Source organism: Corallococcus sp. AB018 (assembly GCF_003986945.1).
Taxonomy (GTDB): Bacteria; Myxococcota; Myxococcia; order Myxococcales; family Myxococcaceae; genus Corallococcus; species Corallococcus exiguus.
Genome location: NZ_RAWR01000076.1, coordinates 1 through 41,705, shown reverse-complemented (window position 1 = coordinate 41,705; position 41,705 = coordinate 1). Strand labels below are relative to the sequence as shown.

The 41,705-nt window shown below is 69.3% G+C and carries 36 protein-coding genes; 31 read left to right on the top strand and 5 right to left on the bottom strand.

The genetic code is table 11. From position 1 onward, the window contains the following. The 20 genes from D7Y11_RS17720 to D7Y11_RS17625 all read left to right on the top strand — a co-directional run. Positions 1 to 1,881 (top strand): tetratricopeptide repeat protein (locus D7Y11_RS17720; protein WP_126934263.1); only part of this gene is annotated, 1,881 nt, incomplete at its 5' end. Positions 1,882 to 1,884: 3 nt separating this feature from the next. Then, a complete protein-coding gene (locus D7Y11_RS17715) occupies positions 1,885 to 3,003 on the top strand; it encodes a DUF4388 domain-containing protein (RefSeq protein WP_121753371.1) in 1,119 nt (372 codons plus the stop codon). Between the two features lie 96 nt (positions 3,004 to 3,099). Next, positions 3,100 to 4,179 (top strand): PhoH family protein, encoded by a 1,080-nt coding sequence (locus D7Y11_RS17710; RefSeq protein WP_120576353.1) that lies wholly within the window; start codon positions 3,100 to 3,102, stop codon positions 4,177 to 4,179. A 214-nt stretch (positions 4,180 to 4,393) separates the two neighbouring features. Then, positions 4,394 to 6,907, top strand: coding sequence for an HDIG domain-containing metalloprotein (locus D7Y11_RS17705; RefSeq protein WP_120576354.1), 2,514 nt, complete (start codon positions 4,394 to 4,396; stop codon positions 6,905 to 6,907). Then, on the top strand, positions 6,904 to 7,785 hold the full coding sequence (gene ybeY / locus D7Y11_RS17700) for an rRNA maturation RNase YbeY (RefSeq protein WP_167548707.1): 882 nt from the start codon (positions 6,904 to 6,906) through the stop codon (positions 7,783 to 7,785). Before D7Y11_RS17705 ends, ybeY begins: the two co-directional genes overlap by 4 nt. Before the next feature lie 51 nt (positions 7,786 to 7,836). After that, a complete protein-coding gene (locus D7Y11_RS17695; protein WP_126934262.1) occupies positions 7,837 to 9,159 on the top strand; it encodes a DUF4105 domain-containing protein in 1,323 nt (440 codons plus the stop codon). Positions 9,160 to 9,209: 50 nt separating this feature from the next. Further along, a protein-coding gene (prfB, locus tag D7Y11_RS17690) for a peptide chain release factor 2 (RefSeq protein ID WP_233596844.1) occupies positions 9,210 to 10,332 on the top strand; the annotation gives its coding sequence in 2 pieces (ribosomal slippage) (positions 9,210 to 9,278 and positions 9,280 to 10,332; 1,122 coding nt in all). A gap of 156 nt (positions 10,333 to 10,488) precedes the next feature. Further along, a complete protein-coding gene (locus tag D7Y11_RS17685) occupies positions 10,489 to 11,121 on the top strand; it encodes an RNA polymerase sigma factor (protein WP_120576356.1) in 633 nt (210 codons plus the stop codon). After that, complete coding sequence (locus D7Y11_RS17680) at positions 11,118 to 11,498, top strand: anti-sigma factor (protein ID WP_120576357.1); 381 nt, start codon at positions 11,118 to 11,120, stop codon at positions 11,496 to 11,498. The genes D7Y11_RS17685 and D7Y11_RS17680 overlap by 4 nt, the downstream gene beginning before the upstream one ends. Before the next feature lie 89 nt (positions 11,499 to 11,587). Then, complete coding sequence (gene lysS / locus D7Y11_RS17675) at positions 11,588 to 13,147, top strand: lysine--tRNA ligase (RefSeq protein ID WP_126934261.1); 1,560 nt, start codon at positions 11,588 to 11,590, stop codon at positions 13,145 to 13,147. Between the two features lie 12 nt (positions 13,148 to 13,159). Beyond that, positions 13,160 to 15,529, top strand: a complete 2,370-nt coding sequence (locus tag D7Y11_RS17670; protein ID WP_126934260.1) for an ABC transporter permease — start codon at positions 13,160 to 13,162, stop codon at positions 15,527 to 15,529. A gap of 2 nt (positions 15,530 to 15,531) precedes the next feature. Then, positions 15,532 to 16,206 (top strand): ABC transporter ATP-binding protein, encoded by a 675-nt coding sequence (locus tag D7Y11_RS17665; RefSeq protein WP_120576360.1) that lies wholly within the window; start codon positions 15,532 to 15,534, stop codon positions 16,204 to 16,206. A gap of 76 nt (positions 16,207 to 16,282) precedes the next feature. After that, complete coding sequence (gene bamA, locus D7Y11_RS17660) at positions 16,283 to 18,754, top strand: outer membrane protein assembly factor BamA (RefSeq protein ID WP_233596847.1); 2,472 nt, start codon at positions 16,283 to 16,285, stop codon at positions 18,752 to 18,754. Between the two features lie 119 nt (positions 18,755 to 18,873). After that, positions 18,874 to 19,440, top strand: coding sequence for an OmpH family outer membrane protein (locus tag D7Y11_RS17655; protein ID WP_014395493.1), 567 nt, complete (start codon positions 18,874 to 18,876; stop codon positions 19,438 to 19,440). 15 nt (positions 19,441 to 19,455) lie between these two features. Further along, positions 19,456 to 20,520 (top strand): UDP-3-O-(3-hydroxymyristoyl)glucosamine N-acyltransferase, encoded by a 1,065-nt coding sequence (gene lpxD / locus D7Y11_RS17650; RefSeq protein ID WP_120595198.1) that lies wholly within the window; start codon positions 19,456 to 19,458, stop codon positions 20,518 to 20,520. Further along, a complete protein-coding gene (fabZ, locus tag D7Y11_RS17645; protein WP_206797923.1) occupies positions 20,517 to 20,987 on the top strand; it encodes a 3-hydroxyacyl-ACP dehydratase FabZ in 471 nt (156 codons plus the stop codon). The genes lpxD and fabZ overlap by 4 nt, the downstream gene beginning before the upstream one ends. A 34-nt stretch (positions 20,988 to 21,021) precedes the next feature. Further along, positions 21,022 to 21,798 (top strand): acyl-ACP--UDP-N-acetylglucosamine O-acyltransferase, encoded by a 777-nt coding sequence (gene lpxA, locus D7Y11_RS17640; RefSeq protein WP_120576362.1) that lies wholly within the window; start codon positions 21,022 to 21,024, stop codon positions 21,796 to 21,798. Positions 21,799 to 21,828: 30 nt separating this feature from the next. Next, positions 21,829 to 22,632: an LpxI family protein gene (locus D7Y11_RS17635; RefSeq protein WP_126934259.1), complete on the top strand. Its 804-nt coding sequence runs from the start codon at positions 21,829 to 21,831 to the stop codon at positions 22,630 to 22,632. A 74-nt stretch (positions 22,633 to 22,706) separates the two neighbouring features. Continuing rightward, on the top strand, positions 22,707 to 23,732 hold the full coding sequence (locus D7Y11_RS17630; protein ID WP_120576364.1) for an OmpA family protein: 1,026 nt from the start codon (positions 22,707 to 22,709) through the stop codon (positions 23,730 to 23,732). Positions 23,733 to 23,740: 8 nt separating this feature from the next. Next, entirely contained in the window at positions 23,741 to 24,211 is a 471-nt protein-coding gene (locus tag D7Y11_RS17625) for a hypothetical protein (protein WP_120576365.1), read from the top strand. Here the strand turns inward: D7Y11_RS17625 and D7Y11_RS17620 are convergent. The 3 genes from D7Y11_RS17620 to lpxB form a co-directional block, all read right to left on the bottom strand. After that, positions 24,204 to 24,833, bottom strand: a complete 630-nt coding sequence (locus D7Y11_RS17620; protein ID WP_121753388.1) for a MarC family protein — start codon at positions 24,831 to 24,833, stop codon at positions 24,204 to 24,206. The two genes, D7Y11_RS17625 and D7Y11_RS17620, sit on opposite strands and share 8 nt — an antisense overlap. A gap of 12 nt (positions 24,834 to 24,845) precedes the next feature. After that, positions 24,846 to 25,550: a polyprenol monophosphomannose synthase gene (locus tag D7Y11_RS17615; protein ID WP_120576367.1), complete on the bottom strand. Its 705-nt coding sequence runs from the start codon at positions 25,548 to 25,550 to the stop codon at positions 24,846 to 24,848. Positions 25,551 to 25,621: 71 nt separating this feature from the next. Next, the gene (gene lpxB / locus D7Y11_RS17610; protein ID WP_120576368.1) at positions 25,622 to 26,782 is read right to left on the bottom strand and encodes a lipid-A-disaccharide synthase; all 1,161 of its coding nucleotides are present in this window, start codon (positions 26,780 to 26,782) and stop codon (positions 25,622 to 25,624) included. Positions 26,783 to 26,845: 63 nt separating this feature from the next. On the opposite strand from lpxB, the gene D7Y11_RS17605 reads away from it, so the two are divergent. The 9 genes from D7Y11_RS17605 (at position 26,846) to D7Y11_RS17565 (ending at position 37,839) form a co-directional block, all read left to right on the top strand. Further along, the gene (locus tag D7Y11_RS17605; protein ID WP_120576369.1) at positions 26,846 to 28,732 is read left to right on the top strand and encodes a DUF4388 domain-containing protein; all 1,887 of its coding nucleotides are present in this window, start codon (positions 26,846 to 26,848) and stop codon (positions 28,730 to 28,732) included. Between the two features lie 2 nt (positions 28,733 to 28,734). Further along, positions 28,735 to 30,519 carry an ABC transporter ATP-binding protein gene (locus tag D7Y11_RS17600; protein WP_126934258.1) on the top strand — a complete coding sequence of 595 codons (1,785 nt, stop codon included), beginning with the start codon at positions 28,735 to 28,737 and terminating at the stop codon, positions 30,517 to 30,519. 220 nt (positions 30,520 to 30,739) lie between these two features. Next, complete coding sequence (locus D7Y11_RS17595) at positions 30,740 to 31,915, top strand: PHP domain-containing protein (protein ID WP_126934257.1); 1,176 nt, start codon at positions 30,740 to 30,742, stop codon at positions 31,913 to 31,915. A 20-nt stretch (positions 31,916 to 31,935) separates the two neighbouring features. Further along, entirely contained in the window at positions 31,936 to 33,204 is a 1,269-nt protein-coding gene (locus tag D7Y11_RS17590; RefSeq protein WP_126934256.1) for a 3-deoxy-D-manno-octulosonic acid transferase, read from the top strand. Further along, entirely contained in the window at positions 33,201 to 34,202 is a 1,002-nt protein-coding gene (locus D7Y11_RS17585; protein WP_126934255.1) for a glycosyltransferase family 4 protein, read from the top strand. Before D7Y11_RS17590 ends, D7Y11_RS17585 begins: the two co-directional genes overlap by 4 nt. After that, on the top strand, positions 34,202 to 35,233 hold the full coding sequence (locus D7Y11_RS17580; RefSeq protein WP_126934254.1) for a glycosyltransferase: 1,032 nt from the start codon (positions 34,202 to 34,204) through the stop codon (positions 35,231 to 35,233). The genes D7Y11_RS17585 and D7Y11_RS17580 overlap by 1 nt, the downstream gene beginning before the upstream one ends. Then, a complete protein-coding gene (lpxK, locus tag D7Y11_RS17575) occupies positions 35,230 to 36,309 on the top strand; it encodes a tetraacyldisaccharide 4'-kinase (protein WP_120576375.1) in 1,080 nt (359 codons plus the stop codon). Before D7Y11_RS17580 ends, lpxK begins: the two co-directional genes overlap by 4 nt. Positions 36,310 to 36,340: 31 nt before the next feature. Then, positions 36,341 to 37,354: a bifunctional heptose 7-phosphate kinase/heptose 1-phosphate adenyltransferase gene (locus D7Y11_RS17570; RefSeq protein ID WP_120576376.1), complete on the top strand. Its 1,014-nt coding sequence runs from the start codon at positions 36,341 to 36,343 to the stop codon at positions 37,352 to 37,354. Continuing rightward, entirely contained in the window at positions 37,351 to 37,839 is a 489-nt protein-coding gene (locus D7Y11_RS17565; protein WP_126934253.1) for an adenylyltransferase/cytidyltransferase family protein, read from the top strand. The genes D7Y11_RS17570 and D7Y11_RS17565 overlap by 4 nt, the downstream gene beginning before the upstream one ends. A gap of 169 nt (positions 37,840 to 38,008) precedes the next feature. Here D7Y11_RS17565 and D7Y11_RS17560 read toward each other — a convergent pair whose 3' ends face one another. Next, complete coding sequence (locus D7Y11_RS17560; RefSeq protein WP_121753383.1) at positions 38,009 to 39,118, bottom strand: glycosyltransferase family 9 protein; 1,110 nt, start codon at positions 39,116 to 39,118, stop codon at positions 38,009 to 38,011. An 82-nt stretch (positions 39,119 to 39,200) separates the two neighbouring features. On the opposite strand from D7Y11_RS17560, the gene D7Y11_RS17555 reads away from it, so the two are divergent. Beyond that, on the top strand, positions 39,201 to 40,079 hold the full coding sequence (locus D7Y11_RS17555; RefSeq protein WP_121753384.1) for a YicC/YloC family endoribonuclease: 879 nt from the start codon (positions 39,201 to 39,203) through the stop codon (positions 40,077 to 40,079). After that, entirely contained in the window at positions 40,076 to 40,699 is a 624-nt protein-coding gene (gene gmk / locus D7Y11_RS17550) for a guanylate kinase (RefSeq protein WP_121753385.1), read from the top strand. Before D7Y11_RS17555 ends, gmk begins: the two co-directional genes overlap by 4 nt. Before the next feature lie 635 nt (positions 40,700 to 41,334). Here gmk and D7Y11_RS44330 read toward each other — a convergent pair. After that, on the bottom strand, positions 41,335 to 41,705 hold a 371-nt coding region (locus tag D7Y11_RS44330; RefSeq protein WP_233607319.1), incomplete at its 5' end, for a hypothetical protein.

Genomic DNA, 41,705 nt, shown 5'->3' with positions numbered 1-41,705 from the left:
CCCCCGCCCGTCATCGTCCCGTCCCGTCCCGCGCTCACCCCGGTGATGGCGCCGAAGGTGACGGACGCGGAGCTTCTGGCCACCTGGGAGAAGTGGAAGTCGGCCCGTTCCCGCAATGATCTCGCCGCGGCGGAGGCCGCCCAGAAGGAACTGCTCACGCTGCGCGAGGAGGTGCTCGCCTCCGACCTGGAACCCCTGAGCATGGGCTTCGTGCGCGAGGCCGGGGTCCGTCGCCGTGCCGGGGACCTGAAGGGCGCGCTCGCGCTCCTGGACGTGGCCGTGGCCCTGTCGCCCGGGCTGCCCGCCGCGCGCTTCGCCCGGGCGGAGGCGTACGTGGTGGAGGAGCCGCTGAACGTGCCGCGCGGGCTGGGCGAGTGGAAGACCGCCCTCGTGACGCTGCTCGGAGACGCCCGCTACCGCCGGCCCGCGCTCACGGACCTGGGCGCGCTGGTGCTCGCGGCGTGGGCGGCCACGGCGGTGGCGGTGGTCGCGGTGCTGTTCCTGCGGCGGATCCGCTACGCGCTGCATGACTTCCACCACCTGCTCCCCCGGGCGGTGACGCGCTGGCAGTCCGGACTCCTGGGCTTGATGCTCCTGTCGCTGCCCGCGGTGCTGGGCGCGGGGCTGGTGCCGGTGCTGCTCCTGCTCTTCGCCTCGGTCGCGCTGTACGTGGGCCGCGCCGAGCGCTGGGTGGCCGCGGTGCTGCTCATGGGCCTGGGCGTGATGCCGCTGGCCGCGGGGACGCTGACGCGCTTCACCGTCTTCGCCGGCACGCCCGCGGAGGACGTCTATCTGCTGGAGCGCGGGGGCCTGTCCGCGGGGGGCGCGGCGGCCCGCGTGCGTGCCCGCGCGGAGGCTCGCACCGCCCGCTTCCAGGAGCTGGGCGCGCTCGCCTGGTACGAAACGCGCCGGGGACTGCTGGAGGAGGCGCGGGCGGACTTCAAGGCCGCCTCCGCCCTCAAGTCAGGCGACGCGCGGATGCTCACGCGCTTCGGCAACGCGCTCATGGGCCTGGGCGACGTGGACGGCGCGGTGCTCCTCTACACGCAGGCGTCCAAGGCGGATCCGTCCATGGCGGATCCGCACTACAACCTGGGGCAGGTGTACCGGCGCCGGGCCCGGCTCCTGCCGGATGATCAGCTGGGCAAGGAGCTGGACCGCTCCACCTCCGCCATCGCCCAGGCGCAGACCCTGGACAACTCGCTCCTGCGCCGGGATCCGCCCCCGGAGGACCGCCCCCTGCTCAACCTCCTGCTGCTGGCCCCGACGGTGCCGGAGCGCGACTGGATGGAGCTGGCGGACGGCACCCAGGAGGGCGCCCGCGTGGAGGGCCAGGTGGGCCGGTGGCTGTCGCCCATCCTGCCCGCGGGCCCGGTGGGCTGGGGGCTGACCGCGGCGCTCGCGGCCCTGGTCGCCGTCTTCGGAGAGGCCTCCTGGCGCATGAAGGCGTCGCGCGGCTGCGAGCGGTGCGGAAACGCCGTCTGCCTCCGCTGCGACAAGGACCTGTCCGTGGGCAGCGCGATGTGCGGCCAGTGCGTCCACGTCTACGCGCGCAAGAGCCAGGTGCCCAAGGAGTTCCGCTCGCGCAAGCAGGGCGAGGTGGACCGCCACCAGGCCTGGACGAAGCGGGTGACGTACGCGCTGGGCAGCCTGGTGTCCGGCGCGGGCCACGTGGGCACGGGCCTTCCGGTGCGGGGCGCCCTCTATGCCTTCCTGTTCAGCTTCGCGGTGGCCGCGCTGGTGCTCCACCGGGGCCTCGTCCGCACGCCGTACGGGGATGCTCCGCTGTACCTCAAGCTCGTGCCCGCGGGCACGGTCCTCTTCTTCGTCTACCTGCTGACCCTGCGCGGCCTGCGCCGCCACCAGCGGGGGGAGGCCTGAGCCATGGCCCTCAAGGGCACCCTCAAGGATTTCGGAATCGGCGACATCCTGCAGCTGATTGGTCAGCAGCAGAAGACGGGCACGCTCCACCTGCGCAACAAGGACCAGGAGGTGCGCGTCGGCTTCCAGGACGGCCACATCATCAAGGCCGAAAGCCTCACCCGGAAGCGCAAGGAGCTCATCGGCGCCATGCTGGTGCGCGCCGAGATCATCACGGAGACGCAGCTGGTGGCCGCGCTGGAGGTCCAGAAGCGCACCCTCAAGCGGCTGGGTGACGTGCTGGTGCAGAGCCACGCCCTCACCGCGGAACGCTTCCAGCACATGGCCCAGCTCCAGGTGACGGAGACGCTCTACCGCCTCTTCACCTGGAAGGCGGGCACCTACGAGTTCATCCAGGAGCCCGTGGAGCCCGGCCCCGAAGGCATCACCCCGCTGCGCGCGGAGACGGTGCTGATGGAGGGCTTCCGGATGGTGGACGAGTGGCCCGTCATCCGGAAGCGCATCCACCGCGACGACATGACCTTCGAGCGCGTCAAGGCGCTCCCGCCGCCCCGCGCCAACGCCGACGAGGGCGGGGAGCTGGGCGTCATCGGTCCGACGGAGCGCCACGTCTACGAGGAGATCGCCGTGGGGCGCGACCTGCGCCGCATGGTGGACCTCAGCGGCCTGGGCGAGTTCGAGACCTGCAAGGCGCTCTACAACCTGGTCAAGGGCGACTATGTGCGCGCCATCGACCCGGAAGGCCGCGCGCCCGTGCCGGAGGACAACCGCCTCGTCGCGCGGGTGGCCGGCCCCCTGGGGCGCATCGCGGTGACCATGGCGGTCATCGCGGGGCTGGCCTTCATCGCGTCCCGCTGGGCCGGGGGAAGCGGCCACGAGCCCGGCGCCTCCCGGTTGGGGGATCCCGCCGCCCAGCGTCAGATTGCCCACGCGCAGCGCGTCCGCATCGAGGCAGCGCTGGAGGTGTTCCAGCTGGAGAAGGGAACCCTCCCGGAGCGGTTGGATGCTCTGGTGGATGCCGGATTGTTGAGTCCGGAGGAACTGCGCTACCCGTGGCGGGAGGAGTATTATTACCGTCGCACGGACGCCCGGCAGTTCATCCTCCTACCGCCCGTGCGCTAGCCCGCGGGCAGGCTCGCCGTCGAGAGATGGCGGGCGTGGGGGGAGGGGCGGCGTTAAATTGAGGGCAAGCGATCACTGAACGAGGAATGACGCGCATTGCGAAATCCCGCCACGCTGGAAGTGCCCGCAGCCCGCGCTGAAACCACTCCCACCTCCGCCAAGGTGGACGTCCGTGACAACGAGACGACCCTGGCCCTTTGCGGAAATCAGAACGAAAACCTCAAGCTGATGGAGCGGCGCCTGGGGGTCCGGGTGGGGCAGCGCGGTACGGAGCTGCTCCTATCGGGGCCCGCGGACGCGGTCGCCTTCGCGGTGCGCCTCGTGGAGAACCTGGAGGGGATGATCCGCGCCGGACGCCCCGTCTACCGCGAGGACGTGGAGCAGGCCATCAAGGTCCTGGGCCGCGGCACGGAGTCGTTGCAGGAGGTGATGCTCGGCACCGTCCTCAAGAGCTCCGGCAACCGGCAGATCGCCCCCAAGAGCATCGCGCAGAAGCGCTACGTGGACGCCATCCGCAACCACGACATCGTCTTCGGCGTGGGCCCCGCCGGCACCGGCAAGACGTACCTCGCCATGGCCATGGCGGTCGCCTTCCTCCAGGAGCGCAAGGTCAAGCGCATCATCCTGGCGCGCCCCGCCGTGGAGGCCGGTGAGAAGCTCGGCTTCCTCCCCGGCGACCTGGCGGAGAAGGTGAACCCGTACCTGCGCCCGCTCTACGACGCGCTGCACGACATGATGGCCGTGGAGCGCGCCCAGGCCCTGGTGGAGCAGGGAGTGGTGGAGGTCGCGCCGCTCGCGTTCATGCGCGGCCGCACCCTCAACGACGCCTTCGTCATCCTCGACGAGGCGCAGAACACCACCGTGGAGCAGATGAAGATGTTCCTCACCCGCCTGGGCTACAACAGCAAGGCGGTCATCACCGGCGACGTGACGCAGGTGGACCTGCCCACGGGCAAGCTGTCCGGCCTGAACCACGCGCGCTCCGTGCTGAAGAACATCGACGGCATCCACTTCTCGGAGTTCTCCGACGTGGACGTCGTGCGCCACCCGCTCGTGCAGGAGGTCATCCGCGCCTACGAGCGCTCCGAGGCCGCCCAGAAGGCCGCCCCGGCGGCCCGCGAGGCTGCCTCGGCCTCCGAAGGCGCTGCCCCCGCGGTGGAACGCACGGAGTCCTGACGTCGTGACGCCGCACCCGCCACCCCCGCTCCCAGCCTTGCGCCGGGACGGGGGTGGAGTCGCTGGGTAACCCACACTGCTGCCTGTTGGCTTACCTGCAAATATCGCAGAGCGAACTGGCGTCCGGGCGGCGGCTGTCCCACCCTCACGAATTTTCCCCGTCGCTGCTTCCTTCTAGGGAGCCTGACGTCTTCGCAGGGTGAGGAGTTCCCCCATGGCCGATCCTGAATCACCAACCCCCGGGCCCAGTCCGCTGGACGCGCTCGCGGTGCGCCTGGGGCTCGGGCGGCGTGGGGAGTGGGGTCGGCGCATCGTGCAGGCCTTGTTGCTGCTCGTCGTCTCGGTGGGGGCGGGCTTCGTCATCTCCCCGGGCCTCTACAGCCAGCAGATTCCGGCGCTCACCACGGAGAACCTGGGCAAGCCCTTCCGGGCCAACTCGCCCGCCGGCTTCAAGGCCGCGCGCGACTACGACATCGTCCACCAGTCGATGACGGAGCAGCGCCGCCGCGAGGCCCGGAGCGCCGTGCGCCCGGTGTACGACCTCAACCCGGCGGTGGTGGGCAACCTGCGCGCGTCCGTGCGTGCGGGCTTCGCCTCCGCTCGCGAGCACCTGGAAGAGGAGAAGGACGCCCGCGCCGAGGAGACCCCGCAGGAGGACGGCCAGACCAAACGCCGCCGCGCCGCGCCGCTCACGCCGGAGGCCCTGGAGCGCCAGCGCCGCGACCGCGAGGAGATGCAGGCCCGGTTCCAGGAGCAGCTCTTCGGCCAGAGGGACGCGGGGCTGGAGTCCGAGGACTTCCAGGCGCTCGTCGCCAACGGCTTCTCGGAGGAGTCGGAGACCGCCACCCTGGTGCTGCTGGACCGGGCCTACCGTGCGGACGGCAGCCAGGTGTACGTGGCCGGCTCGCGGGAGGAACTGGTGCGTGAGGCACCCCAGGGCCTCACCGTGCGCGACGTGCAGCACAAGAACGAGGAGACGCTGCCCGCGGGCGCCGCCCAGGTGGTGGACATGCGGGAGGCGCACCAGGAGATGGACCGGTTCGCCTCCGTGCCCGGCAACGTGATGCCGGAGGCCCCGGCGGTGCAGCGCCGCGCGGTGCTGCGCATCGCCAAGCGACTCGTGCGCCCCAGCCTGACCATCAACATCGCGGAGACGGACCTGCGCCGCCGGCTCGCGGGCGACGCGGTGAAGGACGCCGTCATCGCCATCAAGAAGGGCCAGCGCGTCATCGGCGACGGCGAACTCGTCAACGAAACGCACCTCGTCATGCTGCGCGGGATGCGCGCGCAGACGGACCGACTGGACCTGCTCCAGCTCCAGGTGGGCGGCACGGGCCTGGTGGCCCTGCTGGTGGTGGCCTTCTACGGCTTCTGCCGCGCGGCCTTCCGCCGCTTCCGCCCCACGCGCAAGGACGGCATGTTGCTGGGCCTGTTGCTGGTGGGCCTGTTGGGCCTGCTCCAGGTCTGGGTCTCCATCGCGGACGCGGTGCAGGACCGCTACACGGCGCTGCCCATCGAAGCGTTCTATTACGCTTTCCCGGTGGCGGCGGGCGCCATGCTGGTGCGCTTCATCCTCGCGCAGGAGCTGGCGCTGTTCTTCGCCATGGTGTTCGCGTGCCTCGCGGGCGTGATGCTGGGCAACTCGCTGGCGTTCGGCATCTACACGCTGGTGGGCTCGCTGGTGGCGGCGGACCGCATCGTCAAGGCGAAGGACCGCGTGGGCATCTTCCGCGCGGGCCTCGTCACCGGCATCGCCAACCTCATCGCGGTGATCTTCCTGTTCCTCGTGGAGGGCAAGGGCCTGGCCGGGGACACGCTGATCACCGCGGTGTGTGCGTTCTTCGGCACCGCGCTCGCCGTCCCGGTCATGGTGATGGCGCTGACGCCGCTCATCGAGGCCACGTTCGGCTACGCGTCGGACATCAAGCTCTTGGAGCTGGCGAACCTGAACCACCCGGCGCTCAAGGAGCTCATCGTCCAGGCGCCCGGCACGTACCACCACTCCATCATCATCGGCACGCTGGTGGAGAACGCGGCGGAGACGATTGGCGCGAACCCGCTGCTGGCGCGCTCGTGCGCGTACTACCACGACATCGGAAAGGGCCGGAACCCGCTCTACTTCGGGGAGAACCAGAAGGGGGAGAACCGGCATGACGGGCTGGCGCCCGCGATGAGCGCGGTCATCATCAAGCGCCACGTGACGGAAGGCCTGGAGATGGCCCGGCAGTACCGCCTGCCCAAGCTGGTGGCGGACGCGATTCCGCAGCACCACGGCACGCGCACGGTGGGCTTCTTCTTCCACAAGGCCATGAAGGAGCAGGAGGGCAAGGAAGGCGCGCCCCCCATCGACGAGAGCATCTACCGCTACCCGGGCCCCAAGCCGCAGTTCCGCGAGGCGGCGCTGGTGATGATCGCCGACGCGGTGGAGGCCTCCACGCGCTCCATGCCGGACCCCACCAGCGCGAAGCTCCAGGCGCAGGTGCAGAAGATCATCAACATCATCTTCTCCGAGGGCCAGCTCGACGAGTGCGACCTGACGCTCAAGGACCTGAACCTCATCGCCCAGTCCTTCCTGCACACGCTGGAAGGCATCTACCACACGCGCCCCGTCTACCCGGCGGGCGCGATGGGTGGGGGCAAGGGCGGAGGCGCGCCGCTGATGATGGCGCCCGCCCCCGCCAAGACGGAAGCGAAGGACACGAAGGTGCGAACGGCGGGCATGTCATGAGCCGCAAGGTGGAGGGCGTGAAGCTGCGCAAGGGCAAGGTGATTCCGCGCGACGACGGCAAGCGCATCGAGGAGTTCGTGGGCGTGGCCAGCACGCAGACGGAGTCCGCGTCCGTGGCGCGCATGCGGGCGCCTCCGGGCTGGAGCGAACCCGCGCAGAAGCCTGAGTTCGACGAGGTGGTGCTCGTCCTCACGGGCGAGCTCACCCTGGTGGTGGACGGCAAGCGCGAGCGCATTGGCGCGGGCGAAGTGGGCCTGGTGCCGCGCGGCAAGCGCGTGGTGTACCGCAACGACTCGCAGGGCGCGTGTGACTACTGGTCCATCTGCGCCCCGGCGTTCCGCGTGGAGCTGGCGCACATGGAGAAGCCGGCGCCCAAGGCGAAGGCCGCGGACAACCACGTGACGGTGCAGGTGGCGCACGGCCAGGGCGCGGACTACGAGCGCCTGCTCACCACCTGGTCCCGCGACTACCTGAAGCGACTGGGCCTCACCGACTGCGAGCTGTCGCTGTCGCTCGTGGGGGACCGGGCCATCCGCCGGCTCAACCGCACCTGGCGCCAGAAGGACAAGGCCACGGACGTGCTGTCCTTCCCCGCGGGCGACCTGCCCAAGGGCACCCCGGGCCCGCGCCCGCTGGGCGACGTGGTCATCTCCCTGGATACGGCGAAGCGGCAGGCGAAGGAGTACGGCCGCACGCTGGAGTCGGAGATGGGCCGCTACCTGGCGCATGGCCTCCTGCACCTGCTGGGGCATGACCATGAGAAGCCTCGCGACGCGAAGCGCATGGCGGCCCTGGAGGAGCAGCTCCTGGGTGAGCGGGGCATGGTGGCGGACTCGCTGACCATCGACTCGCGCGCCCGCCGCGCGAAGCTCATCTGAAATCCCCGCCGGGGGGCTTGCGGCCCCTCGTGCCTCGTGTTGGATGGAACGATGCCCCGCCTGTCGTCTCTCATCGTCGCAAGCCTGTTGGGTCTCCTGCTGTCCGCGTCCCCCGCGCGCGCCGCGTCGGTGCCGCCGTGGGGCACGGGCGAGAGCCGGGGCGAGGACCTGTCCATCTGGCTGGTGACCTTCAGCCCTGGCGACGACGTCTTCTCGTGGTGGGGCCACGGCTCGCTGGTGGTGGAGGACCGCGCCCGCCACATGCAGCGGCTCTACAACTACGGGATGTACTCGTTCGACGACCAGACGGTGGTGCACTTCGCCAAGGGCCGTCTGGAGTTCTGGGTCGGTGAGTCGAGCGTCAACGGCACCTTCCGCTTCTACAAGTCGCTGGGGCGCGACGTGCGCGTGCAGGAGCTCAACCTCACGCCGGAGCAGCGCGTGACGGTGGCGAAGAAGCTGGCGGACAACGTGCTGCCGGAGAACCGCGACTACCTCTACGAGCACTACAGCGACAACTGCGTGACGCGGCTGCGCGACATGATCGACGTGGCCGTGGGTGGCCGGCTGTCCGAAGCGGAGAAGGCCCCGGCCCGCATGACGCTGCGCGAGCACACGCGGCGCTACACGTCGGTGAGCCCGCCCGTGAGCTTCCTGCTCGACTTCATGATGAATGACTCCATCGACAAGCCCATCACCCGCCGCGAGGAGGCCTTCCTCCCGGACGAGCTGGAGCAGCAGGTGGCGGAGCTGAAGGTGCCGGGCCCGGACGGGCAGCCGGTGTCGCTGGTGGAGAAGCAGTGGGACTTCTACGCGTCGCCCACGCGTCCGCGGCCCCCCGCGCAGCCCCCGAACTTCGGTCCGTGGATCCTCGCGCTGGGCGTGCTCCTGGGCGGCGCCGCGCTGGGCCTGGCCGCTTGGGAGAAGAAGGGCAGTCGCGCGGCGCGCATCCTCCTGGGCCTGGAGAACGTGGTGGTGGGCCTGGTGCTGGGCATTCCCGGGCTGGCGCTCGTCATCATGTGGGTGGGCACGAACCACGTCGTCACGCACCACAACGAGAACCTCTTCCTCGCGAACCCGCTGACGCTGCTGGCCGTGCCGTACGGCCTTCGCCTCACCTGGAACAGCGCGAAGGCGCGGGCGCGGCTCAAGTGGGTGTGGGGCCTGCTGGTGGCCACGGGCGCGCTGGGACTGGTGCTCAAGGTGCTGCCCTGGTCCGACCAGGACAACTGGCGCGCCATCGCGCTCATCCTGCCCATCTCCCTGGGCATGGCTGGTGCGTTCTGGCTGGACCGGCTCCGGGCGCTCGTGCCAGGAACGGCGCGCACGCCGCCCCGTCAGGATGCGCAGGCCTCCTCGCTCAAGGCCTCCTGAAACACCCCGGCTTTCCCAACTGTTTCGCAACGAAGGAGACGACGAACACCATGGCGAACGATTCGATGGAGAAGATCCACGCCCTGAAGGAGCGCCTCAACGCGCTCCGGGGGCATCTTTGACCTCGACCGCAAGCGGTCCCGCATTGCGCTGATCGAGCGTGACTCCACGCAGCCCGACTTCTGGAACGACAACACCAGGGCCCAGGGCCTGCTGAAGGAGAAGTCCGCGCTGGAGGCCAGCGTGGGCGCCTTCGACAAGACGATGCGTGGGCTGGACGACGCGCAGACGCTGCTGGAGCTGGCGGCGGAGATGAACGACGAGGCGAGCGCGCAGGAGGCGGAAGGCACGCTCGCGTCGCTGGAGGGCGAGGTCGCGAAGCTGGAGCTGGCGCGGATGCTCTCGGGGCCGCAGGACCGCAGCAACTGCTTCATGGACATCAACCCGGGCGCGGGCGGCACGGACTCCATGGACTGGGCCGCCATGCTCCTGCGCATGTACACGCGCTACGGTGAGACGAAGGGCTGGAAGGTCGAGATCAGCGACGCGTTGCCGGGCGAAGAGGCGGGCTTCAAGAACGTCTCCCTGCGCATCGAGGGCGAGAACGCCTACGGCTACCTCAAGGCGGAAGTGGGCGTACACCGGCTGGTGCGCATCAGCCCCTTCGACGCCAACGCGCGCCGGCAGACGGCCTTCGCGTCCGTGGACGTGTACCCGGAGGTCGACGACAGCATCCAGATTGACCTGCCGGAGAAGGACTACGAGTTGAAGTTCATCCGCGGCAGTGGCGCGGGTGGCCAGAAGGTCAACAAGACGTCGTCCACGGCGCAGCTGCGGCACCTGCCCACGGGCATCATGATCACCTGCCAGACGGAGCGCTCGCAGTCGGCCAACAAGGACATGGCCTTCCAGATTCTGCGCGGCCGCCTGTACGAGCTGGAGATGAAGAAGCGCGACGCCGAGCGCGACGCGGCCGAGGCGGCCAAGAAGGACATCTCCTTCGGCTCGCAGATCCGCAGCTACGTGCTGGCGCCGTACCGCATGGTCAAGGACCTGCGCACCGGCGTGGAGACGGGCAACGTGGACAAGGTGCTGGACGGTGACCTGGAGGAGTTCGTCACCGCACAGCTGCTGGGCGTGAAGAACCCCAACCGCAACGCCGCCGCGGACTAAGGACAGGGCGCCCTGTCCGGATGCATCCCACCCCTCCCGGGCCTTGAGTCCGGGAGGGGTTTTCCATGTCCGGGAACCTTTTTTCCGGGGCCGGTGTCAGGGGGCGGGGCAGGGTGGTGCGGTAGGATGGAGTAGGCCCTACACGGGGAGGCGCGGGTGTCACCGGGCGGAGTGCTCGACGTCGGACAGCAGGCCCTGGCCCCCGAGGCCCAGGCCGACCCGCGCCGCGAGGAACAGGCGCTGCTCGTCCGGCTGCGGCGCGGGGACCCGGAGGCCTTCGAGTCACTGGTGCACCAGCACCAGGACCGCCTCTACGACTTCTGCTTCCGCATGGTGGGCGACCGCGAGGAGGCCCACGACCTGGTGCAGGAGATTTTCGTCAGCGTGCACCAGAACGTCCGGCGCTTCCGCGAGGACGCGCGCCTGTCCACGTGGCTGTTCCGCATCTCCAAGAACCACTGCCTCAACCGGCTGAAGTACCTCCAGCGCCGGGGGCGGGGCCGCTCGGAGGTCTTCGACGAGATGAGCGCCGCCGCCATCGCGGAGGGTGGGGGAGCCCCGCCTCAGCCGGACGCCGCCCTGGACGCGGCGCGTGAGCGGGCCCGGGTGCAGCGGGCCATTTCCCAACTGGACCCCGATGCGCGCATGCTGGTGGCGCTGCGAGACATCGAGGGCCTGAGCTACGACGAGATTGTCGACATCACCGAGCTGCCCGAGGGAACCGTGAAGAGTCGGCTCCACCGGGCACGCGAGAAGCTGGCGGACCTGCTGGGGCGCTTTGAACCATGAGCGGCGGCGGGTGGAGGTCAACGGACGTGGAACCTCGATTGGATCACCGGGAGGCGAAGGCGCTGTTCCTGGCGCTCGCCGACGAACAGCTGCCTGCCCCCCAGGAGCAGGCGGTGCGCAGCCACCTGGACGGCTGTGAGGAGTGCCGCCAGGGGTGGGACCGGTACGCCCGCACGGTGGAGCGGGTGCGCACGGTGGAGCGGGAAAAGGCCCCGCCCGCGCTCGCGTCGCTCGTGGCCGCCCGCGTGCGCCGCCAGCGCCGCTTCGGCCTGAAAGGCCTGCACCTGGCGCATGCCCAGCACCGCTTCCCGGTGGAAATCCTCATCCCGCTGCTGTTGGCCGCGGCGGTGGGCGCATTTCTCTTGATGTCTTCCTGACGGTCATTTCCGGGGCCGCTACCCCCTGGGATGCGTTGCGTACCGGGGGAGGCTTGGCTACGGTGCCGCGCCTTTCACACGAGCGCGTCATGGCCGACACCGAGAACAAGACCCCCCCAGGTGAGAAGAGCGGCGAAGCGGCGGACTCCAGCTCCAAGGAGCAGGAGATCTACCAGCAGCGGTTGGACAAGGCCGCCAAGTGGCGCGAGGCCGGCTTCAACCCCTACGGCAACGGCTACGCGCCCAAGGACGTGGCGCAGCGGCTCCACGACGACCACGGCCAGAAGACCGCCGAGGACCTGGACAAGGATGCCCCCCAGGCGGACGTCGCCGGCCGCATCGTGGCCATGCGCTCGTTCGGCAAGGCCGCGTTCATCAAGCTGCGCGACCGCTCCGGCGAAATCCAGGTGCACGTGAAGAAGGACGCGCTGGGGGACCTCTATGAGGTCTTCAAGCAGTGCGACCTGGGCGACTTCGTCGCGGCGCAGGGCACCGTCTTCAAGAGCAAGACGGGCGAGTTGTCCATCGCGGCCACGAAGTTCATCCCGCTCACCAAGTCCCTGCGCCCCATGCCGGAGAAGTGGCACGGCCTCACGGACGTGGAGGTCCGCTACCGCCAGCGATACCTGGACCTCGTCTCCAACCCGGACGTGAAGCAGGTCTTCCTGAAGCGCAGCAAGCTGGTGAAGTTCATCCGGAGCTTCCTCGACGGGCGCGACTTCGTCGAAGTGGAGACCCCGATGATGCACCCGCTGGTGACGGGTGCGGCGGCGCGGCCGTTCGTCACGCACCACAACACGTACGACATCGACCTCTACATGCGCATCGCGCCCGAGCTCTATCTGAAGCGGCTCGTGGTGGGTGGCATGGACCGCGTCTACGAAATCAACCGCAACTTCCGCAATGAGGGCATCAGCACCCGGCACAACCCGGAGTTCACGATGCTGGAGTTCTATCAGGCGTACGCCACGTACGAGGACCTGATGGACCTCACGGAAGAGATGCTCTCGGAGGCCTCCCGCCACGTCACCGGCGACTCCAAGGTGAAGTACGGCGAGCACACCATCGACTTCGGCAAGGGCTGGAAGCGCATCCCCATGCCGGAGGCCATCCGGGAAGCCGTCCCCAGCCTGTCCGACAAGGACATGGTGGACGTGGACCGCCTGCGTCACGAACTGCTGAAGACGGTCCACTCGGAGGCGGAGCGCCGCGCCGTGGACGCCATGAACCACGGTGAGCTGGTGGGCGCCCTCTTCGAGGCCCACGTCGAGCACACGCTCATCCATCCCACCTTCATCACCCAGTATCCCACCGCCGTCTCCCCGCTCGCCCGCCGCAACGACCAGAACCCGGAAATCACGGATCGGTTCGAGCTCTTCGTCGCGGGCCGGGAAATCGCCAACGCCTTCTCCGAGCTGAACGACCCCCTGGACCAGAAGGGCCGCTTCCAGGCCCAGCTGGACGCGAAGCAGCGGGGCCAGCAGGAGACCATGGACTACGACGAGGACTACATCCGCGCCCTCGAACACGGCATGCCGCCCACGGCCGGTGAAGGCATCGGGATTGATCGCGTCGCCATGTTGTTCACGGACGCCGCCAGCATTCGTGACGTGATTCTCTTCCCCCTCCTCAAGCCGCTGGCGAAGTAGCCACGAGGCCTCGTGCACCCCGCCGAACGGCAGACCGATTATCGCTGGCCCCTCCTGTGGGCCGGCGCCCTCGTGGCCCTCGTGGGAGCCATCCTCCTGGGGGTGGCCATCTCCGAGTCCGAGGCGTGGGCCGAGGTGGCCGGCGCCCTGGGCCTCTCCTTCGTGGGGTGGGGCGGGCTCGTCCAGTCCTTCGACGCCGGGGCGCTCGCCCTGGGCGCCCAGAAGGCCACGGCCGTGGCCGGCCCCAAGGCCCTGGTGGCCGGGACGCTCGTCTGGCTGGCCGGCTGGGGCCTCATCGCCGCCGGCATCCGCCGCGCGCCGGCCTCCGGTGAGGGGCCCAGCCCCGCCGCGGGTGCGCCCCTGTACCCGCGCCTGGCGCGCTACCGGGACTTCTACTGGAGCACACTGGGCGCCTACGGCGGCGGCATCCTGCTGGCGGAGCTTGCGCTGCTGCTGCTCCAGACCGTGCTCTCCAGCGGCGTGCCGTCCGACCTGGGCGGCGCGGCGCGCGAGGCGAGCGGAGGCCTGTCGCTGCCTCCCACCATCGCCTTCGCCATCGCCTTCATCGTGAGCATGGGCGTGGCGTTCGCGTCCGGCTTCGTGGGCGCGTCCCGGGCGCAGCGGCTGTCGTTCCCGGAAGCCACCATCGGCGTGTTCTACCTGGGCCTGCCGGTGCCCATCCTCCTGTCGCTGATGGAGCGTGTGCCGTCGCTGCAACTGGCGCTGGGCTACCGGCTGCGCGAGGTGACGTACGTCGCGGGGCTCATCGGCCGGCCGGAGCTGGCGTACTGGCTCGTCTTCGCCGCGCTGGTGCTGGCGCTCGTGCTGGGCATCAACACGGGCTTCATCGCGGCGGGCAGCGGCCGGGTGGACCTGCGGCTGGGCTTCGAGCTCTTCGTCGCGCGCCGGCACGTGGCGGTGTTCCGCCCGTCGCTGCTGTTGGGCGCGCTCGCGGTGCTGATGTTCGGCATCGTCCCGCCGCTCATCGTCTACTTCATCATCCGCGGGGCGGAAGCCGCCGTGGAGCGCACGCGCGTGAAGTCCCTGGGCCTGGCGGATCCGCTCGCGGCCGCGTCCGCGCAGCACCGCATGAAGCTGCATGAGCAGTCGCCCACCATGATGATGACCGCGCTGTCCGTGGGCGGCGTGGGCGTGGGCGTGATGGCGCTCATCATCGTGCTCAGCGTGATGAGCGGCTTCGAGGCCGACCTCCAGCAGAAGATTCTCGGCACCAACGCGCACGCGGTGGTGTCGCGCTACGCCGGCGATTTGCCGGACTACGACAAGGTGATGCAGCAGGTGAAACGCGTGCCCGGCGTCGTGGGCCAGACGCCCTTCATCATCAACCAGGTGATGATTGCCTCGGAGGGCAACGTCGACGGCGTCATCATCAAGGGCATCGACCCGAACACGGTCGGCTCGGTGACGGACCTGCCGCAGAACATCCTGCCCGGTGGCGACCTGGGCCACCTGGAGCAGCCCGCGAAGATCCTCCCCAGCAGCGCGGTGGAGGACGCGGAAGGCAAGAAGGACGCCGAGGAGGAGGACCCCATCATTGGCAAGCCCTCCAAGCCCGCGAAGCCCACGGTGCTGCCGGGCATCATCATCGGCCGGGAGCTGGCGGCCTCGCTGCGCGTGGTGGTGGGGGACCGGGTGAACGTGGTGTCCCCGCTGGGCACGGAGCTGGGGCCGTCCGGTCCCATCCCCAAGAGCCGCGCGTTCCGGGTGGCGGGCGTCTTCTACTCGGGCATGTACGAGTACGACTCCAAGTTCGTCTACATCCTGCTCAAGGAAGCGCAGGACTTCTTCGCCGTGAAGGGCGCCACCGGCATTGAACTGAAGGTGGCGGACATCGACGACGCGCGCCGCATCGCCAACCAGGTGGTGCGCGTGCTGGGCGGCTACCCCTACCGCGCGCGCGACTGGGGCGAGATGAACAAGAACCTCTTCTCCGCGCTGCGCCTGGAGAAGCTGGTGATGGGCATCATCCTGTCCATCATCATCATCGTCGCCGCGGGCCTCATCGTCGCCACGGTCATCATGCTGGTGCTGGAGAAACGGAAGGAGATCTCCGTCCTCAAGGCGCTGGGCGTCCCGGACGGCGGCATCGTGAAGATCTTCCTCGCCGAAGGGCTCCAGATTGGCGTGGCCGGCGGCGTGCTGGGCCTGTTCTCCGGCCTCGCGTGGTGCCTCTTCATCGAGAAGGTCGGCATCAAGCTGGATCCGGAGGTCTATTACATCCCCGCGCTGCCGGTGCGCATCGAACCGGTGCAGACAGCGCTGGCGGTGATCATCGCGGTGCTCGTCACCTACCTGGCGTCCATCTACCCGGCCCTCAAGGCGAGCAGCGTGGAACCGGTGGAAGGTCTGAAGGCGGAGTAGCCATGGCGCTGTTGTCCATCCGCAACGTCTTCAAGAGCTACTTCCTGCACGGCAAGCGCATTGACGTGCTGCGCGACGTGTCCCTGGACATCAACGCCGGCGAGCTCGTCTCCATGATTGGCGCGTCCGGCGCGGGAAAGAGCACCTTCCTGCACGTGCTGGGCACGCTGGACGCCCCCGCCGCCGGTGAAGTCCTCTTCGACGGCAAGTCCGTCTTCTCCATGAACGACGCGGAGATCGCCGAGTTCCGCAACCGCACCATCGGCTTCGTCTTCCAGAGCCACTACCTGTTGCCGGAGTTCACCGCGCTGGAGAACGTGGCCATGCCCGCGCTCATCCAGCGCAAGGACCGCACCCCCGCCTACGCCTACGCCCGTGAGCTCCTGGAGCGCGTGGGCCTGGGCAGCCGCGTGGACCACCGCCCCGGTGAGCTGTCCGGCGGCGAGGCCCAGCGCGTGGCCCTGGCGCGCGCGCTGGTGCTCAAGCCCGCGGTGCTGCTCGCGGACGAACCCACGGGCAACCTGGATCCCACGACAGGCGAGGGTATCCACCAGCTGCTCCGGGAAGTGAACCGGGACCTGGGAATCACCGCCGTCGTCGTCACGCACAACGAGACGCTTGCTCGCTCCATGCCCCGCCGTCTGAGACTGGCCGGCGGGCAGGTGTCGGAGGCCTGATGGCCGCGCGCTTTTGGATTGAGGGGCCCTCCCCCCATCCCGTACATTGCCCCGCCTTTTCCTGGCCGGACTGCACTTGAGGCTCACCGTTCTGCGCAAGTCATTGCTCCCGCTGCTGGCGGTCGCCCTGTGGGCGTTTGGGCCCGTTGCTGCCTACGCCCAGGTGGACGTCGACGCGGGTTCGCCCGTCGTCCTCCCCCCGTCCACTCCCGCCGCCACGCCCGTATCGCCTCCGGATGGGGGCCCTCCCTCGGGCGCGGACGCGCCGCTGGCGTCCTCTCCGGACGACGAGGACACCAACGTCTCCCCCTCGGATCGCGTGGTGGAGATCCGCATCGAGGGCAACCGCCGCGTGGAGTCGGAGGCCGTCCGCCGCGCCATGCGCACCCAGGTCGGTGACGCGCTCACCCGCTCCGCGGAGGACCTCCGCGCCATCTGGGCCCTGGGCTACTTCACGGACGTGCAGCTGCTCGCGCAGCGCCTGGCCAACGGCATCGCGTACGTGGTGCGCGTGTCGGAGCGGCCCACCATCCGCGCCGTGGCGCTCCAGGGCAACGAGGAGCTCAACGCGGAGGACCTGAAGGAGCAGCTGGATCTCAAGGTCGGCACCATCCTCGACATCGAGGCCGTGCGCGCCACGCAGAAGAAGATCCAGGAGAAGTACGTCGAGAAGGGCTACTTCCTGGCGGAGGTGACCTACAAGCTGGAGCCGGTCGAAGGCGGCGCCGCGGTCACCGTCGTCTACATCATCAACGAGCACTCGAAGGTGATGGTGAAGCAGATCATCCTCCAGGGCGCGGAGAAGGTGTCCCCGGAGGAGCTCAAGGCGACCATGATCACGAAGGAGGGCGGCTTCCTGTCCTTCTTCACCGGCGAGGGCACCTACCGCGAAGAGGCCTTCCAGCGCGACCTCGCCGTCATCCAGATCGCCTACTACGACCGCGGCTTCATCAACGTGCGCGTGGACAAGCCCACCGTGCAGCTGTCCGCGGACAAGCGCGACATCTACATCACCCTGCACATCACCGAGGGTGAGTCGTACGACATCGGGAAGATCGACTTCGCGGGCGACCTGGAGCGCCCGCCGGAAGAGCTGCTGCGGCTGATGAAGTCGCGCCCCAAGGAGCGCTTCAACCGCGGCCAGCTCTCCACGGACATCTCCGCCATCTCCGACGTGTACTTCGACAAGGGGTACGCGTACGCCAACATCAACCCCGTCACCTCCGTGAACGCGGAAGACCGGACGGTGGACCTCACCTTCGACATCCAGAAGGGCCCGCTCGTCAACATCGAGCGCATCGACGTCGTCGGCAACACCAAGACGCGCGACAAGGTCATCCGCCGCGAGCTGCGCGTCTACGAAGGCGAGCTCTACAACGGCACCGGCGTGAAGCGCAGCCGCGAGCGCGTCACCGCGCTGGGCTTCTTCGAGACCGTCGAAATCACCCAGCACCCGGGCAGCACCGACAACGCCATCGTGTTGCAGGTGGAGGTGAAGGAGAAGGCCACGGGCACCTTCCAGGTGGGCCTCGGCTTCTCCAACGTGGAGAACTTCATCTTCACGGCCCAGGTGTCGCAGAACAACTTCCTCGGCTGGGGCCAGAGCGTGTCCGCGTCCGCCCAGATCTCGGGCCTGCGCTCGCTCGTCCAGCTGTCGTTCTACGACCCGTACTTCCTGGACACGAACTACCTCCTGTCTGCGGAGTTCTTCCGCGTGCAGGCGGACTACGAAGGCTTCATCCGCAACTCCACGGGCGGCACCATCTCCCTGGGCCGCCAGCTGGTGGACGACGTGCTCGCCACGGTCGGCTACTCGCGTGAGTACGTGGACGTGCAGGCGGGGCAGGGCATTGGCGCGGTGCTGCTCGCCAACCAGTTCCAGTCCGGCGTCACCAGCGCGCTGCGCCTGTCCGTGTCCTTCGACCGGCGCGACAACCGCCTCTTCCCGTCGCGCGGCTTCATCCACTACGGCTCGGTGGAGACGGCGCCCTCGTTCCTGGGCGGCACGTTCCTCTTCAACCGCTACACCGCCTACTCGCGCCTGTACTTCCCCCTGCCGCTGGGCTTCGTCTTCAAGACGAACGCCACGATGGGCTACGTGCAGCAGCTGGACTCCAGCAAGCCGCTGCCCATCAGCGAGCTCTATTACGTGGGCGGCATCAACACGATCCGCGGTTACTACCTGCGCAGCATCAGCCCCACGCTGCTGGTGCCGCGCGCGGACAACCCGGACGCCAACGTCACCGAGTTCCGGGTGGGCGGCAACAAGCAGCTCATCTTCAACTTCGAGCTGGAGTTCCCCATCTTCGAGAAGGCCGGCCTGCGCGGCGTGCTCTTCTACGACGCCGGCAATGCCTTCGGCTCAAACGAGAAGTTCTTCGAGGACCGGCAGGACAAGCTGCCCCTGGGCCTCTTCCACGCGGCGGGCTTCGGCTTCCGCTGGTTCTCGCCCATCGGACCCCTGCGCTTCGAGTGGGGAATCCCGCTGACCAAGCGGCCGTCGGACGACTCCATCCTGTTCGAGTTCACGATCGGTAACTTCTTCTGATAGGCATTGACCCCAAGGCCTTCCCGGTACGTCCTTCTCCGCCCTACCCGGGCGGAAGTGAACAGGCCGGGATGGCGGACGTCGGAGCCTGCAGCACCCTTTCCGAGGAGCCTTGACCCATGTCGCTTCGAAGCACCCTGGCGGCCGCCGCCGCTGTCCTGTCGCTCGCCCTCCCGGTTGCCGCTTCGGCCGCCGAGCTCAAGGTGGCCTACGTCGACCTGCAGCGCGTGCTGCTGGAGGTGGATGACGGCAAGGCCGCCAAGGCCCGTCTCCAGAAGTGGCTGGAGGACCGCCAGAAGGAGATCGACAAGGAGCAGGAGACGCTCCGCAAGGAGAAGGACACCCTGGACAAGCAGGCCAGCGCCATGAGCGAAGCCACGCGCACCCAGAAGGCCACCGAGCTCCAGAAGAAGGTGATGGAGCTGGCGCAGAAGTACGAGCGCAGCCGCGCCGAGGCCGCCAACAAGGAGCGCCAGGAGATGGAGCCCATCGTCAACCGCATCGACCAGGTCATCGCTTCCATCGCGGAGCGGGACGGCCTGGGCATGGTGCTGGACAAGCGCGACTCCGGCATCGTCTTCGCGCTGTCCCAGTACGACATCTCCAACGAGGTCGTGCGCAGCTACAACAACAGCGCCTCCAAGAAGCCCGCGCCGGCGGCCAAGGACGCCCCGGTCAAGAAGTAGGCGTTGGACACCCCCGTGCCATCCGCATCCAACGCGCACCGGCTGGGGGACATCGCCACCCACGTCCGGGGTGAGCTCCTCGGCGACCCCGGACTGCTCGTCCATGGCCTGAACGGCCTGGAGGAGGCAGTCCCGGGGGAGGTGTCGTTCTACGGCAACCCCCGCTACCGCAAGCAGTTCGAGGCCACCCGCGCCTCGGCGGTGCTGGTGGGGATGGATGCCACCGCTCGCGACGGCGTGGCCCTGGTGCGGGTGCCCAACCCTCACCTGGCCTACGCGAAGCTCCTCGCCCTGTTCCACCCGGCCACGCGGCCCGCCGCGGGCATCCACCCGGCGGCCCACGTGCACCCGGAGGCCACGGTGCACCCGGAGGCCACGGTGAAGGCCGGGGCGGTGGTGGAGAAGGGCGCCCACGTCGGCGCCCGCACGGTGCTGCACTCCGGGGCCTACGTGGGTGAAGGCGCGCGCGTCGGCGACGACTGCGTGCTCTACCCGCACGCCACGGTGCGCGAGAACTGCGTGGTGGGCTCGCGCGTCATCCTCCACGCCTCGTCGGTGGTGGGCGCGGACGGCTTCGGCTTCGCGTTCGACGCGGAGGGCGAGGACGGCCCCCGCCACTTCAAGATTCCCCAGGTGGGCATCGTCCGCATTGAGGACGACGTGGAAGTCGGCGCCTGCACCTGCATCGACCGCGCGACGGTGGGTGAAACGGTGGTGGGCCAGGGGACGAAGCTCGACAACCTGGTTCAGATCGCCCACAACGTGCGCGTGGGCCCGCTGTCGCTCATCTGCGCGCAGGCGGGCGTTTCGGGTTCGGCGGAGGTGGGCACCGGCGTGGTGCTCGCGGGGCAGGTGGGCGTGGTGGGCCACATCCGCGTGGGAGACCTGGCCAAGGTGGGCGCGCAGTCGGGCGTCGCCCATGATGTTCCGGACGGGCAGGTCGTCAGTGGCAGCCCCGCCATCCCCCACAAGGAATGGCTGCGCGCCAGCGCCGCGTCGGGGCAGCTGGCGGACCTGCTCAAGGAAGTGCGCGCCCTTCGCAAGAGGGTGGAGCTGTTGGAGAAGGAGAAGGGCGGATGATGGACATTGGCGAGATCCAGGCGCTGCTGCCGCACCGCTACCCGTTCCTCCTGGTGGACCGGGTGGTGGAAATCGTGCCGGGCCAGAAGCTCACGGCCTACAAGAACGTCACCATCAACGAGCCCTTCTTCAACGGCCACTTCCCGGGGCACCCGGTGATGCCGGGCGTGCTGATCCTTGAGGCGCTCGCCCAGGCCACGGCCATCCTTGCGTATAAGACGGAAGCCATGGACCCGACGCGGCTCGTCACGTACTTGATGGGCGTGGACAACGCGCGCTTCCGCAAGCCGGTGGTGCCCGGGGACCGGCTCCAGTTGGACATTGAAGTCATCCGCCACAAGGGCGCCATCTGGAAGACGAAGGGTGTGGCGTCGGTGGATGGCGCCAGGGTGGCGGAAGGGGAGTTCCTCGCCACCGTGGTGGACAAGAACAAGGCCGCCAAGGGCGACGAGAGCGCGGCGCCGTAGGGCGCGTCATTCGCGCTGCTGAGGAGAGAAGGACATGGCGCAGGTTCATCCCACCGCGGTCGTCCATCCGGGAGCCCGGCTCCACGACACCGTGGAGGTGGGGCCGTTCTCGGTCATCGGGCCCCATGTCGTCATTGGCGCGGGCACCCGCATCGGGCCGCACGTCGTCATCGAGGGCCGCACCACGTTGGGGGAGCGCAACCACCTCTTCCAGTTCTGTTCCGTGGGCGCGGCGCCCCAGGACCTGAAGTACGCGGGCGAGGACACGGAGCTCGTCATTGGCGACGAGAATCAAATCCGTGAGTTCGTCACGGTGAACCTGGGCACGGTGGCCGGCGGTGGCGCCACGCGCCTGGGCCACCGCAACCTGCTGCTCGCCAACAGCCACATCGCGCACGACTGCGTCGTGGGCAATGAAGTCCTCCTCGCCAACGGGGCCGCGCTCGCGGGCCACGTGGTGGTGGAGGACGCGGTGAAGATTTCGGGCCTCGTCGCGGTGCACCAGTTCACCCGGCTGGGGCGCTACGCGTTCATCTCCGGCGGCTCCATGGTCACCATGGACGTGCCCCCGTACTGCACCGTGCAGGGCGACCGGGCCACGCTGGTGGGCCTCAACACCGTGGGCCTGGAGCGCGGCGGCTTCACCGAGGAGCAGATTGGCCGCGTGAAGGAGGCCTACCGCATCCTCTTCCGCTCCAAGCTGGGGCTTCAGGATGCGCTCGCGCAGCTTCGCGGGGAGCTCTCCAGCCACCCGGAAGTGGAGCACCTGGTGCGGTTCGTGGAGACGAGCAAGCGCGGCGTCACGCGCTAGGCCTCTTCACGAGGGAACGGAGGGGAGTGGGTGGAGCGCATCGGGCTCATCGCCGGTAACGGCCAGCTTCCCTTCCTCTTCGCGCGGGCCGCCCGTGCGCGCGGCCTGGAGGTCGTGGTGGCCGCGCACCGGGGAGAGACGGACCCGGCGCTGGAGCAGGAGGTCGGCCACTTCGCCTGGGTGCGCGTGGGGCAGGTGGGCCGCATCCAGAAGGTCTTCCGCCAGGCGGGCGTTACCCGGGCGGCCATGGCGGGCGGCATCGGCCGCGTGCGCGCGCTCACGGAGGCCCGGCCGGACCTGGGCGCGGTGCGCATCATCTCCCGCCTGCGCAGCTTCCGGGACGACGCGCTCCTGCGCGCCGTGGCCGCGGACTTCGAATCCCAGGGCATCACCATCATCGCGCCCACGGACTTCCTGGGCGAGGTGCTGTGCCCCGAAGGGCACCTGGCGGGCCCCACGCTCAAGCCCGCGCAGGAGAAGGACGTGGCCCTGGGCCGCGAGGTGGCGGTGCTCCTGGGGCAGGCGGACGTGGGCCAGACGGTGGTGGTGCGTGACGGCCACGTGCTCGCGCTGGAGGCCGTGGAGGGCACCGACGAGACCATCCGCCGGGGCGCGAAGCTGGGCGGCCCGGGCGCGGTGGTGGTGAAGCGCTGCAAGCCGGAGCAGGATCTGCGCTTTGACTTGCCCGCCGTGGGGCCCCGGACGCTGGAGGTCATGGCGGAGGTGGGCGCCCGGGTGCTGGCGCTGGAGGTAGGGCGCACGGTGCTGTTGGACGCACCCGCACTCTTCGCGGGGGCCACCGCGCGAGGCATCACCCTGGTGGGCGTGCGGTAGGCTTCGGCGGGAATCCGTTCCCCCGGGCTGGAGTTGCCTCCCCACCTCCCCCGCGACGCCGAGGTTGACGCCGCATGTCCGTTCGACTCCTACCTCTCTTGGCCCTGCTGGGCCTGCCGCTCACCGCCTCCGCGGAGGCCATCCGGGTATCGCTGGAGGGCAAGGCGGCGCTGGGTGAAGGCGTGCCCACGCTGGTCATCCACATCGAAGAGCCCATCGACGGCTTCGAGGTGAAGCTCAAGCGCAGCGACGGCAAGGCGGTGGAGCTCAAGGGGGGCGGCAAGCCGGGCATCACCCGCCGCCTCGCCCTGGAGCAGCCGGAAGGGAAGTTCCACTACGAGGGCGAGCTCACCGTGCGGTTCCCGGGCGGGGCGGAGCCGGGCTCCATGCCTCTCTCGTTCGACACGGAGCTCAACGGCCCGCTGAAGCTGGAGGTTCGCCCGGAGGACGTGGACGTGCCCGGGCGCAAGCTGCGCTTCACGCTGTCGCGCCCGGCCGCGAAGACGGAAGTCACGGTGAAGATGGACACCGGCAAGACGGCCTTCGCAGGCGACGTGGACTTCAAGGGCGCGCCCGCGGGCACGCCGTTGGAAGTGAAGTGGCTGCCGGCGGAGGGCAAGGTGATGCACATCCGCCTGAGGGCCTACGACACCTCCGACTTCTACACGGGCGTGGACCTCTACCCTTGGCAGGTGGACATCCCGCACGAGGAGGTGACCTTCGCCTCCGGCCGCTCGGACGTTCCCTCGGCGGAGAAGGGCAAGCTGGACGCCAGCTACAAGAGCATCACGGAGGCGTTGAATAAGTATGGCCGCTGGGCGTCGCTGCGCCTGTACGTGCTCGGGCACACCGACACGGTGGGCAGCACGAACGACAACCGCGAGCTTTCGCTCAAGCGGGCGAAGAGCATCGCGACCTACTTCCGCCAACGCGGCCTGAAGGTACCAGTGTTCTACGAGGGCTTTGGTGAGCAGTCCCCGGCGGTGCCCACGCCGGACGAGACGGCGGAGGCGGGCAACCGCCGCGCCGAATACATCATCGCGGTGGAGGACCCGTCCCTGACGAACGCGCCCTTCGCCCCTCGCTGGCGCAAGCCTTGAGGTGTCACATGGTGGAACTTGCTCGCATCCGTTGGGCGCTCGCCGTGGCGGGCCTGGGCTTCTTGGGGACGGTGGGCTGCGCGCACTCCGTCCCCCTTGAGCAGCGCGTGCAGGCCGAGGACGAGAAGTGCACGCTCCTCCAGGCGCTGATGCGCCAGCCCGCGCCCGCGAAGGCCATCCAGAAGTTCGTCGCCGAGGGCAAGGAGGAGAGGGCCCCCGTGGTCGTCTACGTGCGCCACCCGGAGGAGGCCACGCTGGAGCGCTTCTTCACCGGCGACACCCAGTGCGCGAACGAGTCGTTCAAGGTCGTGCAGGAGAACGTCGTGGACGCCGTGGTGGTGTACCTGCAGGAGGTCCAGGGCGGCTACGCGTACGACGCGCAGCGCTCCAGCCCGGACCGCCTCACCATGGACGGCCGTCCCCAGGGCACCGTGCGCAAGGACGGCGCCGTGTGGGTGGCGGGCGCGGACGCTATTTGAGCAGGTCCTTCGCCCCGTCCGCGATGAACTGCACCGCGATGGCGGCCAGGATGAGGCCTGACACACGCTCCAGGATGGCGACGCCGGACTGACGCAGCACCCGCTGCACCAGGCTGGACGCGTTGAGGATGAAGTAGGTCACGGTGAAGGTCAGCACCACCGCCGCGACCACCGGCAGCGCGGAGACGAAGGACGTCCCGGAGCGCGCCATCAGCACCATGGCGGTGGCGATGGCGCCCGGCCCCGCGAGCAGCGGAATGGCCAGCGGGACGATGGCCACGTCCTCCTTCACCACGCCTTCTTCTTCTTCCGTGGGGCTGGTGCGCGTGGAGGACGGACGGGCGCGCAGCATGTCCAGGGACGTAATCAGCAGCAGGATGCCGCCCGCCACGCGGAAGGCGCCCAGCGACACGGCGAACACCTGGAAGATGACGCGGCCGAAGACGGCGAAGAACAGCATCATCCCGCACGCCACCAGGCAGGCGCGCAGGGCGGTGCTGCGAATCTGCTGCTTGGTGTCCCCCGCCGTCATCGCCAGGAACAGCGGCACGACGCCAATCGGGTCCACCACGAAGAAGATGGCGGACAGCGACACGAGGAAGGTGGACACCATGGCGGACATCGACATGGCGCTTTAGACCGTGAAGCGCAGCTTCCAGACCATGCCCAGCGCTTCGACGAAGATCTTCTTGTTCATTTTCGAGTGCCCCACGCGCCGGTCCTCGAACACGATGGGGACCTCGCGCACGGTGAAGCCCTTGCGCAGGGTGCGGTAGGTCAGCTCAATCTGGAACGCGTACCCGGTGCTGCGCACCTCATCCAGGTTGATGCTCTCCAGCACGCGGCGGTTGAAGCACTTGAAGCCGCCGGTGAGGTCGCGCACGTCCACGCCCAGGATGCTGCGCGCGTAGAGCGAACCGCCGCGGCTGATGATCTTCCGGCCCACGCCCCAGTTCACCGTGCCGCCGCCATCCACGTAGCGCGAACCCAGCACCAGGTCCGCGCCGCCTTCCGCGGCGTCCATGAAGGTGGGCAGGTAGCGCGGGTCGTGGCTGAAGTCCGCGTCCATCTCCAGGATGTACGTGTAGCCCTCGGCCAGGGCCCACCGGAAGGCGGCCAGGTACGCACGGCCCAGGCCCTCCTTCTTCTCGCGGTGGAGCACGCGCACGCGCGGGTCCTTCGCGGCCAGCTCATCCGCGAGCTGTCCCGTCCCGTCGGGCGAGTTGTCGTCGACGACGAGGATGTCCACACGGGGGTCCGCCGCCAGCACCGCCTGGGTGATGGGGCCGATGTTGTCCCGCTCGTTGTAGGTGGGGATGCAGACCAGCGCACGGTTCATGACCCGGCGGACATACCCCAAACCCGGCGCTGGAACAGCACTCCCGACGCCAACCCGGTCGGTTCTCCGGGTCAGGAGACATGGCGCGGGGGCAACAGCTCCAGCACCGTCTGGGCCGCGCGGTGGGCGGCTCCCACCTCACCCAGGCGTCCGCGCACCTCGGCCAGGCCCTGGACCATGGCGTCGCGGGGCTCACCCGGCAGCCACACGCGCCGCACCTCGGAGGCGATGTTCTCCGGGGTCATCTCCCCCTGGAGCAGCTCCGGCACCACGCGCCGGCCCGCCAGCAGGTTGATGAGCGACACGAAGGCCACCTTCAGCATCAGCCGGCCCACCCAATACGTCACCAGCGACACGCGGTACACGACGACGAGCGGACGCTCCATCAGCCCCGCTTCCAGCACCGCCGTGCCGGAGGCCACCACCGCGGCGTCGCTCGCGCCCACCACCTCCGGGGCGCGCCCGTCCACCAGCACCGGCGTCACGCCGCTGCCCTCGAAGCGGGAGAGGATTTCCTCCTTGGCGATGGTGGGCGCCACCGGCACCACCACCTGGAGCCCCGGCCGCTCGGAGGCCAGCTGCTTCGCGGCCCGGACGAGGGTGGGCAGGATGCGGCGAATCTCACTCATCCGGCTGCCGGGCAGCAGCGCGAGCGTGGGCGCGTCCTGGGACAGGCCCAGGCGCTGCCGGAACTCGAGGGCGCTGGCGGCCTTGGGCATCTGCTCCAGCACGGGACTTCCCACGTAGCGTGCGGGCACCCCGGCCTCCCGGTAGAAGTCCTCCTCGAAGGGCAGGATGCAGAGCATCCGGTCCACCAGCCGCTGGATGGTGCGCACGCGGCCCCGGCGCCAGGCCCAGATCATCGGGGACACGTAGTAGGCCACGGGGATGCCCAGGGCCTTGAGCTTCTTGGCCAGGCGCAGATTGAAGTCCGGGATGTCCACCAGGATGGCGCAGACGGGACGGCGCTCCTCGGCGGCCTGGGCCAGGTCCTTCATGATCCGCAGGATGCGGGGGATACGGGGGAGCACCTCGGTGATGCCCATGACGGACACTTCGCGGGCGTCGTGGATGAGCTCCACCCCCCGGGCGGCCAGCCGGGCGCCTCCCATGCCGAAGAAGGTGAGGTCGGGGCGCAGGGCCTGGAGTGCGGCGACGAGCTCCGAGGCGTGGGTGTCGCCGGAGGCCTCGCCGGCCACGACGAGGATGCGGGGGGAGGATGGCTGCGTCATGGGAGGCAAGACCCTCATCGTAGCTGATGCGCGGAGGGAGGGAGGTTGTAGACTGCGGCCCCCTTGAAGACGCTTCTGCTCGCTGAGAGCCACCCCCCGACCCTGGAGCACCTGACGGGCTTGCTCTCGCAGGCCGGGTACACCGTTCGGGCGGTGAATGACGCCGTGATGGCGTTGGAGCACTTCTCGGCGGACAACCCGGACGTGGTGGTGCTGGGCGTGGACCTTCCGCGAGTGGAGGGACAGCACGTCGTGCACCTCATCCGAGGGCACAGCCAGGGTGGGCGTGTGCCCATCGTGGCCATCGACAAGGGGCACCTGGGCCGCGCGAAGGGCGTGAGCTCGGTGCTGGACCTGAAGGTCAACGCGTACATCCCGGATCCGCTCAAGCCGGGCGAGCTGGTGCCTCGCCTGGAGGCACTGGTGAAGGCCGCGCAGGCCATCACGCTCACGGGCCTGTCCGCCACGCTGTCGAGGCCCGCGGTGGCGGCGGGGGACCTGAAGGCCTTCCCGCTGCCGGCGCTCCTGCATTCGCTCTACCGGCTGCGCCGTGACGGCGTGCTGGTGGTGGCCCTCAAGGGTCTGTCGCGCCGGGTGTTCTTCCTGCGAGGCGGGCCGGTGAACTTCGACTCCTCCGCGAAGGAGGACGCGCTGCCACGCTTCCTGCGCGAGCGTCGGGTCCTCACGGAGGCGCAGGAGCAGCCGGTGGTGGAGTCGCTCGCCTCCGGCCTGCGCATCGGCGCGGCGCTGGCGGACGTGGGCGTGGAGGCGGTGGGCGAAGACCTGCTGGCACTTCTGCGCGACTTCACCCGGGACCGGCTCGGGCGCGTGCTGGCCATGCGCGAGGGCCGGTACGCGTTCTACGCGGGCGACGAGTTCTCCTCCGAAGTGGCCTCCGTGGATCAGCCCGCCCTGGCCCCGCTGCTGGAGGCCGCGCGCAGGCGCATGCCCCTGCGGGTGGTGGCGAACGCGCTCAAGGCGCACCTGAACGAGTACCCGGTGCGCTCGGCGGACTTCGGCCGGGACCTCCAGTCGATGGCGCTGGACACGGAGGACATCAAGCTGGCCATGCAGGTGAACGGCCGCATCGTGCTCAAGGACCTGCTGGCGCACGGGCGCGCGGAGCTGCGGGCGGCGTACACGCTGCTGTGGTTCCTCAAGCTGACGGGCGGGGTGACGTTCTCCGCGACGCCGGTGGCCACGGGGACAGACGTGTTGAGCGCGGCGGCGGTGCCGGACGTCATCGCGCCGCGCAAGCGCAAGAGCCTGCCCGCGGAGACAGCGGCGGCGCTGCGCGAGGAAGCGGTGCGCATCATCACGCGCAGCTACTTCGGCGGGCTGGGGTTGGACCTCGCGGCGGACAAGGAGGCGGTGGAGCGCGCGTACCACGAGACGGCGATGCGCTTTCACCCGGACACCTACGCGGAGTTCGACCTCTCCGACCTGCGCGATCTGTTGGAGCAGGTGCAGGAGAAGCTGTCAGCGGCGTACCGCGTGCTGAGCGTGGATGAGAAGCGCCGCGCCTATCTCCAGTATTTCTTCAGCCGGCAGGAGGTGGTGGGCCGCGCGACCGCCATCAACGTGGACGCGGAGCTGGCACTGCGCCGGGGCGAGTCCGCGATGAAGCGGGGCGACTACAAGGCGGCCATCCAGGGCTTCGAGGAGGCGGTGTCGCTCAACGGCGGTGAGCCCGAGTACTACTCGTACCTCGCCTGGGCGAAGTACCGGGGTTCGCCCGGGCCGTTGATGCAGCGGGCGCTCGCGGCGCGCAAGGTGCTCAAGCAAGCGCTGACGTTGGATCCGTACCTGGAGCGGGCGCAGATCATCGCGGCCATCATCGAAATCGACCTGGACGACGTGCCGCTCGCGCGCAAGAAGTTGATGAAGGTGCTGGAGCTGAACCCGTATTCGGTGCTCGCGAGGGCGGCGTTGCAGAAGGTGGTGAAGTAGTCATGCATCACGCGCTCTGGCGGCTGCTCCGCTACGCGAAACCGCACGCGGGAATCCTCGTCCTGGCCTTCGCGTGCATGGCGGTGTTGGGGCTCGCGACGGGCGCGTACGCGTACCTGCTGGGCCCGGCGCTGCGCTTCCTGTTGTCGGGAGGCGAGGAGGGCTTCGCGAGCGCGCACCGGGTGCCCTGGCTGGCGAACCTGCCGCGCGAGGCAGCGCTCTGGGGCTTCCCGGTGCTGGTGCTGTGCGTGGGCGCGGTGAAGGGCGTGGGGTACCTGGGCCAGTTCTACTTCATGGGCCTGTTCGCGCAGCGCGTGGTGAAGGACCTGCGGCGCGACCTGTTCCTGCGGCTCACGGCGCTGTCGCCGTCGCAGCTGTCGAAGGAGCGGACGGGAGATCTGCTCAGCCGCTTCTCCTCAGACGTGATGGCCGTGGAGCTGGCCGCCATGTACACGGTGGGTTCGTACCTGCGAGACACCATTCAGGTGCTGGTGCTCGCGGGAGTGGCGCTGGCGATGAGCCCGATGCTCGGAGGGCTGATGCTGGCGGTGATTCCGCTGGCGGCGCTGCCCGCATCGAGGCTGACGCGCAAGGTGCTGAAGGGAACGCGAGAAGGGCAGGCCCACCTGGGCCAGCTCGCGGGCCAACTGCACGAAGGGCTGGGGGGCCTGCGCACCATCCAGGCCTTCAACGGCCAGGAGGCGGAGCTGGCGCGCTTCGAGTCCTACGCGAGGGCCCACGAGGAAGCGGTGGTGGGCGCGGCCTGGGCGCGAGGAGGTGTGCCGGGGTTGATGGAGGTGCTCGCCGCGGCGGCGCTCGCGGGAGCGCTGGGGTACGCGGCGGCGACGCGAGCGATGGAGCCAGAAGCGCTCTTGTCGCTGCTCACGGCGGTCATCCTCGTGTACCAGCCGGTGAAGGACCTGGGCCGGGTGACGCAGTTCGCGGTGCAGGCGGGAGCGGCGGGAGAGCGCCTCTTCGCGCTGCTCGACCTGAAGCACCCCGTGGAGGACGCCTCCGGCGCGGGGCCGGCGCCAGCGCTGCGTGAGTCGCTGCGCATGGAGGGCGTGCGCTTCTTCTACGGCGAGCGCCGAGCGTTGGACGGGCTGACCCTGGACCTGAAGGTGGGGCAGGTGGCGGCGCTGGTGGGAGGCAGTGGAGGCGGCAAGAGCACGGTGACGTCGCTGCTGCTGCGCTTCGAGCGTCCCCAGCAGGGGCGCATCCTCCTCGATGGCGTGGACGCGGACACGTACACGGCGGCGAGCGTCCGGAGTCAGTTCGCGCTGGTGACGCAGGAACCGCTGCTCTTCCACGGCACCGTGCTGGAGAACCTGAGGCACGCGAGGCCCGAAGCGACGAAAGAGGAAGTGGAGGCCGCGGCGAAGGTGGCGAACGCGGACGCCTTCATCCAGGGCCTGCCCCAGGGCTACGACACGCGCATCGGAGAGCGAGGCGTCATCCTGAGCGGAGGTCAGCGCCAGCGCCTGTGCATCGCGAGGGCGGTCCTGTCCAAGGCCCCGGTGATGGTGCTGGACGAAGCGACCAGCAGCCTGGATCCAGAGAACGAGCGCGAGGTGCAGGCCGCGCTGGCGAAGGTGCTCCCCGGCAGGACGGCGCTGGTCATCGCGCACCGGCTGTCCACGGTGACGAGCGCGGACGTCATCCACGTGGTGGAGGCGGGCCGCATCGTGGAGAGCGGAAGCCACGCGGACCTGCTCCAGAAGGAAGGCCGCTACGCCGCCATGTGGCGCCTGCAGACATCAGGTCCCGTCGAGCGGGGAGCGGCGTGAGCAAGGCGGGCTCGGTGACGCAGCCCCTCGCTCTGGCGATAGCGCTTGGAAGGCCGCTGCGTCGCCACATGGCGCCTGCGGACGTCAGGCCCCGTCGAGCGGAGAGCGGCGTGACCAATGTCGTCACGGCGGAGCAGCCCCCCGACCTGGCGATAGAGCAAGGAAGGGCGCTCCGCCGCCACGTGTCGCTGGACGTAAGGCCCTTCGAGTGGGGGGCGGTATGAGCAAGCCAATCACGGCCAGGCGGCCCCTCTCCCTGGCGATCCGCGCGGTGTTCGGTGTGCTGTTCCTGCTCCTGGGAGTCGCGGGCTTCTTCGCCTTCGCGGCGGGCTTCGCGGACTACCCCGTCGTCGAGCCTGTCCCGGACGCGAAGCCGTGGATCCGCGGCGCGTACCACGTGCACACCACGCGCTCGGACGGGAACGGGACGCCCGCGAAGGTCGCCCGGGAGGCGAAGGCCGCGGGCCTCGACTTCGTGGTGCTCACCGACCACAACGACTTCAAGCCGCCCGCCGCGACCTGGATGGACGGCGTGCTGCTCATCCCCGGGGTGGAGATTTCGACCAGCGCGGGCCATCTGGCGGCGTTCGGCATGCAGAGGCCCATCGAAGGCGTGAAGCCCTGGGGCCCACCGGAAGAGGCGGTGGCCGCGGTGGAAGCCGCCGGAGGCACGGCGGTCCTCGCGCATCCGGTCCAGACGAAGAACCCCTGGAAGGACGAAGCGACGGCGCACCAGGTCCCAGGCTTCGAGCTGTACTCCGCGGACACCTTCTTCCGGCAGGCGCTGCGAAGTCCGGTGAGCCGGCTCCTGCCCGCGGTAGGCGCCTCCCTGGTGAGCCCGGTGCACGGCGTGATGCTGCTAGCGGTCCCAGAGCCACGCCCGACAGAGCGCTACCTGGAGCTGACGCGAGAGCGAAAGCGCATCGCCCTGTGCGGCAACGACGCGCACGGAGTGCCCGCGTACGAGGACATCTTCAACGCGCTCGACATGGAGCTCCCGCCGGACGTGCTGCCGGGCCCCCTGTCCCAGAACGCGCGCGAAGCCGCGGCCCAGGTCACGCAGGTGCTGGCGAGCGGCCAGGCCCTCTGCGTCTTCCGAGCGCTCGGAGCGCCAGCTGGCTTCGCCCTGGAAGGTTTCGACGCGAACACGAGGGAAGCCCCCGTGGGCACGGTGCTGACGGTCCGCCTCCCGGAACACACCCCGGGCACGGTGGAGGTCCGGGTGTGGGGTGACGGCCGCCTGCAACCCGACGGGCAGCACATCGAGCTGACCGGTCCCGGAGCAGTCCAGGTGGAGGTCTGGGCCCACGCGCCCGGACGTTTCTTCGGCCACGAGTGGCGGCCCTGGCTTGTCCCCAGCCCGGTGCGAGTGGTGCCGAGACCGCCGGGCATCTGATAGAGCGCGGGACGTCGCCCATGCGCCTGCTCTACGTCGTCGCCACCTACGTCCTCTTCGCGCTGCTGTTCCCGGTGCTCTGCGTGTACCGGAAGACGCGTCACGGGCTGAAGCAGCGGCTGGGCTTCTACGGGCCGGGCGACCTGCCAAAGGGAGAAGGCCCGCTGCTGTGGTTGCACGGAGCCAGCGCGGGAGACCTGCTGGCCCTGGCGCCCATGTTCGGCCCCCTGCGCCAACGCTTCCCTGGCTGCCGCATCGTGCTCTCGACGATGACGGACAGCGGCCATGCGATGGCAAGGGACCGCCTGGCGAAGCAGATCGACGGAGTCGTGTACGTGCCCTACGACCTCTGGGGAGCGACGCGAAGGGCGGTGCGAGCCCTTCAGCCGGACCTCCTCATCCTCGAGTACACGGAGGTCTGGCCCAACCTCATCCGAGCCGCGAAGCATTCCGGAGCGAGCGTGGTGATGACCAACGGGCGCTTCTCCCCGGCGAACGTGGGGAAGTACCAGACGCTCTTCGGCCTCATCGACAACCCGCTGAAGGACATGGACCTGCTGCTGATGCGGCAGGACGAGGAAGCCGAAAGAGCAAAGGCCCTCGGCGCACCGGCCGAGCGGGTCCTCACCACCGGGAACACCAAGTTCGACGCCCTCGCGGCGGGGCCAGCCCCGGAGGACGAAGCCCTGCGAACCGCCCTCGGTCTGTCTCCAGCGGATCCGGTGTGGCTCGCGGGAAGCACGCACGAGGACGAGGAAGAAATCCTGTTGCAGGTGTATCAGCGTCTACGGGAGCGCTGGCCCACGCTGAGCCTGGTCATCGCGCCGCGCTACCTGAACCGGGCGGAGCGGATCCAGACCCTCGCCAGGGAGCGGAACCTGACCGTGGGCCTGCGCTCACAGGGCAACCCGGAGCGAGCGCCGGTGGTGGTGATGGACTCGATGGGCGAGCTGTCCCGAGCCTACCGCCTGGCGACGGTGGTGTTCGTGGGAGGCTCGTTCACGAAGCGAGGCGGCCAGAACATCCTGGAGCCAGCGGGGCAGGGCCGGCCGGTGTTGTTCGGCCCGCACATGGACAACTTCCGAGACAGCGTCGCGGTGCTGCAAGGCAACGGAGGCATTCAAGTGGCGGATGGAGAAGCCCTGCACGCCGCGCTGGAGGACCTCCTCGCCCATCCCGAACGCCGGCAGCAACTGGGAGCCCAGGCCGAAGCCACGGTGCGCCGCATCTCCGGAGCCAGTGAGCGCAACGCGGAAGCCATGGCCGCGCTAAGGAGGGCTCCTCGATGACGCTCATCGTCCATCCCCACTTCCACAAGCGGTACACGGGAGTGACCCGGCACGTGGAGTCCGTGGTGCCAGCACTGGCCCAGGGCGACGAGACACGGGTCATCGGCTCCGGCCTGACGGAGGCCCTGCCGCGCATCACCTGGGGAGAGCTGATCCGCCGCTCGCACCAGGAGCCCATCGTCTGGCACGCGCACCGGAACAACGAGCTGCTGGCGGGGATGCTCCTGAAGGCCTTGGGAGGAAGGGTCCAACTCGTCTTCACCAGACACACGTCGGTGGCCCCCACGAGCTTCACCCGCTGGCTCGCGAGGGGCGCGGACGCGCTCGTGTCGCTCACGAAGCAGATCTCCGACGTCATCGCGCTCCCCTCCACGGTGATTTCGCACGGCATCGACCTCAAGCGCTTCCACCCACCGGACGACCGTGACGCTGCCTGGGCCCGGCTCCAGCAGGGAGGCCGCTACGGAATCGGCGTCATCGGACGCATCCGCAAGGAGAAGGGGCAGGGCGACTTCATCGAAGCGCTGAAGCCCCTGTTGCCGCAGCGGCCGGACTGGCAGGCGGTGCTGGTGGGGCTCGCGAAGGGGCCGGACCTGGCATGGGTGAACGGGCTGCGCCAGGGCATCGAGGACCGGGTGCGCCTCGCGGGAGAGCAGTCCACCATCGAGCCCTGGTACCAGGGCCTGAGCATCCTGGTGCATCCCTCCTACGCGGAGGGCTACTCGCTGGTGCACGTGGAGGCGATGGCCTCCGGGTGCTGCGTGGTGGCCTCGAAGCTGCCGTACCTGGACACGCTCATCGAGCACGGCCGCACGGGCTTCTTCTTCGAACCCGGAGACGTGAAGGGCCTGCGCGACCTGTTGGACGAACTGACCCGCGAACCGGAGCGGGCCCGTCAGGTCGGCCGCAACGCGCAGGAAGAAGCGCGCAGCCGCTGCGGCGTCGAGCACGAAGCCCGAGCGCTCCGTGACCTCTACCATTCGCTGGTGAAGCGCTGATGCGCATCCTGCACCTGCTCGCGAGTCCCTTCTGGAGCGGCCCGGCGGAGAACGTCGCGCTGTTGGCCCAGGCGCAGCGGGCCCTGGGCCACGAGGTCACGGTGGCGGTGGACCGCAAGCGCCGGGACATCGCCGCCGAGGAACCCGCCGTGCCCCGCTTCCAGCAACTGGGTCTCCTGGACGAGGGCGGCCTGACGTTGTCCGTGAAGTCTCCACCGTGGGAAATCTGGAGCGACCTGCGAGCCCTCCGCCGCAGGACGGTGGACGTGGTCCACGCCCACTTCACCCATGATCATCTCGTAGCGCGCTGGGGAACGCCGAAGGGCGCGGTGCGGATCCGCTCCATCCACGCGCCCCGTTCGCTGCGTGCATCGCTGCCCGAAGCGAGCGCGTACACGGTGCCCGCGAGCCACCTGATGGAAAAGCTCGAAGGCAGGCATCGCCCCGTCCAGGTACTGCCTGCGTTGGTGGACCCGATGTTCGAGCCCCCCCAGGACCGCAAGGCCCTCCGCCGGACCCTGGGCCTCGAAGACACGCAGCTCGTGGGAATGATCTCCACGTTCCAGCAGAGCCGCCGTCACGCGCTGGGAGTCGAAGCCTTCGCTGCGTTCCGCCAGCAACGTCCCGAAGCTCGCCTCGTACTGGTGGGCGACGGGGCCCTGCTCGAAGCGACGCGGACACAGGTGACAGAGCGAGGCCTCACCGAACAGGTGACGTTCGCGGGCTACCAGCAGGGAGCGGACTTCGCGAAGTGGCTGCAGGCCCTGGATGAAGTCTGGATCCTCGGTCTGGGAAACGACTGGAGCGCGAGGGCCGCGGCCCAGGCCAGGGCCTGCGGCGTCCGAGTGGTTGCGGTGAACGAGGGCGCGCTCCCGGAGCTGTCGGACGCGAGGGTGGAAGCGCCCACGGTGGAAGCCGTCCTCACCGCCACGCTGTCCGGAGCAAAGGCAGGCACCCGGCACCCGACGAACGAGCACATCGCCCGGGACATCCTGGCCCTCTACCAGAAGGCAGCGGAGCCACGGCGATGACGGGCGGACCCACGGCCCTGGAGCGGATCTTCTATCCGCCGGCACCGGAGCCCTGGACCCGTCGTGCCCTCCTGTCACCGCTCACGCTGTTGTCCTGGACCTACAGCGGAGCGGTCCGCCTCCGAGGTGCCCTCTACGATTCGGGATTGAAGCGAGCCGAACAAGTCGAAGGCCTGCGGGTCATCTCCATCGGCAATCTCAACGTTGGAGGCACGGGCAAGACCCCCGCGGTCCTCCATCTCGCGGAGATGCTGATCAGCGAAGGACGCAAGGTCGGCATCCTCACCCGAGGCTACGGACGCGAGTCCCAGGAGCCACTCACCTTCACGGGCGCGGAGGCCCTGCCCGCGGTGACGGAAGCCGGAGACGAACCCCTGCTGCTCGCGCGCAGGTGCAAAGGGGCCCGGCTCTTCGTGGGAGCGGACCGCGTCGCGGCGGCATTCCGGGCCCGGGACGACTTCGGCCTCGACACGGTCCTGCTGGACGACGGCTTCCAGCACCGCCGCCTGCACCGTGACGAAGACCTGGTGGTCGTGGACGAAGCCGTGGGCCTCGGCAACGGCCAGCTGCTCCCAAGAGGCCCGCTGCGCGAGCCCCCATCGGCCCTGCGCCGCGCCACGCTCCTCTGGCTGAGAGCCGCTTCCGGAGATGCCGCCCCCAATCCATGGCTCGAAGGCGTGACTGCTCCCAGGGTCCGGACGCGCTATGGACCCACGGCGTGGTGGGACCCTTCGGGGACCGAGCACGCGACGAAAGCGCTCGAAGGAAAGCCGGTGCTCGCCCTGGCGGGGCTGGCCCGGCCCGGAGGGTTCCTGAAGACCGTGACCACACTCGGAGCGGAGGTCCGGGACGCGGCCCTCTTCCCGGATCACCATCGCTTCACTGCGGACGAGCTTCGCCAGGTCGAAGCCCGGGCCCGCCAGCACGGAGCGCTCGTGGTGACGACGGAGAAGGACGCGGTGCGCCTGCCCGCCGGCTTCGAGGCCTGGGTGGTGCGCCTGGGAGTGGAGGTCCTGGAGGGCGAAGCGCATCTGAAGCGGGCGCTCGGGCTGCAGGGAGAGACGCGCGACTTGTGAGGGCTGGACCGCTGTGGGACAACGCGCGCCCATGCCAGCGGCCCCGTCTTCACGTCCGGCAGCTTCGTCTTCGCGCCTGCCACTCTCCTTCGCGCGCCGTCGGGTGTTGCTGGTGGGAGACCTGGTCGCCGACCACTACCTCTACGGACAGACGGACCGGGTGAGCCGCGAGGCCCCGGTGCTCATCGTCCGGTACGAGTCGTCGGAGGTGAATCTCGGAGGCGGGGCCAACGTGGCGGCCAACATCCGAGCGCTGTCGGGGCAGGTGACGGCGGTGGGCGCCCTGGGCGTGGACTCGATGGGCCGCGAACTGCGCAAGCTCTTCGATGCCGCGGACATCCGGCTGCACGCGGTCAGCAGCCGAAGCATCCAGACGGAGACGAAGACGCGCATCCTCGCGGGAGGCATCAGCACCACGAGGCAGCAGATGCTCCGCGTCGACCGGGGCCAGCGAGGCCCCCTCCCGCCCCGGATGCGCAAGGCCATCGCCAGGCAGGTCGAAGCCGCCGCGAAGGACGCGGACGCGGTGGTGGTCTCGGACTACGGAGCAGGCGTCGTCAGCGACGAAGTCCGGACAGCGTTGCGAAAGCTCGCCGCGGACGGCCTCCCGGTCTGCGTGGACAGCCGCTACGCGCTCATGGCCTTCGCGGGCCTCACGGTATGCAAGCCCAACGAGCCGGAGCTGGAAGCGCTCACGGGCCGTCCGGTGCGCACGAAGGAAGACCTGCTGGAGGCCGGTCACGAAGCGGTCCGCAAGCTGGGCTGCCAGGCCCTGCTGGTGACGCGAGGCCGGCACGGCATGGCCGTCTTCGACGCGAAGGGCGGCGTGGACCTCATCCCCGTGCACGGAGCGAAGTCGGCGGTGGACGTGACGGGAGCGGGCGACACGGTCATCGCGAGCTTCGCGTTGGCACTCGCGGCCGGAGCCTCGTTCGGTGAAGCCGCGAGGCTCGCGAACGTCGCGGGCTCGCTGGTGGTGCAGAAGCCCGGCACGGCGACGGTCTCCCGCGAAGAACTCCTCGAAGCGCTGCGGAGCCCACGATGAACACCCAGGACAAGCTTCGTCCCCTCGCCGCCATCGCGGAGGAGCGGGAACGCTGGCGCGAGCAGGGCCGCACGGTGGCCCTGGCCAACGGCGTCTTCGACCTGCTGCACGTCGGGCACGTCCGCTACCTGGAAGGGGCGAAGGCCCTGGCGGACGTGCTGGTGGTGGCGGTGAACTCGGACGCTTCCACCCGGGCCTACAAGGGGCCGGGCCGTCCGCACATCCCGGAAGCGGAGCGCGCGGAGCTGGTCGCGGCGCTGGCCTGCACGGACCGCGTCGTCGTCTTCGACGAGCCGAACGTGCGAACCATCATCCGCGCCCTCAAGCCCGACGTGCACGTGAAGGGGACGGATTACACGCCGGACTCCATTCCGGAAGGTGACGAGGTCCGGGCTTACGGAGGCAGGACGGCGGTGGCGGGAGACCCGAAGGACCACAGCACCACGGACCTGGCCCGCAGGCTCGGCCGCGAAGGCGCGAAGTAGCCCATGGACCTGGACCCGGTGCTGAGGTCCATCCTGGGATGTCCCCACTGCAAGGGCCCGCTCGAAGAGCACCAGGGCCCCCCGCCCGAAGTCCGCTGCGGCAGGTGCCTGCGAGCCTGGCCCGTGGAGGAAGGCGTCCCCCAGATGGTGCCCGAGCAGGAGCGACCGCTCACCCCGTGAGCGAGGCCCGCCCCGCGACGAACGACCGGACCTCCGAGGCCACGCGCTGCTCCAACCCCACGCCAGAAGCCCCATCCACGATGGGCGTCAGGTCCACCATCCGGTGGGGCGCCACCGCATGGCCCCATCGCTCCATGTCGATGCGCAGGAAGAACGCGAGCGTGGGTGCGCCCACGGCGACCGACAGGTGCATGGGCCCGGTGTTGTTGCAGACGGTAAGGCCGGCGGTCCGCATGAGCGCACCCAGCTCATCGATGCTCGTCGCCGGAGCCAGCTCCGCCCCAGGAGCGCCGGAGATCACGCTCCGAGCCAGGGCCTCCTCTCCAGGTCCCCAGGTCACGACCGGCGAATAGCCGAGCGAAATCAGCTCCCGGGCCGCCGCCGCGAATGCCTCGGCGGGGATGCGGCGCTCACCCAATCGTCCCCCCGGGTTGATGACCGCGCGCCGCGAACCCGTCCCGGAGAACGTCGCCAGATAGCCGCGGAACGCCTCGCCCAGCACCGGCTCCCGGAACGAAAGCCCCTCGGCGACAGCGCCCTTCGTCAGGGGCGTCAGCAGATGTGTGCGCTGAATGGCCTCGTGCCGCGTATCGGACCTGGCCGGCACGGACACCGACTGCAGCAGCGACACCGGCCAGATGCCGGGTCCAATGACGACCGCCTTGGGGCCCACCATTCGCGCGATGAGCGCGCTCGTCACGGATGGAGCACTCCAGTTGGCGCAGTCCACCACGGTGTCATAGCCCGCGCGACGGAGAGCGCGGATGCCAGGCGCCAGGGGCCCCAGCCAGAGCAGGCGCCGGTCGAACGCCAGGACCGCGTCCGCGTCAGGGTGTCCCTGGAGGACGCGAGCCACCTTGGCGTGCACCAGCACGTGCACTTCCGGAGGCGGGTGGAGATGTGCCTTGAGGGTCCGCATCAGGGGCGTGGTGAGAAGGGCCTCGCCCACGCGGTTGTCGGGCCGGACGAGCAGGACCTTACGCGGGTGGGGAAGGGGCGTTCCGGGAGGACAGCGACGTCCGGGGCGCCAGAACAGGAGGGAAGCCAGGAGCGTCAGTGCCAGCTTCGCCCACGTTTCAAGCCGCTTGTGCCACGCCATCGGCGGCGGACCCTACCAGAATTGGAACGGACACAAGACGCTGGCTTGACCTTGGGACCGAAAGCCCCTAGCACCCGGCCCGATGCTCAAGAGCATGACCGGATTTGGCTCGGGCCGCGCCCGCGTGGGGGACGAAGAGGTCTCCGTGGAAGCACGCTCGCTCAACCACAAGTTCTGTGAAGTGAAGGTCCGGCTGCCGCGCGAGCTGTCCGCGCTCGAGCCCGCCCTCGTGAAGCAGGTGAAGGACCGCCTCGCGCGAGGCTCGGTGGAGATTTTGGTGCGCCGGCAGGCCGCCACCGTCTCAGGCAACGTCCCCACGGTGGATGTCGCCCTGGCCCGCGAATACGCACGCGCCTTCCGCGAAGTCGCCGAGGCCATGGGCCAGTCGGTGGAGATCGCCTGGTCGCAGGTGGCCAACCAGCCAGGCGTCATCCGCCTGGAAGAGAAGGGCGTGGACGTGGAGGCCGCCACCCAGGCCACGCAGACCGCGCTCCAGCAGGCGCTCGCGGCCCTGGAGACGATGCGGAACACCGAAGGCGAGTCCATCCACACGGACCTGGACGCCCGGATGAAGCTCATCGAGGGCTGGAGCCAGGAAGTCGCCCGGCTCGCGCCTCGCGCGGTCAGTGACTACCAGCAGCGGCTCACCGAGCGTGTCGCGGAGCTCGCGCGCGGCGTCGCGGTGGATCCGCAGCGCCTGGCGCAGGAAGTGGCCCTGTTCGCCGAGCGCACGGACATCGCGGAAGAGGTGACCCGGCTCGCGACCCACCTCGAGCAGTTCCGGCTCCTGATGGCGAGCCCCGAGCCGGTGGGCCGGCGCATGGACTTCCTCGTGCAGGAGATGCACCGCGAGGTGAACACGACAGGCTCCAAGAGCCAGCACGCGGAAATCTCCGCGCGCGTGGTCTCGATGAAGGCCGAGGTCGAGCGCATCCGCGAACAGGTGCAGAACGTCGAATGAACGAACCCACTGGACTCCAGCCTGGCCTGCTCCTCGTCCTCTCCGCGCCGTCCGGAGCGGGAAAGACCACCCTCGCGCACCGCCTGCTGAAGGAGATGCCGGACGGCATCTTCTCCACCAGCGTCACGACCCGGCGCCCCCGGGGCAAGGAGCAGGAGGGCGTGGACTATCACTTCGTGGGCGTCGCCGCCTTCCAGGAGAAGATCGAGAAGGGGGAGTTCGTGGAGTGGGCCGAGGTCCACGGCCACTTCTACGGCAGCCCCCAGTCCGTGGTGGACGAAGCCCGCACGCGCCGTGGCACCGCCATCTTCGATATCGACGTCCAGGGCGGGCAGGCCATCAAGCGCAAGCACCCCGACGCGGTCCTCATCTTCGTGCTGCCCCCCTCCATGGAGGAGCTGGAGCGGCGGCTGCGAGACCGTCAGACGGACGCGGACGAGACCATCCGTCGCCGGATGCTGGCTGCCCGCTCGGAGATCGAGCGGGGAATCGCGTCCTACGACTACATCGTGGTGAACGACGACTTCGAGCGCGCTTATCAGGAGCTGCGCTCGGTGGTGGTCGCGGAGAAGTGCCGGCGGGGGAGGGTGGACCTCTCCAAGCTCAGGTTCGGGAGCTGAAATCCGCCTGGGGAATGGGTGGAACCGCCCCACGGGTTCCCCCTCCACCACGTCGCACCGCGCCGGCAGTCTGCATCAAATTTCTTGCGCTGGCCGATCGCCTGATGGATAAGCCGCCCACCTCGCGGCGACACGCAGGCGCCACTCCGGTGGCACCTGAGCGACGCAGAAACGGGGAGAGGCGCAGTCGGCCTCATCGGTGACGGGAAGTTGACATTCTCCGAACCGATTCTTAGATGGTGCCGCAGCAGGGCAGTCGATCAGCGGGCGTTGAAGGTGTCGGAGCGGGTTGCCGCCTCACGGGAGGCGGAGCAGATCGGGAAGTAGAAGCAGCGGTCGAACGGTTGACACAGGATGCGGCGGTGGTAGAAGCCGCGCCCCTCACCTCGAAGCCCGCGCACTGGCGCGGAAGGCACTTCGGGGAGAGAGCAGCACCGACAAGGAAATAGGGCAGTCAACGAGCGGGTTGACAGCGAACGCGGCGAAGAGATAGAAGCCGCGCCCTACCGAGGAAGCAGCGGTCCGGAAGGCAACACAACGGACGCAAAGCGGTGAGGAAAGCTGACAGCAAGCGGTTGACAGGGAGGACGGCGCTGAAGTAGAAGCCGCTCCCCTTCGAAAAGAAACGGCGGAAGTCACTGGACGGCGCCAATGAATTTCGAAGCAGCCCGCAGGACGCAAAAAGCGAAGTTGACGCTGAATGCGAACTGAAATAGAAGCTGCAACTCCGCTGGTTGAAGCAAAATCAGCAACGAAGTAGACGGTAGCAAAAGTCGCGAAGCAAGACAAGCGGCTCGGTCTTTGAAAACCAAATAGCAAGCCCAAGCAGTAATGGATTGCGGAAACCCGCAGTCAATTTTTTGAGGGCGCTTCACCTCAAGAGCAGCGCTGAAAAGCGCAGCGAGAGGGAAGTGCCGACGAATCAGCGAGCCGAGACTCCTTAGCCGGGTCTCGGGGAACGCCGGTTCAAGCAAACCAAGAATACAATTGGAGAGTTTGATCCTGG

What these genes read in the sequence shown, in the direction of transcription:
- D7Y11_RS17565 (WP_126934253.1), top strand. Translation starts at nt 37,351, where the DNA reads ATGAACACCCAGGACAAGCTTCGTCCCCTCGCCGCCATCGCGGAGGAG.
- D7Y11_RS17560 (WP_121753383.1), bottom strand. Translation starts at nt 39,118, where the DNA reads ATGGCGTGGCACAAGCGGCTTGAAACGTGGGCGAAGCTGGCACTGACG.
- D7Y11_RS17555 (WP_121753384.1), top strand. Translation starts at nt 39,201, where the DNA reads ATGCTCAAGAGCATGACCGGATTTGGCTCGGGCCGCGCCCGCGTGGGG.
- D7Y11_RS17595 (WP_126934257.1), top strand. Translation starts at nt 30,740, where the DNA reads ATGAGCAAGCCAATCACGGCCAGGCGGCCCCTCTCCCTGGCGATCCGC.
- D7Y11_RS17590 (WP_126934256.1), top strand. Translation starts at nt 31,936, where the DNA reads ATGCGCCTGCTCTACGTCGTCGCCACCTACGTCCTCTTCGCGCTGCTG.
- lpxB (WP_120576368.1), bottom strand. Translation starts at nt 26,782, where the DNA reads ATGACGCAGCCATCCTCCCCCCGCATCCTCGTCGTGGCCGGCGAGGCC.
- D7Y11_RS17600 (WP_126934258.1), top strand. Translation starts at nt 28,735, where the DNA reads ATGCATCACGCGCTCTGGCGGCTGCTCCGCTACGCGAAACCGCACGCG.
- D7Y11_RS17705 (WP_120576354.1), top strand. Translation starts at nt 4,394, where the DNA reads ATGGCCGATCCTGAATCACCAACCCCCGGGCCCAGTCCGCTGGACGCG.
- D7Y11_RS17630 (WP_120576364.1), top strand. Translation starts at nt 22,707, where the DNA reads ATGTCCGTTCGACTCCTACCTCTCTTGGCCCTGCTGGGCCTGCCGCTC.
- lpxK (WP_120576375.1), top strand. Translation starts at nt 35,230, where the DNA reads ATGACGGGCGGACCCACGGCCCTGGAGCGGATCTTCTATCCGCCGGCA.
- D7Y11_RS17715 (WP_121753371.1), top strand. Translation starts at nt 1,885, where the DNA reads ATGGCCCTCAAGGGCACCCTCAAGGATTTCGGAATCGGCGACATCCTG.
- gmk (WP_121753385.1), top strand. Translation starts at nt 40,076, where the DNA reads ATGAACGAACCCACTGGACTCCAGCCTGGCCTGCTCCTCGTCCTCTCC.
- D7Y11_RS17695 (WP_126934262.1), top strand. Translation starts at nt 7,837, where the DNA reads ATGCCCCGCCTGTCGTCTCTCATCGTCGCAAGCCTGTTGGGTCTCCTG.
- D7Y11_RS17580 (WP_126934254.1), top strand. Translation starts at nt 34,202, where the DNA reads ATGCGCATCCTGCACCTGCTCGCGAGTCCCTTCTGGAGCGGCCCGGCG.
- lpxA (WP_120576362.1), top strand. Translation starts at nt 21,022, where the DNA reads ATGGCGCAGGTTCATCCCACCGCGGTCGTCCATCCGGGAGCCCGGCTC.
- D7Y11_RS17665 (WP_120576360.1), top strand. Translation starts at nt 15,532, where the DNA reads ATGGCGCTGTTGTCCATCCGCAACGTCTTCAAGAGCTACTTCCTGCAC.
- D7Y11_RS17620 (WP_121753388.1), bottom strand. Translation starts at nt 24,833, where the DNA reads ATGTCCGCCATGGTGTCCACCTTCCTCGTGTCGCTGTCCGCCATCTTC.
- D7Y11_RS17585 (WP_126934255.1), top strand. Translation starts at nt 33,201, where the DNA reads ATGACGCTCATCGTCCATCCCCACTTCCACAAGCGGTACACGGGAGTG.
- fabZ (WP_206797923.1), top strand. Translation starts at nt 20,517, where the DNA reads ATGATGGACATTGGCGAGATCCAGGCGCTGCTGCCGCACCGCTACCCG.
- D7Y11_RS17625 (WP_120576365.1), top strand. Translation starts at nt 23,741, where the DNA reads ATGGTGGAACTTGCTCGCATCCGTTGGGCGCTCGCCGTGGCGGGCCTG.
- D7Y11_RS17570 (WP_120576376.1), top strand. Translation starts at nt 36,341, where the DNA reads ATGCCAGCGGCCCCGTCTTCACGTCCGGCAGCTTCGTCTTCGCGCCTG.
- D7Y11_RS17615 (WP_120576367.1), bottom strand. Translation starts at nt 25,550, where the DNA reads ATGAACCGTGCGCTGGTCTGCATCCCCACCTACAACGAGCGGGACAAC.
- lysS (WP_126934261.1), top strand. Translation starts at nt 11,588, where the DNA reads ATGGCCGACACCGAGAACAAGACCCCCCCAGGTGAGAAGAGCGGCGAA.
- D7Y11_RS17680 (WP_120576357.1), top strand. Translation starts at nt 11,118, where the DNA reads ATGAGCGGCGGCGGGTGGAGGTCAACGGACGTGGAACCTCGATTGGAT.
- D7Y11_RS17655 (WP_014395493.1), top strand. Translation starts at nt 18,874, where the DNA reads ATGTCGCTTCGAAGCACCCTGGCGGCCGCCGCCGCTGTCCTGTCGCTC.
- ybeY (WP_167548707.1), top strand. Translation starts at nt 6,904, where the DNA reads ATGAGCCGCAAGGTGGAGGGCGTGAAGCTGCGCAAGGGCAAGGTGATT.